61 protein-coding genes and 1 riboswitch (1 of these 62 running past the window's edge) are annotated in these 57671 nt (G+C 47.3%); of the genes, 15 read left to right on the top strand and 46 right to left on the bottom strand.

Going from position 1 to position 57671, the window contains the following annotated elements; genetic code table 11:
* Window positions 1–405: the beginning of an amino acid ABC transporter substrate-binding protein/permease gene (locus MKY75_RS04170; protein ID WP_029517122.1), read on the bottom strand. The gene continues 1044 nt to the left of window position 1, outside the view; only the first 405 of its 1449 coding nucleotides appear in the window; its start codon is at window positions 403–405; its stop codon lies off the left edge, out of view.
* A 63-nt stretch (window positions 406–468) separates the two neighbouring features.
* Between MKY75_RS04170 and MKY75_RS04165 the strand changes: the two genes are divergently transcribed.
* On the top strand, window positions 469–612 hold the full coding sequence (locus MKY75_RS04165) for a hypothetical protein (protein ID WP_155271710.1): 144 nt from the start codon (window positions 469–471) through the stop codon (window positions 610–612).
* A gap of 32 nt (window positions 613–644) precedes the next feature.
* Here MKY75_RS04165 and MKY75_RS04160 read toward each other — a convergent pair whose 3' ends face one another.
* The 3 genes from MKY75_RS04160 to MKY75_RS04150 form a co-directional block, all read right to left on the bottom strand.
* Window positions 645–1634 carry an inorganic phosphate transporter gene (locus MKY75_RS04160; RefSeq protein WP_029517123.1) on the bottom strand — a complete coding sequence of 330 codons (990 nt, stop codon included), beginning with the start codon at window positions 1632–1634 and terminating at the stop codon, window positions 645–647.
* Window positions 1635–1647: 13 nt separating this feature from the next.
* Window positions 1648–2262, bottom strand: coding sequence for a DUF47 domain-containing protein (locus MKY75_RS04155; RefSeq protein WP_007428879.1), 615 nt, complete (start codon window positions 2260–2262; stop codon window positions 1648–1650).
* Between the two features lie 188 nt (window positions 2263–2450).
* Entirely contained in the window at window positions 2451–3545 is a 1095-nt protein-coding gene (locus MKY75_RS04150; RefSeq protein ID WP_165149957.1) for a DUF3048 domain-containing protein, read from the bottom strand.
* A 248-nt stretch (window positions 3546–3793) separates the two neighbouring features.
* Here MKY75_RS04150 and MKY75_RS04145 point away from each other — a divergent pair, with 248 nt between their 5' ends.
* Window positions 3794–4312 carry a DoxX family membrane protein gene (locus tag MKY75_RS04145; protein WP_029517125.1) on the top strand — a complete coding sequence of 173 codons (519 nt, stop codon included), beginning with the start codon at window positions 3794–3796 and terminating at the stop codon, window positions 4310–4312.
* Window positions 4313–4527: 215 nt separating this feature from the next.
* On the top strand, window positions 4528–5451 hold the full coding sequence (locus MKY75_RS04140; protein ID WP_340884417.1) for a hypothetical protein: 924 nt from the start codon (window positions 4528–4530) through the stop codon (window positions 5449–5451).
* A 72-nt stretch (window positions 5452–5523) separates the two neighbouring features.
* Here MKY75_RS04140 and MKY75_RS04135 read toward each other — a convergent pair whose 3' ends face one another.
* The 3 genes from MKY75_RS04135 to MKY75_RS04125 form a co-directional block, all read right to left on the bottom strand.
* Window positions 5524–6315, bottom strand: a complete 792-nt coding sequence (locus MKY75_RS04135; protein ID WP_029517127.1) for a dioxygenase family protein — start codon at window positions 6313–6315, stop codon at window positions 5524–5526.
* Between the two features lie 92 nt (window positions 6316–6407).
* Window positions 6408–7232 carry an alpha/beta hydrolase gene (locus tag MKY75_RS04130; RefSeq protein WP_029517128.1) on the bottom strand — a complete coding sequence of 275 codons (825 nt, stop codon included), beginning with the start codon at window positions 7230–7232 and terminating at the stop codon, window positions 6408–6410.
* Window positions 7233–7503: 271 nt separating this feature from the next.
* Entirely contained in the window at window positions 7504–7803 is a 300-nt protein-coding gene (locus tag MKY75_RS04125; protein WP_340884414.1) for a hypothetical protein, read from the bottom strand.
* Between the two features lie 197 nt (window positions 7804–8000).
* Between MKY75_RS04125 and MKY75_RS04120 the strand changes: the two genes are divergently transcribed.
* Window positions 8001–8432 (top strand): hypothetical protein, encoded by a 432-nt coding sequence (locus MKY75_RS04120; protein WP_307354012.1) that lies wholly within the window; start codon window positions 8001–8003, stop codon window positions 8430–8432.
* A 160-nt stretch (window positions 8433–8592) separates the two neighbouring features.
* Here MKY75_RS04120 and MKY75_RS04115 read toward each other — a convergent pair whose 3' ends face one another.
* The 9 genes from MKY75_RS04115 to tlp form a co-directional block, all read right to left on the bottom strand.
* The gene (locus MKY75_RS04115) at window positions 8593–9540 is read right to left on the bottom strand and encodes an ABC transporter substrate-binding protein (RefSeq protein ID WP_340884411.1); all 948 of its coding nucleotides are present in this window, start codon (window positions 9538–9540) and stop codon (window positions 8593–8595) included.
* 62 nt (window positions 9541–9602) lie between these two features.
* Window positions 9603–10628 carry a FecCD family ABC transporter permease gene (locus MKY75_RS04110; RefSeq protein WP_340884409.1) on the bottom strand — a complete coding sequence of 342 codons (1026 nt, stop codon included), beginning with the start codon at window positions 10626–10628 and terminating at the stop codon, window positions 9603–9605.
* On the bottom strand, window positions 10628–11713 hold the full coding sequence (locus MKY75_RS04105) for a FecCD family ABC transporter permease (protein ID WP_340884407.1): 1086 nt from the start codon (window positions 11711–11713) through the stop codon (window positions 10628–10630). Before MKY75_RS04105 ends, MKY75_RS04110 begins: the two co-directional genes overlap by 1 nt.
* A gap of 201 nt (window positions 11714–11914) precedes the next feature.
* The gene (locus MKY75_RS04100) at window positions 11915–12889 is read right to left on the bottom strand and encodes a glycoside hydrolase family 43 protein (RefSeq protein ID WP_029517134.1); all 975 of its coding nucleotides are present in this window, start codon (window positions 12887–12889) and stop codon (window positions 11915–11917) included.
* A 222-nt stretch (window positions 12890–13111) separates the two neighbouring features.
* Entirely contained in the window at window positions 13112–14398 is a 1287-nt protein-coding gene (ilvA, locus tag MKY75_RS04095; protein ID WP_039272546.1) for a threonine ammonia-lyase IlvA, read from the bottom strand.
* A gap of 213 nt (window positions 14399–14611) precedes the next feature.
* The gene (locus MKY75_RS04090) at window positions 14612–15451 is read right to left on the bottom strand and encodes a carbohydrate ABC transporter permease (protein ID WP_029517136.1); all 840 of its coding nucleotides are present in this window, start codon (window positions 15449–15451) and stop codon (window positions 14612–14614) included.
* A 3-nt stretch (window positions 15452–15454) separates the two neighbouring features.
* Complete coding sequence (locus MKY75_RS04085; protein WP_029517137.1) at window positions 15455–16417, bottom strand: carbohydrate ABC transporter permease; 963 nt, start codon at window positions 16415–16417, stop codon at window positions 15455–15457.
* A gap of 27 nt (window positions 16418–16444) precedes the next feature.
* Window positions 16445–17737, bottom strand: coding sequence for an ABC transporter substrate-binding protein (locus MKY75_RS04080; RefSeq protein ID WP_340884404.1), 1293 nt, complete (start codon window positions 17735–17737; stop codon window positions 16445–16447).
* 238 nt (window positions 17738–17975) lie between these two features.
* A complete protein-coding gene (gene tlp, locus MKY75_RS04075) occupies window positions 17976–18200 on the bottom strand; it encodes a small acid-soluble spore protein Tlp (protein WP_013308822.1) in 225 nt (74 codons plus the stop codon).
* A gap of 170 nt (window positions 18201–18370) precedes the next feature.
* On the opposite strand from tlp, the gene MKY75_RS04070 reads away from it, so the two are divergent.
* A complete protein-coding gene (locus MKY75_RS04070; protein ID WP_165149941.1) occupies window positions 18371–19567 on the top strand; it encodes a chromate transporter in 1197 nt (398 codons plus the stop codon).
* 91 nt (window positions 19568–19658) lie between these two features.
* On the opposite strand, the gene MKY75_RS04065 is transcribed toward MKY75_RS04070, so the two are convergent.
* A complete protein-coding gene (locus MKY75_RS04065; RefSeq protein ID WP_340884402.1) occupies window positions 19659–20285 on the bottom strand; it encodes an alpha/beta hydrolase in 627 nt (208 codons plus the stop codon).
* A gap of 212 nt (window positions 20286–20497) precedes the next feature.
* On the opposite strand from MKY75_RS04065, the gene MKY75_RS04060 reads away from it, so the two are divergent.
* Window positions 20498–20809 (top strand): autorepressor SdpR family transcription factor, encoded by a 312-nt coding sequence (locus MKY75_RS04060; RefSeq protein WP_029517140.1) that lies wholly within the window; start codon window positions 20498–20500, stop codon window positions 20807–20809.
* Window positions 20806–21459 carry an SdpI family protein gene (locus tag MKY75_RS04055; protein ID WP_340884400.1) on the top strand — a complete coding sequence of 218 codons (654 nt, stop codon included), beginning with the start codon at window positions 20806–20808 and terminating at the stop codon, window positions 21457–21459. The genes MKY75_RS04060 and MKY75_RS04055 overlap by 4 nt, the downstream gene beginning before the upstream one ends.
* A 92-nt stretch (window positions 21460–21551) precedes the next feature.
* Here MKY75_RS04055 and MKY75_RS04050 read toward each other — a convergent pair whose 3' ends face one another.
* The gene (locus MKY75_RS04050; RefSeq protein WP_340884398.1) at window positions 21552–22376 is read right to left on the bottom strand and encodes an aldo/keto reductase; all 825 of its coding nucleotides are present in this window, start codon (window positions 22374–22376) and stop codon (window positions 21552–21554) included.
* A gap of 44 nt (window positions 22377–22420) precedes the next feature.
* On the bottom strand, window positions 22421–22714 hold the full coding sequence (locus MKY75_RS04045) for a putative quinol monooxygenase (RefSeq protein ID WP_013308817.1): 294 nt from the start codon (window positions 22712–22714) through the stop codon (window positions 22421–22423).
* A gap of 181 nt (window positions 22715–22895) precedes the next feature.
* On the opposite strand from MKY75_RS04045, the gene MKY75_RS04040 reads away from it, so the two are divergent.
* The 5 genes from MKY75_RS04040 (at window position 22896) to MKY75_RS04020 (ending at window position 28426) form a co-directional block, all read left to right on the top strand.
* Window positions 22896–24548 (top strand): ATP-binding protein, encoded by a 1653-nt coding sequence (locus MKY75_RS04040; RefSeq protein ID WP_445671521.1) that lies wholly within the window; start codon window positions 22896–22898, stop codon window positions 24546–24548.
* Window positions 24541–25269, top strand: coding sequence for a response regulator (locus tag MKY75_RS04035; RefSeq protein ID WP_340884395.1), 729 nt, complete (start codon window positions 24541–24543; stop codon window positions 25267–25269). Before MKY75_RS04040 ends, MKY75_RS04035 begins: the two co-directional genes overlap by 8 nt.
* Before the next feature lie 201 nt (window positions 25270–25470).
* Window positions 25471–26451, top strand: coding sequence for an ABC transporter substrate-binding protein (locus MKY75_RS04030; RefSeq protein ID WP_340884393.1), 981 nt, complete (start codon window positions 25471–25473; stop codon window positions 26449–26451).
* Window positions 26448–27452 carry a FecCD family ABC transporter permease gene (locus MKY75_RS04025; RefSeq protein WP_340884386.1) on the top strand — a complete coding sequence of 335 codons (1005 nt, stop codon included), beginning with the start codon at window positions 26448–26450 and terminating at the stop codon, window positions 27450–27452. The genes MKY75_RS04030 and MKY75_RS04025 overlap by 4 nt, the downstream gene beginning before the upstream one ends.
* Window positions 27449–28426, top strand: coding sequence for a FecCD family ABC transporter permease (locus tag MKY75_RS04020; protein ID WP_340884383.1), 978 nt, complete (start codon window positions 27449–27451; stop codon window positions 28424–28426). Before MKY75_RS04025 ends, MKY75_RS04020 begins: the two co-directional genes overlap by 4 nt.
* 63 nt (window positions 28427–28489) lie before the next feature.
* Here the strand turns inward: MKY75_RS04020 and MKY75_RS04015 are convergent, their stop codons facing one another.
* From MKY75_RS04015 to purM, 14 genes are all read right to left on the bottom strand, one after another.
* Entirely contained in the window at window positions 28490–29728 is a 1239-nt protein-coding gene (locus tag MKY75_RS04015; RefSeq protein WP_340884381.1) for a serine hydrolase, read from the bottom strand.
* Window positions 29729–29911: 183 nt separating this feature from the next.
* Window positions 29912–30337, bottom strand: coding sequence for an OsmC family protein (locus tag MKY75_RS04010; RefSeq protein WP_340884378.1), 426 nt, complete (start codon window positions 30335–30337; stop codon window positions 29912–29914).
* A 54-nt stretch (window positions 30338–30391) separates the two neighbouring features.
* Window positions 30392–31141, bottom strand: coding sequence for an amino acid ABC transporter ATP-binding protein (locus tag MKY75_RS04005; RefSeq protein ID WP_340884374.1), 750 nt, complete (start codon window positions 31139–31141; stop codon window positions 30392–30394).
* Window positions 31142–31155: 14 nt separating this feature from the next.
* A complete protein-coding gene (locus MKY75_RS04000) occupies window positions 31156–31803 on the bottom strand; it encodes an amino acid ABC transporter permease (RefSeq protein WP_013308808.1) in 648 nt (215 codons plus the stop codon).
* 85 nt (window positions 31804–31888) lie between these two features.
* Window positions 31889–32746, bottom strand: coding sequence for a transporter substrate-binding domain-containing protein (locus MKY75_RS03995; protein WP_318628209.1), 858 nt, complete (start codon window positions 32744–32746; stop codon window positions 31889–31891).
* 99 nt (window positions 32747–32845) lie between these two features.
* Window positions 32846–33523, bottom strand: coding sequence for a TetR/AcrR family transcriptional regulator (locus MKY75_RS03990; RefSeq protein ID WP_029517156.1), 678 nt, complete (start codon window positions 33521–33523; stop codon window positions 32846–32848).
* A gap of 513 nt (window positions 33524–34036) precedes the next feature.
* On the bottom strand, window positions 34037–34384 hold the full coding sequence (locus MKY75_RS03985) for a winged helix-turn-helix transcriptional regulator (RefSeq protein ID WP_019685981.1): 348 nt from the start codon (window positions 34382–34384) through the stop codon (window positions 34037–34039).
* A gap of 160 nt (window positions 34385–34544) precedes the next feature.
* The gene (locus MKY75_RS03980) at window positions 34545–35291 is read right to left on the bottom strand and encodes an SDR family NAD(P)-dependent oxidoreductase (protein WP_165149917.1); all 747 of its coding nucleotides are present in this window, start codon (window positions 35289–35291) and stop codon (window positions 34545–34547) included.
* 175 nt (window positions 35292–35466) lie between these two features.
* Complete coding sequence (locus tag MKY75_RS03975) at window positions 35467–35877, bottom strand: haloacid dehalogenase (RefSeq protein WP_318628208.1); 411 nt, start codon at window positions 35875–35877, stop codon at window positions 35467–35469.
* 345 nt (window positions 35878–36222) lie between these two features.
* Complete coding sequence (locus tag MKY75_RS03970) at window positions 36223–36678, bottom strand: DinB family protein (protein ID WP_340884372.1); 456 nt, start codon at window positions 36676–36678, stop codon at window positions 36223–36225.
* Window positions 36679–37114: 436 nt separating this feature from the next.
* Window positions 37115–38380: a phosphoribosylamine--glycine ligase gene (gene purD, locus MKY75_RS03965; protein ID WP_165150839.1), complete on the bottom strand. Its 1266-nt coding sequence runs from the start codon at window positions 38378–38380 to the stop codon at window positions 37115–37117.
* A 71-nt stretch (window positions 38381–38451) separates the two neighbouring features.
* Window positions 38452–39999, bottom strand: coding sequence for a bifunctional phosphoribosylaminoimidazolecarboxamide formyltransferase/IMP cyclohydrolase (gene purH, locus MKY75_RS03960; RefSeq protein WP_340884371.1), 1548 nt, complete (start codon window positions 39997–39999; stop codon window positions 38452–38454).
* Between the two features lie 129 nt (window positions 40000–40128).
* Window positions 40129–40743: a phosphoribosylglycinamide formyltransferase gene (gene purN / locus MKY75_RS03955; RefSeq protein WP_039272362.1), complete on the bottom strand. Its 615-nt coding sequence runs from the start codon at window positions 40741–40743 to the stop codon at window positions 40129–40131.
* Window positions 40743–41783 (bottom strand): phosphoribosylformylglycinamidine cyclo-ligase, encoded by a 1041-nt coding sequence (gene purM, locus MKY75_RS03950; RefSeq protein WP_039272361.1) that lies wholly within the window; start codon window positions 41781–41783, stop codon window positions 40743–40745. The genes purN and purM overlap by 1 nt, the downstream gene beginning before the upstream one ends.
* A 138-nt stretch (window positions 41784–41921) precedes the next feature.
* Here purM and MKY75_RS03945 point away from each other — a divergent pair, with 138 nt between their 5' ends.
* Window positions 41922–42200, top strand: a complete 279-nt coding sequence (locus MKY75_RS03945) for a hypothetical protein (protein WP_340884369.1) — start codon at window positions 41922–41924, stop codon at window positions 42198–42200.
* A gap of 300 nt (window positions 42201–42500) precedes the next feature.
* On the opposite strand, the gene purF is transcribed toward MKY75_RS03945, so the two are convergent.
* The 11 genes from purF to MKY75_RS03890 form a co-directional block, all read right to left on the bottom strand.
* The gene (gene purF, locus MKY75_RS03940) at window positions 42501–43982 is read right to left on the bottom strand and encodes an amidophosphoribosyltransferase (protein WP_029516033.1); all 1482 of its coding nucleotides are present in this window, start codon (window positions 43980–43982) and stop codon (window positions 42501–42503) included.
* Window positions 43967–46210, bottom strand: a complete 2244-nt coding sequence (gene purL, locus MKY75_RS03935; RefSeq protein WP_039272360.1) for a phosphoribosylformylglycinamidine synthase subunit PurL — start codon at window positions 46208–46210, stop codon at window positions 43967–43969. Before purL ends, purF begins: the two co-directional genes overlap by 16 nt.
* The gene (purQ, locus tag MKY75_RS03930; RefSeq protein ID WP_029516035.1) at window positions 46188–46877 is read right to left on the bottom strand and encodes a phosphoribosylformylglycinamidine synthase subunit PurQ; all 690 of its coding nucleotides are present in this window, start codon (window positions 46875–46877) and stop codon (window positions 46188–46190) included. The genes purL and purQ overlap by 23 nt, the downstream gene beginning before the upstream one ends.
* A gap of 4 nt (window positions 46878–46881) precedes the next feature.
* Window positions 46882–47127 (bottom strand): phosphoribosylformylglycinamidine synthase subunit PurS, encoded by a 246-nt coding sequence (gene purS, locus MKY75_RS03925; protein ID WP_013308797.1) that lies wholly within the window; start codon window positions 47125–47127, stop codon window positions 46882–46884.
* Between the two features lie 58 nt (window positions 47128–47185).
* Window positions 47186–48067, bottom strand: coding sequence for a phosphoribosylaminoimidazolesuccinocarboxamide synthase (locus MKY75_RS03920; RefSeq protein WP_029516036.1), 882 nt, complete (start codon window positions 48065–48067; stop codon window positions 47186–47188).
* Between the two features lie 220 nt (window positions 48068–48287).
* Window positions 48288–48749, bottom strand: a complete 462-nt coding sequence (locus MKY75_RS03915) for a hypothetical protein (RefSeq protein ID WP_340884367.1) — start codon at window positions 48747–48749, stop codon at window positions 48288–48290.
* Window positions 48750–48768: 19 nt separating this feature from the next.
* Entirely contained in the window at window positions 48769–50067 is a 1299-nt protein-coding gene (purB, locus tag MKY75_RS03910) for an adenylosuccinate lyase (RefSeq protein ID WP_340884366.1), read from the bottom strand.
* A gap of 2 nt (window positions 50068–50069) precedes the next feature.
* Window positions 50070–51245: a 5-(carboxyamino)imidazole ribonucleotide synthase gene (purK, locus tag MKY75_RS03905; RefSeq protein WP_340884365.1), complete on the bottom strand. Its 1176-nt coding sequence runs from the start codon at window positions 51243–51245 to the stop codon at window positions 50070–50072.
* On the bottom strand, window positions 51242–51727 hold the full coding sequence (purE, locus tag MKY75_RS03900; RefSeq protein ID WP_014279837.1) for a 5-(carboxyamino)imidazole ribonucleotide mutase: 486 nt from the start codon (window positions 51725–51727) through the stop codon (window positions 51242–51244). Before purE ends, purK begins: the two co-directional genes overlap by 4 nt.
* A gap of 148 nt (window positions 51728–51875) precedes the next feature.
* A riboswitch (purine riboswitch) is annotated at window positions 51876–51977 on the bottom strand.
* 350 nt (window positions 51978–52327) lie between these two features.
* Window positions 52328–52762 carry a universal stress protein gene (locus MKY75_RS03895; RefSeq protein WP_029516040.1) on the bottom strand — a complete coding sequence of 145 codons (435 nt, stop codon included), beginning with the start codon at window positions 52760–52762 and terminating at the stop codon, window positions 52328–52330.
* A gap of 147 nt (window positions 52763–52909) precedes the next feature.
* Complete coding sequence (locus MKY75_RS03890; protein ID WP_025719814.1) at window positions 52910–53173, bottom strand: DUF1294 domain-containing protein; 264 nt, start codon at window positions 53171–53173, stop codon at window positions 52910–52912.
* Between the two features lie 193 nt (window positions 53174–53366).
* Between MKY75_RS03890 and MKY75_RS03885 the strand changes: the two genes are divergently transcribed.
* A complete protein-coding gene (locus tag MKY75_RS03885) occupies window positions 53367–53495 on the top strand; it encodes a DUF4023 family protein (RefSeq protein ID WP_013369463.1) in 129 nt (42 codons plus the stop codon).
* A gap of 416 nt (window positions 53496–53911) precedes the next feature.
* Window positions 53912–55072: a type II asparaginase gene (locus MKY75_RS03880; protein ID WP_165150835.1), complete on the top strand. Its 1161-nt coding sequence runs from the start codon at window positions 53912–53914 to the stop codon at window positions 55070–55072.
* A 180-nt stretch (window positions 55073–55252) separates the two neighbouring features.
* Here the strand turns inward: MKY75_RS03880 and MKY75_RS03875 are convergent, their stop codons facing one another.
* Together MKY75_RS03875 and MKY75_RS03870 are read right to left on the bottom strand one after the other, a co-directional pair.
* Entirely contained in the window at window positions 55253–55390 is a 138-nt protein-coding gene (locus MKY75_RS03875; protein ID WP_016819760.1) for a hypothetical protein, read from the bottom strand.
* Window positions 55391–55488: 98 nt separating this feature from the next.
* Window positions 55489–57624 (bottom strand): DNA topoisomerase III, encoded by a 2136-nt coding sequence (locus tag MKY75_RS03870; RefSeq protein WP_340884363.1) that lies wholly within the window; start codon window positions 57622–57624, stop codon window positions 55489–55491.
* Window positions 57625–57671 lie beyond the last annotated feature (47 nt).

The raw sequence follows: 57671 nt of genomic DNA, 5'->3' as shown, positions 1-57671 counted from the left end.
GCGTTTAACCGTATCATTATCCTTACGGACCGCCATGACGACGCCTGAATCAAAATAAGGCTCAGAAAAATCAAATTTCCGCTTGCGTTCATCGGTAATACTCATCCCGGCAATGACACCATCCACTTGATTCGTTTCAAGGGCCTGCACTGCCGCGTTAAAGCCAAGAGGCTTAATGGTATATTCAAAATTCTGATCCTTGGCAATAGCTGCCAGCAAATCCATATCAATTCCGACGAATTTACCATCTACATCTTCAAACTCAAAAGGCGCGAACGTTGTATCCGTGCCGATATCATACTTTGTTTTATTTTCTGCATGTGCCACTACACCGAAATTACCGGCCAGGGCAACCACAAAAAACAAACAAATGATAAGTGCTATTAGTTTTCTAGATTTTTGCATAATTTCCTCCAGTCAGTTGAACGGTTCAAAGTTTTCTGTTTATTTTACAGGAGTTATTAAAAATTGACTACTTTGATGTCAGGTATTTTTGAAAAACGTTTCATGGAACTATCTGGAGGTGTAAACTTTGAAGAAGCCGTTTTGCCCCAGAATGCCAATAAGCCCCTGCCGCAAAAAGCGGACGGAAGCTTATTGTGTGTTCTATAGTGTGTACCTATTTTTCAAGAAATAATAACGAACTAGAAAAGAATTTTGAAAATCAATCCAGATAACAGCGCAGCAATCGGTATCGTTATCACCCAAGTAATAATAATTCGACCGGCCAGCGACCAACGCACAGCGGAAAAACGCTTCGCAGAACCCACACCCAAAATAGCCGAAGTAATGGCATGAGTGGTACTTACGGGCAAATGAAGCAATGTAGCTGTGAAAATAACAGAGGCTCCCGAAATGTCGGCTGCAAATCCGTTAATTGGCTCGATTTTAAAAATCTTGGTTCCCATCGTCTTGATGATTTTCCAGCCCCCGATAGATGTACCTAGCGCCATGGCTGTTGCGGCTGAAATTTTTACCCACATGGGTACTTCCAAATGGTCCTGATACCCCGACGAAACGAGTGCGAATGTAATAATCCCCATCGCCTTTTGAGCATCATTCGTACCATGCGTGAACGACTGAAGCGCTGCTGTAATGACCTGCATTGTACGGAACCCTTTGTTCACCGTATGCGGACTACGATGAGCGAAGATGTATTTTAAAATCATCATCACGATGTAACCGACAACAAAAGCAATCAACGGGGAGAAAATAAGTCCTTCGACAATCCCGATGAAGCCGCTCCAGTTTAATTTTTCCGATCCTGCACCTACATACACCGCTCCAGCCAATGCACCAATCAATGCATGAGAAGAGGATGAAGGAATACCGAACCACCAGGTTAAGAGGTTCCAGATAATCGCAGCGATCAGCGTCGCAATGACGATATCAATTCCATTCGTAAGCTTGGTTGGATCAGCCACACTTCCACCAATCGTCTTCGCAACCCCTGTAAACAATATTGCCCCGAGAAAGTTCATGACCGCAGCCATAATAATCGCACGTCGCGGGGTCAATGCACGGGTCGATACCGAAGTTGCAATCGCGTTCGCCGTATCATGAAACCCATTAATAAAATCAAATGCCAGAGCAAGAAAAATAACAATACCCAATACCAGTAAACTTGTATCCATGTAAAAGGACTCCTTACGAGTTACGCATAATGATGGATTCCAGCATATTTGCAACATCCTCGCATGAATCCGTTGTCGTTTCAAGGCGTTCGTACAATTCTTTGCGTTTAATCAGTTCAATAGGGTCAGTTACAGTTGCAAACAGGTTTTTGATGCAAATACGCAACAATTCATCCCCCTGATTTTCCAAATCATTCAGACGAATAGTGTATTCACGAATGGCCAGCAATTTTTTCTGTGAAAGCAGATGTACAGCTTTCTGAATTTCGTAAGCTGATTGACGCAGAATATCAGCGAACTGCACAATATACTCGTCCGGCTCCGTAATGTTGTACATATAAAAACGGGAAGCCGTCGCTTCAAGACCGTCCAACACATCATCCATGGTTGTTGTCAGTTCCATGATGTCGTCGCGTTCCAACGGCGTAATGAAGGTCTTGTTCAGTTCAGTAATAATCGTGTGTGTGTAATCATCACACTTATTTTCATACTTCTTCATTTCATTTGTAAACAAAGTCACATCTTGAAGATTTGAAGTATGTTGGGCAAAATAATCGGCTGCTTGCACGATCGTATCTGCCATATTTTCCAACGTCTCGAAGAATATATCCTTTTTCTTCAATCTCATAACGATTACCCCTTTACGAAAATATCCGCAACCTGTTTCGACTGCAATAGACAACCTTTGCTATCTTATCACACTCATCAATGTTTTTGTAATGTTTGTAAAAGCAAATTTCATGATATACGTATACAGTGCCCGACATATAAGCTCATTATCCGACAATTTTTTCCTAAAAAGGTGTAATTCGTTTTCTAATTCACTTCTATGGTTACATGTTCCTTTAGTGGTGTATCTGCAGGCACCACATGTATATAGGATGTACCTGGCGTTAACGGAATTTCAACCCCATTCTTCATAAAACGAATCGCATCACCTGGCGTATGTTGCCACTCAGCCTGTATTAACTGTCCTTGTTGAAACACCATGGCCTCTCCGCTGCCGTCCAGTTCAACACTTAATCTGCCTACATCATCCAACGTTCGATGCCTGGTGCTCATCACAATGACATTGGCTGCTGAGAGCTGTTGGTTATTATTTTGATCCACATGTGACTTTTCGTTCACAAAACGCTTATATTGTTGATCCGCTGGATCATAGGTATAAGATACCCGGTAGCTTTTAAGCAAAAACCGGATTTGTAAAGATGTTGCAGTCTCGTCCACCATAACTGGGGTTTCGCCGGATTTAAGGTAAGTATATACTGGAACGTCCGTATGCGTAGCATACCCTTTACTATCGCTTCCTTTGCGCAGTCTATTCACGTCCGTGTATAGATTATGCGGAGGACGACGATCTTTGCTTCGCCAGAAGTATGCCCCTCCATTTGAAATCTCATCTAAATGTTCCTTCCGCTGCTGCTGTAAAATCGCATAGGCATCTGTGCTTCCCCCTGCGTGTATCGGCAACGCACCATAAGTTTCGCCCAGCTCAATCAAATACGGACGAATGCTACGGACCGGACCAACCTTTACATCTCCGCCATGACTTTGGAAAAAAGCGACCAGACGGGTAATTCCGCCTTCTGCAAGAACTTCATATACCATATCTGCCTGACTAAGTCCTGCCTGCGGACGTGCTGCTGGAGCATTGTTAATCATGACAGCGAGCGGTCGCTCCAAAACTGGCTGCTCCACCGGAAGACCGGTAAGCGGAGCTGTAAATGCCGGAGTAGACTGCTCCTTCGGCGGTTCAAGCGCCTCCTTCTCTGTTTTATGCTTGGTCGGTTGAGGAACGGGTTCAGTATCTCCCGTATTGGACATAGCAGAACAAGACATCAGCGTCATGCATAACAGAGCTGAGGCCATTACACGCAACCAATGATTTCGTTGGGAAATGGGCCCGGACAAGTTCATCCCTCCACTTCGTTATTTTTCTCATTATAAGCTTTATTTCCTGTTTTTGTCTTGATTGAAGCATGACCTCTCTATAGAATACTTATCTGAAGACATTAAAATTTTAAAAATATTCAGACTTTGTGATTTTTATCACAAATAACTGTAACTGAACCTACTACAATAAAGGTGTAGCAAAGATGATCATCCCAACAAAATGAAATACAACCAACATTATAGATTAAGAAAGAGGAGTGGTTTGAATGTTTAATAGCTGGTTACGTGAGAACAAAGTCGCAATGTGGTTGCTGACTGTCGTACGGGTTTATCTAGGTTATGAATGGATGACTCACGGACTTGAAAAGCTGACAGGTGGATTCGATGCAGGCGGATTTATCTCGGGGGCCATTGCTAAAACAGGTGGAGACCATCCCGCTGTACAAGGCTGGTGGGGATCGTTCCTCGAAGCCTTTGCCCTGCCGAATGTAGGTTTGTTCAACGTCCTGATCCCGTTGGGTGAGTTCTTGGTCGGGGTTGGCCTGCTTCTCGGTACATTGACTACACTGGCTGCTTTGATGGCCATGGTTATGAACTTCTCGTTCCTGTTCTCGGGTACAGTAAGCACCAATGCAATCTACCTGCTGTTTGAAATCTTCCTCGTAGTTGCTGGCGCAAATGCCGGAAGAATTGGCTTTGACCGTTGGGTACTGCCCTTCCTGCGTGGACTGTTTGGTAAAAATAAAGATACCTTTCCAGCGGACCCTAGTCGAAAAATCGCTTAAACATCCCCCAAATAACCGTTATCCTCCGGGATAATGGTTATTTTTTTGCGCTGTTATGCTCACAAGGAGGATTTTAGCTCCTCCTAACTCGGACTCTTTTATCGGATTCATTATCCTCCCCAAACGTTTACAAGTTGGATACAACATGGAATGCTCACGATACATTTACCCTATACACTACAGTTACATCAAAGAACGTAATGGAGGGTTATATCATGAAAAAAATCACCAAAGCCTATCTCATGCTCGCAGCAGTAACTTTCACAGTGCAGACTATGGGATCGGGATATACGGCATCAGCCCAAGCGGCGACGTCTACTACGACATCTCAGGCAGAAAGTGTACAACATATCTCCAAGACCTTCGAGCAGCTACTAGGCCAACCCGGCAAGCTATCTCAGGCATTCACTTATTTGCAAAAGCATATTCAATCCATTCCAGCTTCTCAAGCTACCCTCATGGTGCTTCATCTGGAAAATGCACAGAACCAGCAATTGGATTCCTATGCACAGACCCTATACCCGACCTCTGTTCAAACCAAAATAAATCAAATCTATAAACCCGGTGATTCGTTCACAAATGTAATCAGCCGTACAAGCGATGCGAACCTGAAAAAGTTGCTAACTCAAACAAGAGATGCCGGCTACAAACTTGAAACCGCAGAAGGCATGTATTACCCAATCATCAACTATGAAAAATATAAAGTATTCGGGAAGCACACCACGGCAGATATCCGCAGCTATATTGACATCATGTCGATGGAATCCGGACAGGCTGCTACCAAAGATGCCGCGCTCCGTATCGGCTATCAACAGTTAGCCGGACGAGTGCTGGCACAGGAATTGTTTTTACACCAATATCCACATTCCAATCGTACACAAGCTATAAGAAAATTGCACGATCTGTACTTCTTCTATACTTTCTATGGCACGAACAATACGCCATTATTCGATTATGACACCGGGAAGATTCATCCGAATGCTAAAAAAGGGTATCAATGGGTCGTTCAACGTAATATGGATTCGAAGAGTACCTACATTCAAAAGCTGAAAGCATTTATGACACTGTTGGATCAAAATGGAGATCAACGTACTACGCAGGTATCCACTTGGCTAAAAAAGAACGTGCCTTCTAATTAATCGAAGACGCAAAATACACAAAAGAACTTCCATTCCCACACAGCATGTGGATTCGGAAGTTCTTTTTTACATTTACGTATCACTTTCTTGACCAAAAGCCCAACAATTGAGACTCAGCGAGCCAAGGACATACGACTGAAAAAGCTTATGTGCGGAGCGCTCCTGATCCGCAGCCCCCATCGCATAAAACAAAGGTGAAAAATGCTCTATTCCATAAGAAGGTACCGCCTGTTTGGCGTATGGAGCCTTCTTGTCATATTGGAATAAGTGACGTAAATTCCAGTCTTGAAGCTGCTGTGCAATCCAGTCATCATATTGAACGGCCCAATCGGCTGGCTCACTCGTCTGCTTGAGTGTCCGCAAGTTGTGGACCAATCCGCCGCTACCGATAATCAAAATCCCTTGTTCTCGCAACGGCGCCAGCATCCGTCCAATCTCGTATTGCTCTTGAGGAGCGCGCCGAGAATCAATAGATAACGGTACGACCGGTATGTCCGCATCAGGATATATATGCCGCAAAACCACCCATGCTCCATGATCCAGTCCCCGGTTCCGTACCGGCTGGTGGAACAAGTTATGCTGACTGAACAGATGCTCTATCTCCTCATACAGCTTTGGATCGCCTGGTGCAGGGTAATCGATTGAGTACATTTCTTCAGGAAAGCCATAGAAATCGTGCAACGCTGCATGCTGATCATCCGCGCCAATACATTGATCGGGGCTATCCCAATGCGCGGAAAAAATGACAATTCCTTTGGGTCGGGGCAGGCTCGCGCCCAGCTTTGCAAGAAAGCTGGTATATGCGTTATTTTCTACAGCCAGTGTCGGTGAACCATGCGCAACAAAAATTGAGGGTAATGTCATCGCTGCCAACCTCCACACGCCAGTATAGTGTTACTCTTCCATTTTACTCCGGCGGAGGCGCAATTTCCAATACAATCCGTTACACACTGAAATCAGATCATCCAGTGCTGCCAATCACGTTGAATATTTTCCTGTTCATCCAGCCATTCAAGCGTCCGATCAATGAGCCGTTGCCGCTCTTTACCTGACGAGAAAGTGTGATCTCCCTGGAAAATAATCTCTTTATCACAGCGTCCCTCTGGACGCATCCAGAATATCTTTTGAAACAGAAATGCATAATCGACAGGAATAATATCATCCGAGGTTCCATGAATGACGAGCACATCCCCGTTAAATTTAACGGCCTCCTGGAACGGCTGAAATTGAGCTAACGACTCAAAATAAGCAGGCGTAAACTTATAGCCCAAATAGTCGGCATGACCGGTTTTAACAGACTCATCGTACACGCTTCGCTCCGTAATTTTGACGATGTCATTGAACGGATAGCCCACTGCTGACCAAAGGACCAGATTTTGTACTCTCTTGTCCCGTACGGCTGTGAGAAGGGCAACCGCGCCCCCCAGACTGTGACCGATCAGCGTCACCTTGGTAGGGTCAATGTCCGCACAATTGACGGCGTAATCCAATACGGTACGTGTCTGATTAATCATGGACTCGAGCCCCTGCTTGCCGTATTCACCTGTGCTTTCCCCACAACCGGCAAAATCAAAGCGCAGGACAAAATATCCCCCTTCGGCCAGTTCACGCGCAGTCTTGACGAATAATCGATCTACGCCGATACGATTGCCTACAAAACCGTGACATATAACAACGAGGGGAACTCGTCTCTGACGCTCTCCCTCATTTGTACGATTTGGATAATGAATTGTTGCGGCCAGCTCTTCATGTTCAAAACGAATTCCAATTTGCCGTTCCATCCTGATTCCCCCTGTTTCAAGCTTCACTACACATTTATGAATTCGAACTCATATAGTAACGTGGAATATCCATCCAGGATATTTATTCACTTTAATTCCGATAAGTTTAATAAGTTTTATAGTAAAGTCAGTCTATCATCGCCCTGCTTCCTTGTCAACCTGTCAGTTCACATCGTTAAAAAAGTAAACAAATAGCGCTCCCCGATGCGATTCCGGAGAACGCTATACTACACTTATGTGAGTGAATCCACTACATTTAAAGTGACATTCGTTATTCGTAGCTGTTCCTGAACATTTGGTGGGTCTCCGTTCGTCCTTCCCACTGCAGTTTACAAGATTCGCCGTTATGTTCATCCTCATGCCACAGGCTGCGGTAGTTCTGTGCACCTAGCTCACCTGCAAATTCTGTATCCTCAGCCACTTCAATATCATCCAGTATACGGTACGTTGGAGATGTTCCTTGAACGCTCCGGTGACTCACATTTGTAGATGAGGCCGCCCTGCTATTCCCATTCGAAGCGTTTCCCAGTCGTTTTTGGACTAAATAATCTGCCTGGTTCTCCAGTTTCATGATGCCACATCCTCTCAACGTTTATATTCAGGTTGCTCCATGTGCTCACCCTTTATCCAGTTTGAGGAGAATGCAGCGGTAATATACATGCTATTGATAAAGTCTTTTGCCATCCGACGCTTCCTCACGTATACTGTCTTTGTTACGAAATGGCGGTTCCATCAGCCCGGGATACGCTCATAAAGCAGGAGGAAGAAATGAATAAAGCAAAAAATTATGCGCTTATTGCATGGATTGCCTTGTCTATGTTTTTTTTGACACAAGCAATTATCGGATGGTTTGTCACCTTTACTGGTGGAAATCTCAAACCCTTTGAAGAAATCAGCCTATCCACTCTTATCATCATTGCCGCAGGAGCCATTCTACTCGTTGAAGCCCTGATGAATTTTATGGATCGTCCCGAAGAAGGCGAGGAGACACAACATCCAGACCACGCCCCTGTAAAGCCCCAGATGAATCTTAAATCCATCTTGATGTATGTTGTGTTAGTTGTCGTGATTCTTGTCGCCGGACTAGCGCTGCGCAGTGTACTGCCAGTATTCAGGATCTCACCTTGGGTAAATTTAATTCTCGCCGCCATCGGCTTTATTGGACTCAAACCGATTTTTCTGCGTAAAAAACGTTCATAGCCCGCAATTTTCATTATATGGAGCTGCCTCATTTTGGATCATAGCAGCTCCTTTTCATTTCGATCAGGCAACCGACTTATAGCTTGGGTGTGCGCCAAAAAGCCGTATTCCTGGTCTGCAAGAAGCTGCATGGAGGAATACGGCTGATATACTTTAGAACTTATTTGGAAAATAGTTGTTCTGCATTATCCAGAGCCATTTTGTGTCCCATTGCGGAATAGTCCAGCCAAGGCTGTCCGTCCAACATGTAGACATGCCCTTGCTTCACCGCTTTGAGACCTTGCCATACTGTGTTTCCTTCCAGCTGCTTGTATACCTTTTGGGCATCCGCGCCTTTACTGATGATAACAAGAATCGCATCGGCATCATAATCCGGTAAAACCTCTTGGGAAACCACCTGATAAGCCTTGTTGATCTTTTCTACACCTTTGGCTGGCTTCAAGCCCAAATCCTGATATAACAGCGGTCCTACCGGACGCTTCATCCCCATAACACGAACCTCTTTCGCCGTCACACGTACAGCCATAACCGTTCCGTCCCCAATTTTTGAATGAATCAGCTTTTTGACTCGTTCCCTCTGTGTATCATAGTCTTTTAGAAATGCGTCTGCCTGTGCTTCATGTTTGACCATAACGGCTATTTTTTTCAATTGATCCTTCCATGTGCCTTCATCCAGATCAAAAACGTCGGTCGACGCAATTTTTTCAAACTTGGCCACATCGGTTCCCGAATATTTTTTGTCCAAGAAAATATGATCAGGTTGAAGCTCCAGTACCGCTTCCATATCCGGGTCAGTGACAACACCTAGCTTACGGGTACTTTGAAGACGATCTTTTACATGGGGCAGAAAATCCTTCACATCTCCGCCAATGACCGAACCAGCCGGAGTAATGCCCAATGCCAGCAGGTTGTTCGTCAAATGAATAGACATCGAAGCAATACGCGAATCCGCACTAATAGTTGTCTGCGCACTGTCCGCCGCTTTCGTATCGGCAGTCTGTTTGTCGGCTGCTTGTCCGCAAGCAGATAGCATGATCATGCATACAACAAGAGTTGTGACTACCCATGAACGTTTAAAACCTGAACCCTCAAATCTGTGTTTTCTCATGTTTATTCTCTCCTATGCTATAGAACTCTACATTATAATGATCATTATAGAAGGCTCTTCTGTCATTTTGTTCGGGACAACAGGAATAAAAAATACGGAGCTCCTACCACAGCAACCACCACACCTGCGGGAATCGCATTTGGCTGAAACACCGAACGCCCAATCGTGTCGGCGGTGACCAGAATGACGACCCCGACCAAACAGGCTACTGGCAGCAAATGCTGGTACATCGGCCCAACCAGGCGGCGAGCCAGATGAGGCGCAATGAGCCCGATAAAGCCAATGCCTCCGGCCATGGATACGCTGGCACTGGATAGAGCCACGGCTGCGCCCAGCAGTAATAGGCGCTGGCGCTTCACACTTGTACCGATTCCAGCTGCGGTCTCGTCGCCCAACGACAGGTTATTCAGACTGCGCGTCTGCGACAGAACGTAGGGTAATACAATGACTAACCAAGGCAGCAAAGCTGCTGCATGTATCCAGTCCCGGCCCCAAACGCTGCCAGCCAACCAACGTGCGGTAAATGCGTATGTATCCTCATCCAGCCGCAACGACCAATACAGCGTTATAGCGCTAAGGCCCGAGGCTACACCGATACCGGACAAAATCAGACGCACTGGCACGATTCCTCTGTTACGGCTATAGGACAACAAAACAATCAGCACCGCCGCAATGACACCTCCTGCAAAGGTAAACAAGGGAATCAGGACGGCGGCCGAACCGTCCAAGTCGCGAAAAAAGCTAACGAACATCACCAGTCCCAACGCAGCCCCTGCATGAAGACCGAGCACTCCCGGATCAGCAAGTGCGTTCCGTGACAAGCCTTGCATGACCGCCCCGGCTGCGCCTAGTCCCGCTCCAGCCAGCACCGTTACAGCAATACGAGGCAGACGATACTCGAACAGAACGATATGATCACGTCCGCTGCCACCGCTAAACAACGTATCCAGCACGCGTAGCGGTGGAATACGAATCGTTCCGGTATTCAAACCCAAAACAAGGACGGCAAAGCTGATTCCCGCCAATACCAAACAAACGAACCAAGCCTTTTTCGTTCTTGTGTCCCCAATCCCTAAAGAGCGACTCACTATAAATCCCTCCTTTCCTTACGGGCGAGAAAGAGGAAAAAGGGTACTCCGATAAAAGACACCATAATTCCAATAGCTAGCTCCTCTGGCGGATTTGCCATTCTCGCTCCCAAATCTGCCAGCACCAGTAACACGGCTCCCAATAACGCAGACAGCGGCACGATCTGGCGATAATCCACACCGATTAGCTTGCGAGCGATATGTGGGATAACCAAACCTACAAAGCTGATGGCTCCGGCAGCCGATACAGAGAGTCCGGCCAGTACCACTACAGTCAGCAGACCCAAAAGCCGGATACGCCTGAGATTCAACCCAAGGTTTAATGCCACCTCATCGCCCATCGAAATCAGCGAAATGGAACGTGCCAGCCCCATAGACCAGGCGATCACAATAAGTAAAATCGGTGCAAGGATCTCAAGCTGCGACCATTTAATCCCGGCTACACCACCCGCATACCAGAAGGCTAAATCCTGACTTAGATCAAAATAAATCGCAATCCCCGAAGTCATGGAACCTAACAAGGCAGCCGTCACAGCTCCAGACACCGTCAATCTCATAGGTGTCAATCCTCCCGGTGCAGATGCTCCCAGACCAAATACCAGTAAGGTACTCATCAGCGCCCCCAGGAACGACAATACTATTAACGTCCCATAAGGAAGATCGGGAAAAAAGGCAAAACTCACTGCAACTACAAACATCGCTCCTGCGTTAATGCCCAGCACACCTGTATCTCCCAGCGGGTTGCGCGTAATGCCCTGAATCAGAGAACCTGCAACCGCAAGCGCAGCTCCAATAACAGCTGCACCGAGTACACGCGGCAATCTCAACTCATGAATGATCTGATGTGTCATCAGCGAACGATCATAGTGAAATACTGCCGACCACACGGTGCTTACGGTCAAGTCCTTGGCTCCGAGAGAAATGGCGGCGAATATGGCCAAACCCAACAATACAGCCGAAGCTGTGAACAACAACGCCTGCCGAATCCTACCCGCTCGAAGTACTGGACGTGCTGTTATGACTACTTCAGGAACTGCCCTCTCTGTCCGAGCTGTATGTTTGTCCATGCTGTCTTTAGACTGCATTTGGTGAGGTCACTCCCTCCGTACCTGAAAAAATCATTATGTTTTCCAAAACAATAACGATAATGATAATTGTTATCAACTTGATACATAATAGCATGTTTCTATGACATTGCAAGCCAAAAACTGTTCCCCATAAGAGGAACAGTTTTTGAATATATCTATATGATTTTACTACATAGGTGACTCCAAACGGTCCTCTCTTTAGTACGTAGGCCAGCCTGCCGAATCCCATTTTAAATCACTAATCAGAAGTTTTGGATTTCCTTTATCAGTGGCATCATAGGCATGACGCGCAATCACACTGTTGTTATAGACGGATTGGCCGCCCGGTCCCTTCCAACGGTCATTCCCCGCATCCAGTATCGTTCCGCCACCGTCCATCAGGCTTTTGCCGCTCTTGTCCACATACGGTCCAGTAATACTAGTAGAGCGACCGTAAATAATCTTATAATTACTATCTACGCCTTTGCAGCAGTTATCAATGGAAGCAAACAGATAATAATACCCATCGCGGTATGTAACATGGGGCGCTTCCAAACCACCCGCCGTACGCTTGGCGATAGAATAGATCTGCCCCGTAGGCTTCATCGTATTCTTGTCCAATCGAGTCACTTTCAAGCCTGAATTCCATGAACCAAAGGAAAGCCACGGGTTACCGGAAGCGTCAATGACGAGATTCGGGTCAATCGCATTATAATCGTTGGCATCCGTCGTACGCAGCACGAGTCCATCATCTCTCCAGCTCCCCGCGCCAATGCTTGTTGCTGAAGTCAATCCAATGGCCGAAGTGCGTGACCCAAAAGTAGAAATGGAATAGTAAACCCAGACACGTCCATTGTACTTCTGAGCGTCCGGTGCCCACACATCGTTAGGCTTTTGCTTAGGTACATACGATTTCCACCATGATGGCGGCGACAGGAATATTTGCGGCAATCTGTAAAAATTGCGTCCGTCGTCCGATCTTTGAACCTGTATCCCCTGCCCTGTGGAGAAAATATACCAAGCGTTGCCTTCTTTCGTAATGGACGGATCATGTACTGCCACATCACCAGTTAACGCCCAGTGCTCTGCGGATGCAGATGGCATCACTGAAAGTAACAAAGCAGCCGAGGTTACAGCAGCAAACGCCGTTCGGGTCAATTTACTCCGTACTGATTTTTTCCATGCTTTCAACATTTCTTTCGCACCTCCGAATGAGTATCTTATAATGAAATTCAGGTGACACACCTATTACATTAGTGTTTATACTTATGAAGTTACCCATATATTAACCTATCACATTCTATTTTGTAAACGCTTTATTTCAAATAAAAAGAAATTTATAAACTACGCATAACGCTTTACATACGAGGATTTTGCAAAATCCTGATACAAAAAAGGGAGCCCGCAGGCTCCTTTTCAAATTAGCATATTAAATAGATTTTCGTTTTTATTCAGTTCCGTATATTTAAGCCCCTTGCGGTTCATTCGTTCAATTAAAGGAAAATAGTCTTCCTTGTGGAACAGCTCAATGCCGACCAGAGCTGGTCCATTTTCCTTATCATTCTTTTTCGTATATTCAAACCTAGTAATATCGTCGTCCGGTCCAAGCACATCCTGTAGAAACTCACGCAGTGCCCCAGCTCTTTGCGGGAAATTCACCATAAAATAATGCTTCAGTCCTTCGTAAATTAGGGACCGTTCCTTAATCTCCTGCATTCGATCTATATCGTTGTTACCACCGCTGACGATACAGACAACCGTTTTGCCTTGAATCTGCTCGCGGTACAGATCAAGTGCTGCAACAGGCAGTGAACCCGCAGGCTCCACAACAATCGCATTTTCATTATACAGCTCCAGAATCGCGGTACATGCTTTACCTTCCGGTACCTTCACAATATCGTCCAAGGTATGTTTACAAATATCGTATGTCAGCTGACCCACACGCTTCACCGCAGCTCCGTCAACAAACTTATCTATTTGATCCAGTGTAACCACCTTGTGTAAACGCATCGCTTCCGTCATCGACGCCGCGCCAAGGGGTTCCACACCAATTACCTTGGTGGATGGACTCACGGTTTTAACATACGTACCTACGCCTGCCGCCAAACCGCCGCCGCCAATCGTTACGAACACATAATCCATAGGTGTATCTAGACTCTCCATCACTTCCATCGCAATCGTACCATTGCCCGCAATAATTTTCGGCTGATCAAACGGATGGATGAAGGTCATTGCCTGCTCGCTACACACCTTCATGGCCTCATCATAAGCATCGTCAAACGTATCTCCGGTCAAAATGACCTCTACACTGTTTCCCCCAAAGCGACGAACCTGCTTCACCTTCTGATTGGGCGTTGTACTCGGCATAAATATTTTACCGTGGATACCAAGTGCATTACATGAAAAAGCCACACCTTGCGCATGATTCCCTGCACTCGCACACACGATGCCTTTTTCCATTTGTCCGGGAGTCAAGCTACGAATCATGTTGTAAGCACCACGGATTTTAAAGGACCGCACGACTTGGAGATCCTCTCTTTTCAGATACACATTACAGTTATATTTGGCCGATAGGACGGCATCCCTCTGTAAAGGTGTACGTACAATCACCTCACGCAGCATATGATGCGCTCGTACAATATCCTCCATGCCAACGGTTGACGCCATGGCCGGGTCGGTTTTCTGGGTTTCTGTTGGTTCCATAGGTTCTCCACGCTCCGCCTGAATATTTCTGTATTTGAAATCTTTCAAATATCATACCACGTTTACTCATAGCTTGTGCAGATGATAGCATGAAAATGAGAATGAAAATCAATCGAATCTAAAAAAAAGGCAGACCGGGATCAATGCCCGATCAGCCCTTTCTGAGGTTGCACATTTCTTGTATTCAATCGCTCCATTGAATACCTTTTCCGATTACCCTTTTACTCCACCTGCCGTCATTCCTTCAATAAAGTAACGCTGGAAGAATAGAAACACGACCAGAATCGGTAAAATAGCCAAAACGGAGCCCGCGATCAGCACATCATAATTGTTGCCATATGGCGTCAGCAGACTGGACAGTCCAATGGGCAGTGTCAGCATGTCGTTGGTCCGCAATACAATCATCGGCCACAGGAAGTTATTCCAACTGTTCATCGCCTGCAAAATAGCCATTGCCGCAAATGCAGGCGCCATTAGAGGCATCATAATGCGTACGAAAATGCCATATTCTGAACAGCCGTCAACCCGCGCAGCATCCATAAAATCCTTGGGTACTCCACTCAAATATTGACGGAAGAAAAAGATTGGGATCGGCGCGACGACGAAGGGTAGAATTACACCCCATACTGTATTAATCAGCTTCATGCCGATCATTAGCTTGTAGAGCGGCAGCATGATAATTTCTACCGGAATCATCATTACAACCAGCACCAGTGTGAAAATCACATTTTTCAATCTAAAACGGTACATCTCCAGACCATAGCCCACCATCGCGGACAATATCAGACATAACACCGTAAACAAGACGGTAATAACAATACTGTTCCAGTACCATTGAAAATAATCCGTCGTCCCCTGAAAGATGAACGCATAGTTTTTCAAGGACATGATGTCCCACTCCAGCTTAAGATTCAAGCCGTAGCGCAACAGCTCCGTAGATGGCTTGAACGAGGCAAGCGTCACGGCAAATAGCGGAAACAGGGCAAACCCGGCAAACAGAATGAACAGGACAACGAGCAATGCGGATAATGAGCCTTTTTGTTTCTGAGCCATCGCTTAATCCTCCTTCCGGAACATGCCGAAAAATTTGAGCTGGATCAGGTTCAGCACGAGTGTAAATACGAGCAATACAATGCCCACCGCAGCTCCGAAGCCCATACTGTTCTGCTCCAGACCTTGGCGATAGAGATAGCCAACAATCGTTAAACCAATATCGTTCGGGGAGTTATTTCCGTTCCACAACATGTAGCTTTCCGTGAACATGGACAACCCCGCATAAATGCTAATCGTAAATACGTAGATCGTCACTGGTTTCAGCATAGGAATCGTAATCCGCCAAAATGAATCGAATCGACTGGCTCCATCAATCTGCGCAGCTTCATACAACTCGGGGGGAATGTTCTGGAGTCCCGACATGTAGTACAGCATATTTACGCCCAACCATCTCCACAAGGCCAGCACGATCAACGCTAAAAAGCCGGTGTTGGCGTTCATTAGCCATTTATACGGCTCCAGACCGAAGACCCCCAACAGGGAGTTCATCAGCGAACCATCCAATTCCCCGAACATGAGGCGGAAGATCGTTCCTGCTACCACCACCGAGGTTAGTGCAGGTATAAACATCACGGAGCGAAACAACCCTCTGCCCGGCATTTTAGGCGAATTCAGCAATACTGCCAATACCAGCGGCAGAGGAATCAGCACGACCAGTGTAAGCAGCGTGTACAGGACGCTATTCAATATCGCCTTTCCAAACGTAGGATTGATTAAGTCCTTATAATTTTCCAGTCCAACATAAGTTGTTATCCCTGGCAGGACTTCCTGGAAGCTCATAATGACCGTCGAGATGACCGGATAGGCAAAAAATAACGCAAAGGACAGTAAAAATGGAAGGACAAACACATACGGTGCCGTACGACTGGAATGAATAAATCGGCTCCATTGGCTTCTGGCCGGACGCTGAGTTTTTGGCGGCTGACCTGTCGGTACATTAGCGTTCGTATGAACGGGCGTTGCCATGAATCTCACTCCCTTTCCTGTTGGGGTCTATCTCAGTTCATCTGCTAGCTCATGCAGCACCGTGGCTGGATCTTCGCCACTCTGTAGTGTCCGATAAAGTATTTTATTGCGTACAGCACTGGCGATGTCAGGCGTTTTCGGTCCAATATGCACCGCATTGATCTCATCTTTGACTTCGATCAGCGTGTCAAAAATATTTGTTCCGAAATACTCCGTAAATTTGTTTTTGGCTTTGGCTTCCGGCATTGTCCACACTTCACTGCGGATGGGATCAAACCCTAGCTGCTTCCAAATCTCCACATTCCCTTGCTTGGACAGCTTGGCAAAGGCTAGAAAACGCATCGCCAGATCCTGGTGCTCTGATTGGTTCGTGACTACCGTTCCGGTTCCGCCCATACCCGCTGAGCGATAGCCGCCTTTTTCCCACGCCGGCATGGGTCTGATGATAATTTTACCTTTCAGGTCAGGCATGTAATCCGTAAAACGCCCCATGTACCACATCGGCATCCATACCGAAGCAGCCCCGCCTTTGTTCATAAACCCGTAGTATTCCTCCATATGATGCCCGCCGCCCGGTGAGGGAATAGCGACTTTGTCTTTTACCATCTGTTGAAGAAACTCAAGTGTTTTAATATTGGTTGCGTTATCCAGCGTCAACTCGCCCTTATCATCCAGAAAATCCGAATTTTGCTGGGAGATCATCGGCCAATAGCTCCACAGGTCATTCGTTTCTAAGGTCGCCATTGGCTTGCCTGTTTTCGCAAGTACTTGCTTGCCTGCAGCAGCATAGTCTGCCCAGGTGACGATGGAATCCGGGTTTACCCCCGCCTGATCCATAATCTCTTTATTGTAATACATCACTTCGGCCCCAACGTGGAAGTCAATGCCGTAATATTTACCGTCTTTGCCGTAAATCTGTACTCTGGAAGGTACAATGTTATTGATCTCGGGGTCAATCACCGGATTGAGCGGGACCAGTTGCGGTATCCCTTTGAGGAAATTACCGATCTTGTTCACCTCGATATCCGCGATATCCGGCGCTCCCACCCCCGATTGCAGTGCAATCGACAGCTTGCTGTGATGGTTGTCATAAGGAAATGTATTCGCTTTCAAATTAATCAATTCATCAGGGTGCTGTTGGTTCCATTGGTCAGCCATTTGCAGAAAAAACTTCTCATGCAGTTCATTGAACGTCCATAATACAAGTTCTGTTCCCGGCCCTTCCTTTTCATCGGTCTTGAAAGAACAGCCTTGCAGCAGTCCAGCCATCAAAACCACCGCCATAAGCATCAAAGCCATGCTTTTTCTTCGCAGCAGCATATCCTTCCCCCTTCGCATGATGAAATCCTAATTCATAAATGATTGCGCTTTCTTTTATTATTTAACATCAATACAAATTAGTTTACAACAACATTATTTATAAAATATTTTTTTCAACGCCGATTAGCGTCTCCATTGCATTATAGGGGGCAAATGAATTGAATGCGGTTATGATGATTTTTGCATAAAAAGAGGCCCCACTCGAATTGAAACTCGAAGTTGGGCCTCGTTCTTTTAACTATTCTTGGGAATGAGCTGCTTCGTCCTTAACTTCTTCCCGAAATGATCTAATACTTTCTTTACGACGATTATTTTTTTCTTCGATCTGCTTACGTTCCTCGTTGCTGATTTCAGAGGAAAATTCGTTCAGATATCCTTCAGCTTCATGCAGGTTCTGCTGTGTGTTCTGAATACTTTGTTGCAAATGTTCAACATTATCGGCTCGATTATCTGGTTTTGCCATTCCTTTGTCGCCTCCTAATCATGGGGTCGCTCAGTAGAGCGCTAATCCGTAGCTTGATCGCTATCGGATCATTTTATGCATGCCTGAGCCAAATTAATAAAATGGAGTAATTTAGATTACATTATTCAGTTATATTAAAGTTAGAAGATATGAGAAAAGGAGCCCCGTTTATGGAAACGAATAAGCAAGAGCCGCTAAGGGGACAATTAGCCACTCTTCTTCAAGTGCTGATGGTGTCCGCAAAATTAGGACTCACTTCCTTTGGAGGACCGATTGCACATATAGGATACTTCCATGATGAATACATACGTCGCCGAAAGTGGATGGATGAAGCAAGTTACGCCGATCTTGTAGCCCTCTGCCAGTTTCTCCCTGGTCCTTCCAGTAGTCAGGTTGGCATTGGAATTGGGGTTGTAAGAGCAGGATTACTTGGAGGACTTGCTGCCTGGATTGGTTTCACACTGCCGTCGTTTCTTGTGTTAGTTGCGTTTGCTTTCTTGCTTCAAGGATACGATATAGCGAGTGCGGGGTGGATTCACGGATTAAAGATCGTAGCTGTTGCGATTGTGGCCCATGCTATTCTAGGTATGGGACAGAAGCTGACGCCTGATCGGGATAGGGCGACAATTGCCGTGATTTCCGCCGTGATTACGTTGTCCTGGCATACAGCTTACAGTCAAATTCTAATCATTGTTACTGCTGGTGTTATCGGGTTATGGCTTTTTCGAAAGCAAGAGGCGGAGATTACGTCCAATCTTCAAATTGCGATTAGCCGAACTTTTGCGGTCTGCTCCTTGATTGTATTTGTTGCAATGCTTGTGGCACTTCCGCTTCTTAGATCCTCAGAGGAAGTGGGATGGTTAACGCTGTTCGATAGCTTTTTTCGTTCAGGCTCTTTGGTATTTGGTGGGGGACACGTGGTATTGCCGCTTTTGGAGAGGGAAGTTGTTCCAACTGGATGGGTTAGCCGAGAGAATTTCTTGGCAGGTTACGGAGCTACGCAAGCCGTTCCAGGGCCGTTATTCACCTTTGCAGGTTACCTTGGAGCTATGGCCTGGGGGTTACCAGGAGCGATGATTGCTACTCTCGCCATTTTTTTGCCAGCATTTCTTCTTGTTGTCGGCGTACTTCCGTTCTGGAATAAATTAAGAAACAGTCCGAAAATCCAAAGGGCTTTGGTAGGAGTGAATGCAGCTGTGGTTGGTATTTTGCTGGCTGCGCTGTATGATCCGCTTTGGACTACCGCCATCCTGAAGCCAATAGACTTTGCTCTGGCGGTCATTTTGTTTGTGATGCTGGTTTTTTGGAAGCTGCCGCCCTGGGTGGTAGTTCTTGTGGGGGCAACTGGAGGAATGCTGCTAGGATAAGAGCCGACAGCCTACAAGCAGTCGACTCTTTTGGGCAATGATTTTAACCAGGTTACTCGCCCTATCCTCAACATTTTAACTTATCCGGTATTTAAATCTGCTCTCCACTCAGATTAAAATGCTCTCCAAACCATTGGCCTGCGGCGGCAGCTTCTGTACGGGTCAATTGATGACCATTGCGTTCCCAATATGCTTCCACCTGCGCTCCGGCTCCCTCCAATAATGCTTGCAGCTCCCGGGATTCCGAAGTCGGAACAATCGGGTCATTTTCACCGGAAGACAGAAATACAGGGACACCGTTCAATTCAGGCAAGTCCAGCCCACGCAACGGCACCATTGCATGGTGCAAAATAGCTCCGCGTAACGCTTTTGCATCGTGAAAGAGCATGCTGGCGGCTATGTTTGCACCATTGGAATAGCCCAGAGCCACCACGTTATTACGGTCAAAATCGTATTGCTCTGCAGCTGTGTCCACAAATTCGCTCAGTTCTTTGGTACGAAATACGAGATCCTCAATGTCGAACACTCCTTCTGCCAAACGGCGAAAGAAACGCGGCATCCCATTTTCCAGCACATTTCCTCTTACGCCTAACACAGAAGCTCCCGGTGCTACCATCTCAGCCAAAGGTATTAAGTCTTGTTCATTCCCGCCTGTACCATGCAACAGCAAAATAACCGGGGCTTGCGGATCATTTCCTTTACGAAAGACGTGTTTCATATCTATTCCCTCCTCTAATTAACTTTAAATTAAGAATCTTATTTTTGTATAAATTGATTATAGCCCATTTCACTACTTTATACAAACATAATTGACCTCGTTAATTTTTTCTAAAATGATGTCTTGTTCCATTGACATGTAGTATAGCTGTATTTTACTATGGTGTTAGATATTTAGAATATTATCTAAATATCTAAAGGAGGAAATGTATTTTGAACGATGCCTTCAAAGCTTTGGCTGATCCGACCCGGCGTACAATCTTGCAGCTTTTAAAGGAAAAAAGCATGAGCGCAGGCGAAGTAGCTGAACATTTTCAAATTAGCAAACCCAGCATCTCCCACCATCTCAATATCCTAAAGCAGGCTGGGCTGGTGCTGGATGAACGACAGGGGCAAAACATTATATACACCCTGCATACAACGGTTGTGGCGGATGTCATCGGTTGGATGTTCAGTATAGCCCACTCCGATACCCCTGCCAGGAAAAATGTGAATCATATTAAGGATGGGGAGGAATCTGAATGAAATTTCGAACACCTTGGAGCTTGACGGATGTTTTGACAACTTTGATTGCCTTATCACCCGCCATAGGCGCTATACTGCTGTACGACCGGCTTCCCAATGTTCTAGCCTCGCATATTAACTTTAACAATACAGCAGACGGGTATACGAGCAAAAGTGGTTCTATTATCATGCTCGTGTTGTTGGGCCTAGTCCCGATGGTCATTCGATTGGCACGCCACATGGACCCCAACAGAGCTAATTATGAGAAATTTTCAAAAGCCTATGAAGTTACGCGTGCAGGTGTTTCTGTAGTTCTCGCTGTAGCTGGATGGGGAATGCTGCTGTATAACCTGAATATACGACTGCAAATGAATGCTATAATTTTAGGGTTAATAGGCCTGATGCTGATGGTGATGGGGAATTATATGACTCAGGTACAGCCGAACTATACGTTCGGTATCCGCACGCCGTGGACTCTGTCTAACCCCGAGGTATGGCGTAAAACGCACCGTTTCGGGGGGCCTATGATGATGCTTGGCGGTGCTTCAGCGTTGGTGGCGGCATGGATCGGTGGAATGGCGGGAGTAGTCATTTTCCTAACCGTACTGATCATATCCGTTATCTCTCCTGTACTCTATTCTTACTTGTTGTATCGTAAGCTAAGCAAGTAAATAGACAAAGCCACACCTGAACCTAAAAAAGGAACCTCCCAAACCGCGATAAACGCAGAATGGGAGGTTCTTTTTTACAAGTGAATATTTATTTAAAACAACAGTTTATCGGGATGGGTGCCTACACGCTCATCCAGATGAAGACCATTGATTCGGTCAATATCCTCAGTCGTCAATTCAAAATCGAATAAATCAGCATTCTCGTGAATACGATGCGCGGTTACAGATTTGGGAATCGTCACAATCCCCCGATCCAGATGCCAACGTAAAATAACCTGCGAAGAGGTTTTACCGTATTTGGCAGCAATCTCAACGATGTCCGCTTGCTCGGTTAATTTCCCCTTCATCAGCGGACTCCACGATTCAAGCTGAATCTGGTGCTCCCGGCAGTATTGATGCAGCTCTTGCTGCGTCAGACGTGGGTGAAGCTCCACTTGATTGATGACAGGAACCATGTTGCTGTCTTTGAGGAGGTCTTCGAGATGGTGAACTTGGAAGTTACTAACTCCGATAGCGCGTACGCTTCCTTCTTCATACAGTCGTTCGAATGCCTTCCAGGTTTCCTTGTACTTATCCTTGCCAGGCCAATGAATGAGATACAGATCAATGATATCCAGACCCAGCCGCTTACGGCTTTCCTCAAAGGCACGCAGGGTTGAATCGTAGCCCTGATCCTGATTCCATAGCTTGGTGGTTACAAACAGATTTTCTCTAGGCGTCCCACTATCACGAATGGCTTGTCCAACCAGCTCCTCGTTGCCGTAGATCGCCGCTGTATCAATGTGACGGTAACCGACCTCAATAGCTGTTTTGACCGCTTCGTAGACCTCATTGCCTTCCGCCTTGTAAGTACCAAAACCAAGCCAAGGCATCTGAACTCCGTTATTCAGTACAGTTGTATCCGCAATGTTCCCCATGTCTATTCCTCCTGTTCCTGATTATGAATTATCCAACGGGATGATTACAGTTTAGTTGCATCCTGAAAAGCATTCACTTGAAGTGGAGCAGCCAACAATTCTTTAGCCGCGGCAACAAATGCCTGAAAATGGGCAGAATTATTATGGAAATCTACAGCAGCAGCATCTTTCCACTCTTCAACCATCGTAAATGCATTGGGATCATTCAGATCCTGCATTAACGTGTAACGTACATTGCCTTCTTCAGCTTGGGATGCGCTGATCAGCCCTTGGGTTTGTTGCAGAAAAGTCTCTCTTTTTTCAGGTAAAACTTTCATATCGGCATGAATAATAATCATATTATGTTCCTCCTCGTATTATGTAACTATTTCTATTATAGACCATTCTTTCGACAGAATAAAAGTGCGGGCGTTTCTGTAATACAGTAAAATAGATCATATGGGGGAGAAGATCAGCTGATCCGTCCCTCCTATATTTTGTTTAACGGCGGTGAGGCATGTGCGTTTTCAGACAAAACTAATGGTATTTATATCCCTTTTAGTACTGGTAGTTACCGGGCTGTTGGGATTATCCCTTCGATATATGATCACCTCCGCTCTATATGATGAAATCGGAGAAAGGGCGCTCACCGTCGCCAATACCCTCGCCGTAGATGCGCAGGTCATAGACGCTCTGGAGCAGACCGAGACGACGCAATTGCGTTCACGTATCAACGAGGTCATAAAGCCCGTCCAGGCCAGTAGCGGCGCTGATTTTATTACTATTGCTGATCGTCATCTCATCCGGCAGTGGCATGTAAACCCGGAGCGCATCGGCACGCCTATGATAGACCCCATGAATGATAAGGTACTGCAAGGGCAGTCCTTTATCACGGAATCGACGGGCTCTCTTGGACCGTCACTGCGCGCCAAAACTGCCGTTTATGATCAGCAAGGTAAGGCCATCGGGCTCGTCTCTGTAGGTTTTTTAATGACAGATGTGCAGCAAAATATTCGTACATACACATATGCATGGCTCTGGTTAATGGTGGGCGCGCTGATGATCGGCATATTGGGAAGCCTGGTTATAGCGCAAAGGGTACGACGCGCACTGCATGGACTGGAGCCAGTGGAGATCGGACGGCTGTACCAGGAAAAGCAAGCCATTATTGAGTCCATCGGCGAAGGAATTATTGCGGTGAATAGCCATGGACAAATCACACTTGCCAATCCACAGGCAGCTCGCTTGATCGGACTCCCGTCGGAAACCTCTATCTACGGATGCGACCTTCGACATTTGACGGGTGTTCCGGATGTACTGGTTGATATGCTTGTTGCCGATTACACAGTAGAGCATTCAACGACGGGGCCAGATCAGGGACAGTACATATGGAATGAGGAAATTGAGGTCCAGCAGCGAATTGTAGTCGTCAGCCGTGTGCCGATCCAGGATCGTTCCGGCCGCATCATGGGCACGGTTGCCAGTCTGCGTGACAAGACCGAACTGCTCCACATGACACAACAGTTGACAGAGGTCAAAGATTACGCGGAAGTACTGCGATCACAAACACACGAATACGCCAATCGGCTGTATCTCATATCCGGCCTGATTCAGTTGGAGTGTTATGACGAAGCAGTGGACTTTATCACACAGGAGTCAGAGGAATATCGTGTACACAGGCCGATTGCCACAGCTCTCCTGCCTGATTCAATCATCGCCAGCCTACTGATCGGTAAGAAGAAACAGGCGCTGGAAAAAGGGATTTTACTCCATTCTGATATTAAAGGAGCATTCTCAACCCAGTCTCCTACGTTGGAGTGGTCCTTTCTCGCTTCCATAGCCGGAAACCTGCTGGACAATGCCATGGAAGCTGTTGCGATGTCCTCCATCTCTGACGGACAGGTCTGGTTCCGGCTTGAAGAAACGACTGAAGCCATCATCGTCGAAGTTGCAGATAACGGATCGGGAATTTCGGACGATATCCAAGAAAAGCTGTTTGTCATAGGAGCTTCGACGAAAGCAGAAGCAGGACATGGATATGGCCTTGCTCTCGTGCTGGAGTACACTGAACGAATGGGCGGCTCTATAGAAGTGCACGAACGGCCTGGTGGAGGAAGTATTTTTGAGGTATACATTCCTTTACATAGAACAGATACGAGTAATGATGCAAAAGGAGATTACACGCATGAATGAGCGGGTTTTATCGGACATTGAGGTTCTTATTATTGAAGACGATTCGCGAATTGCGGAGATTAACCGCCGATTTATTGAAAAGGTAGACGGGTTCACCGTATGTGCAATCGCGACGAACGAATTTGAGGCAAAACTTCAATTGGACGTGCTCCGTCCTCCTCTAGTCGTGCTGGATGTTTATTTTCCTGATACGGATGGTCTAACCCTGCTATCGTTCATCAAGCAACACTATCCAGGTACAGATGTTATTATGCTGACCGCCGCCAAAGAAGCTGAAACAGTGGTACAAGCCGTTCGAGCAGGCGTGTTTGATTTTATCGTAAAGCCGCTTATATTCGAGAGATTGCGTGCGACCTTGGAGGAATATGCCCGGTTTCGGCGACAAATCACAACATGGCAAGAGGAACAATCCACAGTCGAGCAATCTGAAATTGACAGTTTGCTTCAAAGCGCGGGCACCGGTCGGATGGCGGGGAACGGAGTCGGAGAACTATGGGCCAAAGGCATCGATAAAGTAACTTGCGACAAAGTGCTAGATCTCCTGAATCGACGGGGTGAGGTGACTACAGGTACAGTGGGAATTGAGTTGGGTATGAGCCGTTCTACAGCCAGAAGGTATCTGGAGTATTTAGTGGAAAGTGGCGACGCGCACCACGATCAGGTGTACGGAACCGTCGGCAGACCGGAGCGTATCTATCGCCGACAGCGGAGGGATGTATAACCCACCCAACTCTGATGTCCTGGTACTTTCCCCTCCTCCTATTCATAATTTTATTGAATTTAATTCACTTAATCGATCAAAACGGTTTAAATGACCACATTATTTACGTCCTCCTTCCCGATTGCTAGAATGATCAACAGTTAGTTGATTGATAATGATTATCAGTTTCTCTGATAATCATACTGGAACGGGGGATAACATATGGCAACACCGAAACAACCACTGCGCACAGGCATGCTGCTTGCAATGACCCTGGCACTACTGACGGTCATTATGGCGGGATGTGGAAGCCAGTCACAAAATAACAGCGCAGCAGCACCTCAAGCAACAGGCGACACTCGAATGATTAAACATGAGATGGGAGAAACCAAAGTTACGGGTAAACCCAAAAGAATCGTAACCCTGGAATTCTCTTTTGTCGATGCCACAACCCAGCTGGGCGTAACTCCTGTCGGTATAGCTCAGGAAAATGACGATGATATTGATGGGCTGCTGGGCAAGAAAATCAACTTCACACCAGTAGGCACACGCAAACAGCCAAACCTGGAAACGATCAGCTCCCTGAAGCCGGATTTGATTATTGCCGATCTGAATCGTCATAAAAGCATATACAAAGAACTAAGCGAGATTGCTCCGACCATTGTTCTAAAGAGCCGCAATTCCTCCTATGAACAAAACTTGGCATCCTTCGGTGTCATCGCCGATGCGTTAGGTGAGAAGGAAAAAGGCGAGCAAATTCTCGCTACGCATAAAGCTACAATGGAAAAGTTGAAGGAAGGCATCAAAACTGGTGAGCCACGTAGCGTATTGCTAGGGGTATTCCGTTCTGATTCACTATCGGCTCACGGCGCTTCATCCTTTGATGGACAACTACTGGAGCAAGCGGGTATCCACAATGCCCTTCAAAATACAAGCGAGCCTACCGTCAAGCTGACACTGGAACAGATTTCACAAGCGGATCCTGATGTGATCTTTTTGGTGGAGGCCGATGAGAAGCTGATTGCGGAATGGAAGCAAAACCCGCTTTGGCAAAACATTACGGCCGTCAAAAAAGGGGAAGTTTACGAAGTAAACCGGGCACTGTGGACCCGGTACCGTGGACTCGGCTCAGCCGAAAAAATACTGGAGCAAGCCATTTCGCTTCTGTATCCCGCGCAAAGTAAAGGAGACGGCTCCCGTTGATCGGACAAGCCTCACGCGACCGGCTGAATAAGCCGGTCTTCTTTGCACTTATCGCTGCGTTGCTGGCTGGATTTCTGCTCAGCGTGGCAATTGGCCCAGTCAGGATGGACATCCCCACCATGCTGACTGCGCTGTTCACCGAGCATCCGTCTAAGGATCAGCTCATTGTCTTGACGGTACGCCTACCGCGTGCCGTTATTGGCCTAATCGTCGGGGCCGGGCTTGCCGTGGCTGGAGCCCTGATGCAGGCCATCACGCGCAACCCGCTGGCTTCGCCGCAGGTATTCGGGGTCAGCTCAGGCGCTTCGCTGGCTGTCGTGCTGTCCGTCGTGCTGCTGCCGAATATCGGATCGTCCGGCAGCATTTATTTTGCTTTTGCCGGGGCCATCGCAGGCGGCTCCTTCGTATACGCGCTGGCCGGAACGGCGGGCATGACGCCGGTCAAGCTGGCCCTTGCCGGGATGGCCGTGCATCTGTTGCTGGCCTCCGTCACCCAAGGACTGCTCGTGTTCAACGAGCAAATATCTGATGTGCTGTATTGGCTCGCCGGAGCCATCGACGGGTCGACTTGGGCCGACACGCGTCTGGTGCTGCCATGGTTCGCCGTGGGTATGATCCTTGCGCTGGCGTTGGCCCCCTCGCTATCTGTACTGAGCCTCGGGACGGAGGTCGCACAGGGATTGGGACAAAACGTACGTCTTGTTCGTCTACTCGCCTCGGCCTCAGTGATTATGCTGGCAGGCTCTGCCATAGCGGTAGCCGGGTCCATCGGCTTTGTGGGCCTAATGGTACCGAATATCATCAAGATGTTTACAGGTGACAATTACAAACGGGTCATTCCCCTGTCTGCAATTTGCGGAGCTCTGCTGCTGACATATGCAGACGTGCTTGGGCGATTCATTGCATTTCCCTATGAATCGCCCGTTGGCATTGTAACCGCGCTGGTGGGTGCGCCCTTCTTTTTATATCTGGCGCATAAGAACGGGAGGGCTTCACGATGAAAAAACTGTGGATTTTACTCGCACTAATGCTGGGTGTTGCTTTTATAGCTATAGGCGTGGGCAGCACCTACATTACGCCCTCTGAGCTGATCACAGCACTGACGGATCGGAATGCCTCTTCCTGGTTCATCGTTCACCATTATCGGCTGCCACGCGGCCTGCTGGCCATCATGGCCGGAGCTGGGCTGGCAGTTGCCGGGGTTCTGCTGCAAGGCATGATCCGCAACCCGCTAGCCTCGCCAGATGTGGTAGGTGTATCCAAAGGGGCCGGCTTTGCGGCGGTTCTTGTCATCGTACTGCTGCCCTCATCCCCAGTGGCGCTATTGCCTGTAGCCGCCTTTGTCGGTGCCGGATTAGCTGCTCTGTTGCTCGTGCAGCTTTCGATGAAGGGAGGCATGCGTCCCAATATGCTAGCCTTGACCGGCCTGGCGGTGGGCGCTATTTTTCAGGCTGCGACCGATTATATACTCGTCAAGTATCCACTCGAAGCCAGCGACACGCTCACTTGGCTAGCTGGAAGTCTGTGGGGCAAAGGCTGGGACGAAGTGTATGGGCTACTGCCGTGGTTAATCGTGTTGCTGCCTCTCGCCTATGCACTACAGCGCAAGCTGGATATTATGAGCCTAGATGAGGAAAGCTCTACTGGGCTGGGTCTTAGCGTGAAGCGTGTGCGTACAGGACTGCTCGCTGTGTCAGTCGCCTTGGCTGCCTCCTGTGTCGCTGCCATCGGCTCCATCGGCTTTATCGGACTGCTGGCACCGCATCTGGCACGGCGGTTATTTGGCAATCGCCACCGCTATCTATTGCCCGGTTCGGCGATGATCGGCGCCCTGATTCTCGTCCTTGCTGACGCGCTGGGACGAGGTCTGAAGCCGCCGCTCGAAATTCCCGCTGGTATCGTGACAGCCGTCATTGGCGCGCCATATTTTTTGTATCTATTGCTGCGGGAACGCAAACAAAAAGGCAGCGGATAGGATTAAGATAAGGAGTTGCGCAGAGCAGCTAAGCGCTGCACTATACCCTAGCGTTTAGCTGCTCTACCTCTCCACCTGTACACCGATACGACGATTAACTTCTTTTCTAAACGATTCATCATGCAGTAGCCTCTTTTTAAAATCATTTATCATTTCGGGAAAGCTGGCAATTGTGCTTGGGTCCAAATCGTTAAAAAAGACAGCTAGTTCTGTCGTATGCCCTTCCTTATCTGTCGCATACATGGCCAGTGTCAAAACATAAGCCGTGGAGCCACCTTTTTGCCCCATATGTTTCATGGATTGCTGGTCTTCAGGAAGAACCATAAATGGTTCCTCCAAGACCTCGGACAATAACTTTTGCTCAGCTTTTGTGAACCCTTGACGACGATTCAGCTTACTCATTAAAGAGGCATAATCGGCTGTCGTTGAAGCTATAAAGCGATCCGTATTGATACGATCATAATCCTGATCATACCAAGTCTTAATATCTGCGTTTCTCTTGTAAGAACCACTCACATCACGGCGCAGCTTGTTATGAATCACGCGGGCATATCGGCGAAATTCCGTATCAGACATCACCTGGATGGCTTCTTTGGCAGAAATATTATTCTTTGTATTATTCCAATTCTCACTTTGTCTCTCCTTCATCCATTCGTAGGGAATCAAAATGGAGGATACAAACGGATAAATGGGATCATGATTTTGCAGCCCCATTTTGGCTCTCGTCCGATTGATCGCATCCACCCCCAGTTTGTCCATTAAATACTCCGCATTGGCGTTGGAACTGAATTGAATCATCCCCTTGGCGACGTCTCGTACAGATACAGTTTCATTCCGTATCCGCCCTTTCGCCTCCATATTCTGTAGCCACGCCGTATGAGCACCACCATCCAAATCCGGCAAATAAAACCTTTCCAGTGAAATCAGCTTCACTCTCCCGTCCGGGTTAATCTTACCCACCACCGCTTGCTTGGCATATTCGATCGCAATGATTGTTTTGACGGTGCTCGCCAAAGGCATCATCCGGTTTTCCTCTTGACCTGCCAGCTTTTTTCCATCTCTCAGAATCGTAATCGAAACTTTTTCTGCATTCGCCTCCACAAAATGAAGTAAACGCGTGGTAGCATCCTGTTCCTTCGTTTCTTCCTTAACGTCAGCTGCAATCGCAGTTGTGGGCCGGACGGTATTCGGGGGATTAGCCACTTGATTCTGCATGAAAGATAGTAAGCCTGCCGCTACACCCATAACGATGAGTACTGTAGCCAAACTAGTTGCTACCACAATAAGGCGCTTTCGTTTCACTATTACCTCCCCCCGTATGCACTTCACACACAGGTTTATTTTCCCATTTTTATATTTCAATTTCTATTTTAAACGAAAACACAGTACAAAAAGTTTCATTACGTGTCATATTTTCAAATAACATAAAAAAGAGAGCCTCCTGTATATAACACAGGCTGACTCTCTTTCACTACCCTTCGACCTTTATGCTGGATAGGGTACTTCGGTTCCATTCAATATGAGGTGCATCCGAATTTCCGCTTTTAAGGAGTCGGATACCGCACAATATTTTTCCTTACCCATCTGAATCGCTTTCCATACGCGGTAATCCGGAATATCGCCATCTACGTAGAATGTCAGATCAATCGCTGTAAAGCCTGTCGGCATTTCTTCCTTGCGCGTACCTTCTGCGTCAATATCAATGCGAGTAATGTCCGACAAGAAACGATCCAAAATCATCGTAATATCAATGCCCATACATCCCGCCAGACCCGCCAACAGCAGTTCCATGGGTGTCATCCCTTTACCATCACCGCCATAAGCCGCCGTAGCATCCATCCCAACGGAATAACCGGATGGACCCTCCGAAGTAAACGCGCGTTTGCCGTGCCAAGTTGTAGATACTTTCATGTTCAAAGGCCTTCTTTCCATCTTAATAATCTATGATTCATCCTCGATCTTACTTTAAAATTCACTGATTTGGCGTAAAAATTTTTGTGTCCTCTCATGCTGGGGAGTGTCAAAAAACGCCTGTGGCGCTGCCTCCTCCAAAATGATACCATCTGCCATAAATACGACCTTGTCCGCCACCTCGCGAGCAAATTTCATCTCATGAGTAACGACGACCATCGTCATTCCGTCTTGAGCCAACTCTCTCATAACACCCAGTACTTCCCCTACCAACTCGGGATCAAGCGCCGATGTCGGCTCGTCGAACAGCATAATCGCCGGGTCCATCGCCAGCGCACGCGCAATGGCTACCCGTTGCTGCTGTCCACCGGACAGACGTGAAGGATGTACATCCTGCTTGTCCGATAACCCCACCCGCTCCAACAACCCTTGTCCGATGGACATAGCCTTGTCGCGCGGCATTTTTTTTACGGTCAGCAGTCCTTCAATGACATTGCCGATTGCGGTTTTGTGCGGATACAGATTGAATTGCTGGAACACCATCCCCGTCTGTTTGCGAATATCACGAATGGCTGCTTGGCGGACACGAACGGGAGCCGCAGCATCGACCTCAATCCCATTCACCTCAAACTTGCCGGAAGACAGCTCTTCCAGACCGTTCAGGCAGCGCAGCAAGGTACTTTTACCTGAACCGCTCGGGCCGAGTAATACGACGATTTCACGAGCGGCAACCCGAAAATCAATGCTTTTTAGGACCTCTACCTGTCCGAATCGTTTACCTAATCCGTTTGTTGTTATCATCATCTATCATCTCCACCTTAATAAGCTCGAGCCAGTCGCTTTTCCACCCGCTCCAGTATAGCGGAGAATCCAATGCTCATAATCCAGTACATCAGGCCAATTTCGAGCAGAAACGGCATATAGAGCAAATATTGCGCCTGTAAAAGCTGTGCCTGTCGCATCAATTCACTAACCCCGATCACCGACACCAGCGACGTTTCTTTAAGCATACCCACAAATGTATTCCCCATCGGTGCAATTGCAATGCGTACCGCCTGAGGAAGAATAATACGCCACATCGTTTGACCGGGCGACATTCCCGTCGCATAAGCTGCCTCGGTCTGACCCTGGGGTACGGCCAAAATAGCTCCACGGAACGTCTCCGACAAGTACGCACCTGTATTAATACTGAGTGCCAGACAAGCAGCCGTCAGCGATCCGAATGATATTCCATAATCATCCAGTCCATAATAAATGACTGCAATCTGCACCAAAACCGGCGTCCCCCGAATGATCGATACATACATGCGCGCCAGCCATCGAACGGGTCGATTCCCCTTCAACCGGGCCACCGCTACAACCAAACCAATGATTAGACCAAAAAACATAGAGACAATCGTAATATATAGCGTATAATAAGCACCCTTTAATAAAAAAGGGACGTTCTCCCACATTAATTCAAGCATTGGTTATATCCCCTTCTTTCAGACGAGTGGCCCCATGTCAGCATAAAAGCCAAGACTGGAGCCAGACGCCTCTAACAGGCTTACGTTATTCTTTTGGCTCCTCGCCAAACCATTTTTTGAAAATTGTTTTGTAAGTGCCGTCTTCCTTCATTTCCTTCAAAGCCTTGTTCAAGGCTTCTTTGAGCTCAGGAGTTTTCTGGTTAATGGCTACACCCGCTTGATCCGATTTAATCGGCTCGCCTACGGCTTTAATTCGGAACCCGTTTTTATCGATAATGGGCTTGAGAGCATACAGATTGTTGATTGTTGCGTCAATACGTCCAGAGTTTAGATCCTTTAAGGAAGTAATGACATCATCATATGTTTTAATCTCAAAATCGCCTACCTTCGGCAGTACTTCATTCCGCAGATAAGATTCATCATTCGTTCCCAAGCCGACACCAATGGTTTTGCCTTTAAAGTCCTCCAGCTTGGTAATATCATTTGTTTTGCTGTTTACGATAATGTTTACATTGTTTGTGATATAAGGCTCTGTGAAGTCAATGGCCTTCTTACGATCCTCTGTAATCGTCACCTGACTAATCACTGCATCGAATTTTTTCTTTTGCAAACTTGGAACCAGTCCCGAAAATTCTTGTGCCGTGAACTCCGGTTTCACTCCAATCCGCTTCGCCAATTCTTTGGCGATATCCACATCAAATCCGTCCAATTCCTTGTTATCGTTCAAGAAATTGTACGGCGGATAGGTACCCATCATGCCTACCTTCATTACACCAGCCTTTTTGATTGCTTCGAGCTGGTTACTCGCTGCCACATTACTGCTACCCGCTCCATTGCTAGTATTAGAAGCTTCTGGCTTAGTACCGCAAGCGCTCAGCACAAGGCTGAACAATGCCAGAGCCATAAGTATAGTTACCAAGAACCCTTTTTTACGTGTTTTCATGTATCCTTCTCTCCTGTCTGGATGTAAATGATTGAGTTCATATATGTGATTTGGCTATATTATTTGTTGCCAACTACCCATTCATGCGATGTTGACCCTCTAGCTTTGACCTAATAATCCGTAAAATTCAAAATTAGCCGCTTCTTCTGCCAATCTTTTAGCAGTTATCTGCGTGATGTGGTCATGTGTTCCCTCTGAACCGAATAGCCAGCGTGTAATGACACCTTCGATCATGCTCATGAGTAGTGCCGCCCTTAATTCGACATCCAATTCAGCAGGCAACATGTTCAGCTCGATCGCTCTTTCCATATTGCGCCGGAATGCCAGCTCCATCGCAGCCCTTGTCTCTCGGATACTCTGGCGCACCGGTTCATCGACACCGCTGCCGATCAGCAGCAACCCCATCAGATAGCGGTTCTCCAATGCAAAATCAAATAATCGAACAAACAGCGCTTCCGAAGCCTTAACCATATCAGCCAGCGTTCCCGCATCACGGCGATATCCCTGTCCAATCGCTGACAGTAGTTGTTCACGACCGGTGGCGATAATCTCCAGCGCCAGTGCCTCTTTGCTTTTAAAATGCCAATAAAACGTGCCTTGGGCTACTCCCGCCTCTACCACGATATCTGAAATCTTCGTTTGGTGGTAACCCTGCTCGGCGAACCGCTTTAATGCAATGTGAAGAAGCTGTGTTCTGCGGTCTGTTTCTTCTCCCGCATGCTCAGCAGGTTGGTCATTTGAGTCAATCTCGGACTGCTTCGCCTTCCGTGGCTGCATGGATTTCCTCCTCCCGATTGATCAGTCAGTCAGTTTTGTATTTTTAATCCTATAGGATAAGTATACTTTTGTCAAAGAAAAAAGTGTCAGAAGAAAATAAAGTTTTGCTGCTCCAAGCGGCTTTTAAATTTTAAAAACCGACAGATCCCATAAAATAAGTATTAGACTGGCGCCAACAAAAAAGACAGCGGCAGTCTCAGACTACCGCTGTTTTATTAAACTAACGTTTCTCGTTAGCGTAATGGGTTCATTGTCATTAGCCTCAACCGCTTACTTGTTTGCTCAGACTCCTGGCAACAGCTGGGGCATGATGCTTTTGCCATAATCCAAGACGTACTTATTAATCTCTGAGACAAGTTTTGTGTCCTTAGTTTTGTAGTGCACCTTGTTAATTACGAAGTAACCTGTACTAGAATATTGCTCATCACTCGAAAACATCAACGTAAAACGATAAAACAAAAAAGCCGCTAAAATAGCGACTTCAAATGGGACTATGCTCTTGTCCCCCGACAGTTAATCCAGATACAAAATCTCAATCTCGCCCGGAGCGAAGGATTGCTCTGCGTAATTCCCCCCCCAATCACAAAGCGATCTCAAAATGGGTTCAAGTGATTGACCCAGTTCCGTCGTTGAATATTCCACCTTAGGCGGTACCTGATTGTACATCTTTCTGCGAATTAATCCGTCTGTTTCCAGTTCCCGAAGAGTTTGAATCAGCATCTTTTGCGATATATTATGAACGAGTCGCTTAAGCTCTCCCGTCCGTTTAGGTCCTTTTATTAAATAGTACAGAACAAGCCCCTTCCACTTTCCTCCGATAACCTCTAGTGTAACTTCCAGTTCACAGAAAAATGTTTTCATATCAATACACCATCTCCCGATCTAAGAATATCCCCTTCATGTATCGCTTGATCCTTCAAGGATCACTGAAGGAAAAATTGAACGTTACATGGAGGGGATAATACAATCGCCTTTAAGTTGATTTAAAAATCTTTGTCGTTTGAAAATTACTATGTCCTGGTTAAACTTGAGCTACTCCGCCATCTACGAATAATTCAACGCCGTTCATATAGCTGCTTTCATTAGAGGCTAGGAACATGACAGCATTGGAGATCTCTTCAACCTGCCCCACTCTGCCGAGCGGAATATCATTTTTTGCCTGTTCCAGTAAATGATCTAGTTCAGAGCCAAATAACTCATCGTACGCCGGCGTTACGATTGTTCCCGGACTAAGGATGTTTATACGAATTTCGGTCCCTCTCATATCAAGAATCCAGCTGCGGACGAGCTGTCTGATCGCTGCCTTGGATGCACCATAGATACTAAACGCTGGCATCCCCGTCGAGCCAGCAGTGGATCCCGTTAGAATAATCGAACCTCTTTTATTTGGAAACAAAGCTAATGCCTTTTGTACTGTAAAGATGGTTCCTTTCACGTTGACATCGAAAGTCTTGTAGTATTGTGCTTCTGTAATTTCTCCTAATGGAAGCAATGACCCTAGTCCGGCATTTGCAAAGAGAATGTCCAAGTGTCCCTTTTCTCGCTTAACTGTTTCAAATAATATATCTAGATCTTCCGATTTAGATATGTCACCTCGGACACCTGTAACATTCTTTCCGATCTGCTTTACTGCTTCATCCAGTTCACGTTGTCTGCGTCCCGTGATAAAAACGTAAGCCCCTTCTTTTACGAACTGTTGTGCCGACGCGAGACCGATGCCGCTTGTACCTCCGGTTACAACTGCTACCTTCCCGTCAAATTTCCCCATTCTATTACACTCCTTTTATAATGATTTATATGGTATAGGATGCTCTGTCTGCTTCATGAACCTCCTATGAACGATAGTATGGGGGAAAAGTTACAAGAAAAACAGTACCCACTTTTTAGTGATATAGTCACCAAAAAGTGATAATTGAGGCGGCACAAGCGTTTGTTTTTACAGCCTAACAGATGGAAGTGAGCTCCATTAAGTTTGAGATTGTATATGTGCTTTTAATTTCTGCCGGACTTCTTTGTCCGGTTCTGTTGACCCAACAGGTGTCAATGCCCGACTGAAGACCACCATCTGAAATATGACTTATGACGTAATTGAAAAATTCTCCCTTCGGTTTTTGATAACCAATGCTTTGCGAATCAAAGATATCCTCGAAAAACTTATATAGCCCAGACTGCTTCAAGCGTTTGATTTGCGTGTGAGTGATACCATACGTGATTACGAACATTCGATGGGTCTTTGATAAGCGATGACAGACATCCATTGCGCCTTCCATAAGCAATTGGTTTCCATCTCCCAACAATTCTCTATACAAACCTTCCCATTCCAAGCCGACCACGATTTCCCTCATTCTCAACATTGTAAAAGAGGGCTCCATTAATTACTCACCACATGATACCACGTATTTGAACTATCCTGCCCGTTAGCTTAAACAAGTACCGGCAGTCTAATGTGGTGTAGTGCTTATGAAAAGTAAATAAGCCCATAACCGTATTTGGAAGCAAATGAATTTTCCAATTTATAAGGGTATGGGCTCTCTTTGATCCTAAATAAGGCAGTGTAGGTTCTTATCACTTATAAAACATCATCGTCTGCTAATATACATTAGCATGTTGCTCTTATATGGTAAAAGCAATTTGTTGAGCTATCGTACCCCTCGTTCAATGCCAATCCCATTCCGAATAATGGTGATTATTAGGCCCTGTTAGAGCCTCGCGAACGTGATGTAATCGACTTGGACAGGCTCTACTGATTCGATCCGAAGCGCCCGGTTGATCTGTCCCCGGTGATATTGCCCATGTAAGAGGACCTGTGACAGGATGTCCCGGACGGACGTTTGGAACGGAACCCCGCTCTGATTCACATAGTCGATCATCTCGTCCAACTCGGATTCCTCAAGTCCTTCGATATAGACGCGATATTGCTCGGCGTTTTCTTCGAACATCGTCCGGATCGCCGTCAGGTCTTCTGCTTCCTCCCACAACGAATATTGGGCGCTGCCCTTGCCCGGCAATCGGGACAGCCAGACTCGTTCCGCGACCGCGACGTGCCGAACCAGCTTCAGAAGGTCCTTGTTCTTCGTCTCACTCTTCTCGAGCGCGTCCAGGATGCGTCCGTCCGCCCAGTACAGGTGGTCCATCATGCACTTGATCGTCTTCATTTCGGTTTCCCCCTCTTCGTCTCATCGATTACTTGAACCTACTATTAACCGTTAGTTTAAGCATTTAAATGAACTAAAACAACCTTTACACCAGCCTCATTTTTACGTTCAGCCTTGAAAAATCTTTGATACTTTAATTTCATAACTCTTCTCAGGCAGTGCCTTTTTTTAAAAAAATCATTTGGCTAGGTCTATTTTGTTATTGTCTTTTTCGGGTTTTTAGCTGCTTTAACTTTCATGGGAGTTCAATAAAAAAGGAAGCTCCAGCGCCAAATATTATTTAAAGAACATACGCGGGTAGCATGTAGTGCTTCTAAAGGAGCCTTATATTAATCCAAGCACTAAGAAAACGCTTTATTTGCTCAGTCTACAACTTTATTTTCTTTAAACAAAAAGAGAACCTCCACAGAGGTTCTCTTTATCCTATATGTTGCTGCTACAGCAATGCTTTTGCCGCAATATCCGTACGGTTTTGTTTACCTTCAAAGGTAATACGATCCGCCTGTTCGTAAGCTTTGTCACGTGCCTCGGCAATGTCACGCCCCAAGCCAACCACGCCTAGTACGCGTCCTCCGTTCGTTACCCACTCACCCTGTTCGTTGATGCCCGTTCCAGCATGGAATACAATAGCTTCGTCTACCTGTTCCAATCCGTGGATAGGTACGCCTTTGGCGTAAGCTGCAGGATAACCTCCGGATGCCAGCACCACGCACACCGCCGCTTCATCCTTCCACTCAATCTCCACCTGATCCAGCGTGCCATTTACAGCAGCGAGAAAAATATCGAGCAGATCGGATTTCAAACGAGGCAGAACCACTTGAGTTTCCGGATCACCGAAACGTGCATTAAACTCAATGGTCTTCGGCTTGCCGTCCGGCGAAATCATCAATCCGGCAAATAATACACCTCGGAATGGACGCCCTTCAGCAACCATGGCCTTGGCCGTCGGCTTAATAATCGTCTCAATAGCTTCCTCAATAATGGAATTGGCTATGTGAGGCAATGGAGAATACGTACCCATGCCGCCTGTATTTGGCCCTTTGTCACCATCAAAAATAGGCTTGTGGTCTTGCGCCGCGGCCATCGGACGAACCGTTTCACCATCGACAAAGGAGAGAATCGACATTTCCTGACCAGCCAGAAACTCCTCAATCACGACTTGTGCCCCGGCTTCGCCAAACACCTTGGTCACCATAATGTCAGAGAGAGCCTTTTCCGCTTCCTCCATCGAGTAAGCGACCGTTACCCCTTTGCCTGCCGCCAGTCCGTCTGCCTTAATGACGACCGGGATCGGTTGCTCCTTCAAGTATGCATGTGCTTCCTCGTAAGTATAAAACTTGCGATAGGTGGCTGTTGGAATATGATATTTATGGAGCAAATCCTTCATGAAGATTTTGCTACCTTCAATTTCCGCTGCATTTTTACGCGGTCCGAATACGGGAATGCCTTTCGCTTCAAAAGCATCCACAATGCCATCTGCCAGCGGATCATCGGGGCCAACCACGACAAGTCCGACCTTTTTGGATTCCGCCAGTTCTGTCAGCGCGTCAAAGTCACTCACCGGAATCGGCACACACTCCGCTAACTGTCCGATACCAGCATTGCCTGGTGCGCAATAGATTTGCCCGGCCTTGGGGCTTTTCTTCAGCGCCCACACAATTGCATGCTCGCGGCCGCCCCCTCCGATAACCAAAATATCCATTCAGGTGTTTCCTCCCGCTCCCATTAAGATTGTTCAGGTGAAAATGCTGCTGCATCCTCAGCTCATACAAGTTAGTGCTTGAAATGACGTACGCCTGTAAAGACCATGGCAATGCCGTATTCGTTAGCAACCTTGATGGACTCTTCGTCTTTGATGGAGCCGCCGGGCTGAATAACTGCCGTGATGCCTGCTTTAGCCGCCAACTCCAACGTATCGCCCATCGGGAAAAATGCATCGGATGCCAGTACGGCACCTTTTGCTTTGTCACCGGCCTGCTCGATAGCAATCTTGGCCGCACCGACACGGTTCATTTGTCCAGCGCCTACGCCAATGGTCATATTATCTGCCGCCAGTACGATGGCGTTGGATTTTACATGCTTAACCACTTTCCAGCTAAACAAAAGCTGTTTCAGTTCTTCCTCGGATGGTGCCCGCTCCGTTACAACTGTAAGTGCATCCGAGTCTACAGCGTGAATGTCATTTTGCTGAACGACCATGCCACCTTCAATGGAAGTCACGACGAAGCGGCTCTCCACCTGTTCAGACCGGGAAAGCTCACCCAGATCAAGCAAACGAATATTTTTCTTTTTCGTTAAAATCTCCAAAGCTTCTTTCGTAAAGCCCGGTGCCAGTACAATTTCCAAAAAGATTTCACTGAGCTTATTTGCTGTATCACCATCAATAATCCGGTTAGCCGCTACGATGCCGCCAAAAATCGAGGTTGGATCAGCTGCATACGCCTTGCTGTACGCTTCATAAATACTGCCGCCAATTCCCACACCGCAAGGATTCATATGCTTAACTGCTACTACTGTAGGTTCGCTGAATTCTTTGACAATTTGCAAAGCGGCATTAGCATCATTGATGTTATTGTAAGACAGCTCTTTGCCGTGAAGTTGTTTCGCTGTTGTCAGTGTACCCTTTGCCGCCAATGGCTCACGGTAAAATGCCGCCTGCTGATGCGGATTTTCGCCATAACGCAAATCCTGAATTTTTTCATAGGTTACAGTGTAACGTTCAGGCAACGGCTCACCTGTCACATTCGACAAATAATCGGATATCAAAGCGTCGTATGACGCCGTATGGCGGAACACTTTTGCAGCCAAACGCTTACGGGTATTCAGCTCCGTATCGCCATCCTTACGAACTTCCTCCAACACTGTGCTATAGTCATCAGCATCAACCACCACACTGACAAAAGCATGATTTTTTGCCGCAGAACGAAGCATCGTTGGCCCGCCGATGTCGATATTTTCAATCGCGTCCTCATAGGTTACACCGGGTTTGGCGATCGTTTCCGCAAAAGGATACAGATTCACAACGACCAGATCAATATAACCCAATCCAAGCTCTTTCATCTGACGCTGATGCTCTTCATTATCCCGAACAGCCAGCAAGCCGCTGTGTACCGCAGGGTGGAGTGTTTTAACACGTCCATCCATAATTTCAGGAAAACCCGTTACCTCGGAAATGCCGATGACAGGAATGCCCTCCTTCGACAACAAGCTGCTCGTTCCCCCTGTCGAAACGATCTCCACACCCAATTTGGACAACTCGCGGCAAAATTCCACGATCCCTCGCTTATCCGATACGCTGACGAGCGCTCTTTTAATACTCACCCTGTCTCCTCCTTTAGCTCTTTCAGAATTTTGCAAAATTCTCTTTTATCATTTTATTTCCCGAGAAATATCGGAAAATGCTGTACAGCATCCTTGATATAACAATGATATGACAAATTACAATCATTCTTAGAGAAGTGAAATCACTTTGCGACCATTTAATTGGATTTTGCCTTGGGCTAATTTGCCAACTACTTCTGGATATAGCTGACGTTCTACGGATTGAATGGCTGCGGATAAGGATTCCGCAGTATCATGGTCGCTAACCTCCACGACACGCTGGGCAATAATAGCTCCCGTATCCATGCCCCCGTCCACAAAATGAACGGTGACGCCACTTACCTTGACACCATAGGTCAATGCCTGTCCAACAGCATCTTTCCCTGGAAATGCCGGAAGTAGTGACGGATGAATATTAATGATTTTTCCTGCGTAGGCATCGACCATGACGCTGGATAGCAAACGCATGTAGCCAGCTAACACGATGAGATCAATTGATTTCTGCTCCAGTAAAGCCACCAGTTCACGCTCATAGTCTTCTCGAGAAGGATATTCCTTGGGTCGAAAGGTATGGCACGCAATTCCAGCTTTCTGTGCTCTAGCTACGGCAGGAGCCGCAGGCTTGTCACAGATGAGCAATTCTACCGAGGCGCCGCCCAGTTCTCCTCGCGCAGCGGCATCCACCAATGACTGAAAATTCGTCCCTTCGCCTGATGCAAAAACAGCAATCCGGTACTCGTTCATTACACCTCGGCTCCCGTAAAGGTCACGATAGAACTGCCTTCCGTTACTTTTCCAATCACATAGGCAGCTTCGCCCTGTTCCTTCAGAACTTCCAGTGCAGTCTGTGCATGCTCTTCGCCTACAACGATTACCATGCCAATCCCCATATTAAAGGTTGTGAACATGTCTCTGTTGGAGATTGCACCTTTTTCCTGCATGAGCTGGAAGATTGGCAAAATCGGCCAAGTGCCGTATTCAATATCCACATTGACGTGATCCGGTAACACTCTTGGGATATTTTCAATAAAACCACCACCTGTGATATGCGCCATACCTTTTACTTTTACCTTGTCCAGCAATGCCAAAACGGATTTCACGTAAATTTTCGTCGGCTCCAGCAGTACATCGCCCAGTTTGCCGTTTAAGCCTTCGATTTCATCATGCAAATCATAGCCCTGCTGTTCCAATAACAGCTTGCGAACCAGTGAGAAGCCATTACTGTGAACTCCACTGGAGGCCAGCCCAATAACGGTATCTCCAGGGGCAATAGAGCTGCCGTTGATGATTTTACTTTTATCTACAATCCCTACCGTGAATCCGGCAATATCATATTCACCCTCGCTATACATCCCTGGCATTTCTGCGGTTTCACCGCCGACCAGCGCACAGCCCGATTGATGGCATCCCTCTGCGATTCCAGCGACTATAGCTTCAATTTTCTCGGGCACAACCTTGTCACAAGCGAGGTAATCCAGAAAAAAGAGTGGCTCCGCGCCCCCGACGACAATGTCGTTTACACACATCGCAACCGCGTCGATACCAATGGTGTCATGACGATCCATTGCGAAAGCAAGCTTCAGCTTCGTGCCGACACCATCGGTACCGGAAACGAGTACAGGCTCCTCGTACTTATCCTTATTCAGGCCGAACAACGCACCGAATCCGCCCAAGTCCGTCAGCACTTCGGGACGGAAGGTACGTTTAACGTGCTTTTTCATCCGTTCTACTGCTTCATTACCGGCAGCGATATCTACCCCTGCATTTTTGTATGCTTCGGACATTCATGAACACTCCTTCAAATGATTGACCCTCCTAAGTCCTCCCTAACAGAGAGGATTCCATGGGGCTGCTCCCCCTGGACCTCTCAAGAGTCGGTCAGATGCGTAGGGTTGGGTGCTGCTTGGTGTATGGTTCGTGCTGTGAGTCGCGTGCTTTCCTTTGTGAATTGCGGGGCATTCCCGCAATTCACAAGGACACGCTTTGGTGCGTGGCCGCCTTCACGGCGGCGGGGGCACGTCCCGGGCTGTTTGCTTCGCAAAGGCGGGGACGTGCCGGGCAAAGAAGTGAGCAGCGCCAACGGGCGGCTTACTTCTTTGCCCTTTGAGGCAGGCAGCTTTGCCTTGCCTGCTATTGAGCTTCGCTTCGCGGCTCAACCTTACAAGAGCAGGGTGACTTTTTACGAGTCACCGCTCCGCTAAAAACTCATGGCATGAAATAGTTATGCCATGAGTTTTTAACTGCCTTACCTATCCTCTTCTTGGTGGGAACCAAAGAGGTACAGGCACTGCTGCAATAATGCTGCATACCTGAGAAACGCAGCGGGTGGAAGGATTCTGGAGAAGCGAAAGCGTTCGCCTTTGCAGCTGGATTCCAACCCTGTAAGGGATTATTTCAATCCAGGAATCCAGCGGCAACAGCGATCGTAAGAACCTTCCACACGCGGAGTAGCCCCCTCAGAACCGCATTATATGGCGCTAGCACCTCTTTTGTTCCCTATACTAACAACTACATCCGAACTTCTCTTCGCCTTTGAAATCTACCTGAGTCGGGTAATCATTATCGAAACAAGCTAGGCACAAGCCGCCTTTGTAATCCTGTTCGTTATATCCACCTACAGCGGCAATCAAACCCTCGGCGCTCATAAAGTAAAGCGAATCGGCGTTAATTTCCTCACGAATTTCCTCGACGGTTTTAGATGAAGCAATCAGTTCCCGGCGATCCGGCGTGTCAATACCGTAGAAGCACGGGTTTTTGAAAGGCGGCGAGGTAATACGTACATGTACCTCCAACGCTCCCGCATCACGCAGCATATTCACGATTCGACGGGATGTAGTGCCCCGGACGATAGAATCGTCGATCATAATGACTCGTTTACCTTCAACAACGCGGCGTACAGCGCTCAGCTTCATTTTCACACCCTGCTCGCGCAGCTCCTGACTCGGCTGAATGAAGGTACGTCCAGTGTATTTATTTTTAATCATGCCCAGCTCATAAGGAATACCTGTCTGCTCTGCATAACCAATCGCAGCCGAAATACTGGAGTCCGGTACACCGGTAACCAAATCTGCATCAACAAAAGCTTCCAGCGCCATCTGGCTGCCCATTCTTTTGCGTGCAGCATGAAGATTAGAACCATTCAAGTCACTGTCAGGCCGGGCAAAATAAATATATTCCATCGCACATAGCGCTTTACGGTGCTTTTCTTCCGTGTAACGATCTTCATGCAGTCCATTTTTGTCCAACACCAACAGCTCACCCGGTTCGATATCGCGCAGCAACTCTGCCCCAATCGTTTCCAGGGCACAAGACTCGGATGCGAACAGATAAGCATCTCCCAGTCTGCCCATCGTGATTGGACGCAGACCATTGGGGTCGGAAGCCACGAGCAGCTTGTCGTTGGTCATAATAAGGAAAGCAAACCCGCCGACAATACGCTTCAATGCATCCTTAGCGGCCTCCACCAAATCCTTGGACGATCGTGCGATCAAATGTGCTACTACTTCTGTATCGCTGGTCGTTTGAAAAATAGACCCGCCCTGCTCCAGCTCATGCCGGATTTGCAAAGCATTCACGATATTCCCGTTGGTGGCTACTGCCAAATCGCCATCACGATACTTGAACACCAAAGGCTGTGCATTCGTCAGCTTACTGTCTCCACTTGTCGAGTAGCGCACATGTCCTATGGCAATATCGCCTGTCAGCGAAGCCATCAAATCTTTATTGAATACTTCTTTTACAAGACCCATACCACGATGATAATGGAACTCGTCACCACTGCTCACACAGATGCCTGCACTTTCCTCCCCACGATGCTGGAGCGCATGCAACCCGTAATATGCTAGGGAAGCGGCATCGGAGTGTCTATACACACCGAATACGCCGCATTCCTCTTTTAATTTATCAAACAGCCCCTCTTTACCAGAGCCTTCATTATAATAATCTCCAGTCCACAACGTCCGTGCTGTTATTTCATCAGACATGGAATGACATCCTCCCAGATTTGCTTCAAACTGGCGACTGCCTCGTTCAAAGCGGGTTGTCCGTTCACCTCAACTGTCAATTGTGATCCTTCAACTTTTCCTAATACGGTAACTGGCACTTCCAAACCACGTAGATGTGCTTCCAGCGCAGACGCTTTATCCGGCGATGCAGATAACAAAATACGGGACTGGCTTTCGCTAAACAAGGCATGGTCAGGACGCAAAGTCGTTTCTACGTTGACCTGTGCTCCCAATCCGCCGCTAATCCCGGATTCCGCAAGCGCTACAGCCAATCCGCCCTCTGCCAAATCATGCGCAGATTGTACCAATCCGCCCTGAATCGCTCCCAGTACCGCAGTCAGCAGCTTTTTCTCTACGTTCAAATCCAGCTCAGGAGGGCGTCCCTCGGATACACCGTGTACGACAGCTTGGAACTCGCTACCTCCCAGCTCGGCCTTCGTTTCCCCCACCAAGAAAATCACATCACCCTCGGCTTTGAAGCCTTGTGTCGTAATATGATCTGTATCATGTACCAGACCTACCATACCAACAACAGGCGTCGGATAGATGGAGCCTTTGGTATTTTCGTTGTACAAGCTGACATTACCCCCGATAACAGGTGTATCCAGTACACGGCAAGCTTCAGCCATACCATCTACGGCTTTTTCCATTTGCCAGAAAATATCCGGCTTTTCAGGGTTACCGAAGTTCAGGTTATCTGTAATCGCCAAAGGCTCGCCGCCAGAACATACAATGTTACGTGCTGCTTCGCTAACTGCAATCCGTCCGCCTACCTCTGGATCCAGGTATACATAACGTCCGTTACAATCTGTCGTCATGGCGAGACCCTTACGAGTTCCACGCACGGTTACTACAGCTGCATCCGATCCCGGACGAACGGCTGTACTCGTGCGAACCATGTAGTCATACTGCTCGTATACCCATTTCTTACTAGCTACACTTGGTGAAGACAGCACCTTTTTCAGCGCACCGTTCAAATCTGTCACTTCTGCATAACGAAGTGTGTCAATAGCAGCATTTTGCTCATAATAAGCGGGGATTTCGGAAGGCTTGTCATAAATCGGGCATTCATCAACCAGTGCCGTCACTGGCATATCTCCGACCACTTCATTGTGATGGAACAAACGCAAACGACCGTCATCCGTCACTTTACCGACCTTGGCACAAATAACGCCCCAGCGCTCGAAAATTTCCAGTGCCTGTGCTTCATCCTTAGGCTCTACTACGAACAGCATCCGTTCTTGTGATTCGGACAGCATCATTTCATAAGGTGTCATACCCTCTTCACGCTGCGGTACCTGATCCAGATACAGCTCCAGGCCGTTGCCAGCCTTACTCGCCATCTCCGCGCTGGAGCAGGTGAGTCCTGCGGCACCCATATCCTGAATACCCAGCACAATACCACTATCGATCAGTTCCAGACATGATTCCATAACCAGCTTCTCCATAAAAGGATCGCCTACTTGAACCGCAGTCCGGTTCGCTTCAGATTCTTCTGTCAGCTCAACCGATGCGAATGTCGCTCCGTGAATCCCATCACGACCTGTCGGTGGGCCCACATAGAACACCGGGTTACCGACCCCTTTAGCAACACCACGCTGGATTTTATCATGGTCAATCAGTCCGACACACATTGCATTAACAAGCGGGTTGCCTTCGTAGCTTTCATCAAATACAACCTCGCCACCTACAGTCGGAATACCGATACAGTTCCCGTAGCCCGCAATACCAGATACCACATGCTCGAACAAATATTTCACACGGTCGCTCTCCAGCTTGCCAAAACGCAGAGAGTTCAACACCGCAACGGGTCTTGCACCCATGGAGAAAATATCACGGATGATACCGCCTACCCCAGTCGCTGCCCCTTGAAAAGGCTCCACAGCCGACGGGTGGTTATGGCTTTCGATTTTAAATACAACCGCTTGGTTATCACCGATATCTACAATGCCTGCGCCCTCACCGGGTCCCATCAGCACTCGTGGACCGCTCGTTGGAAAACGACGCAATAACGGCTTGGAGTTTTTGTAAGCACAATGCTCTGACCACATGACACTGAATACACCAATCTCCGTATAATTCGGCTGACGTCCCATGAATTCACAGATCAACGCATATTCGCTATCCGACACACCCATCTGCTGGTACAGTTTATGCTCGGCAACCTGCTCTGCCGTTGGTTCCTTAGCGGACACTTGCTGCGCCATGTCGATCCCTCCATGCGTTCAAAATAGATGTAAACATACGTTTGCCGTCATCCGTTCCGAGCAATGCGTCCACCGCGCGTTCAGGGTGAGGCATCATGCCCAGCACGTTTCCTTGTTCATTACAAATCCCTGCGATATCCGTCATGGAACCGTTTGGATTATCTTTATACGTAAATACGATCTGGTTATTCGCCTGCAAGCGAGCCAGCGTCTCATCATCACAGTAATAGTTGCCTTCGCCGTGTGCGATCGGAATGACGATCTTTTCACCAGCAGCGTAATCTTTAGTAAAAGGTGTTTGGTTATTCGCAACCTGCAACACCGTATCCCGGCATAGGAATTTCATCGACAGATTACGGCGTAAAGCCCCTGGCAACAGACCGGCTTCGGTCAGAATTTGAAAACCGTTGCAAATACCCAAAATATATTTGCCCTCGGCAGCCGCTTTCGCAACTTCCTTCATCACCGGAGCAAACCGGGAAATCGCGCCGCAACGCAGGTAATCCCCGTAGGAGAAGCCTCCTGGAACAAGAATACAATCATAAGGCGACAGATCCGTCGCAGTATGCCAAACATAATCGACAGGTTCACCGACCGTGTCCTCTACCGCCTTATAGCAGTCAATATCACAGTTGGAGCCCGGAAAAACCAGAACTGCAAATTTCATGGAATCAGCCCTCCAGTTCGTAGCGGTAGTCTTCAATGACCGTGTTGGCCAACAGCTTTTCGCACATCTCAATGATGCGCTTTTCAGCACTCTCGCGGTCTGTTGTATCCAGATTCAATTCCATATACTTACCAATTCTGACGCTGTCCACTTCTCCGAAACCCATAGAATGCAGTGCGCCTTGCACCGCAACCCCCTGCGGGTCCAAAACGCTTTGCTTAATCGTGACATAGACTGTTGCTTTCATCATGTTCCTTCAGTTCCTCCTCCGAATGAGTGAATCCTATTGGTTGAATTATGATTACTATTTACTGTGCCGTCAGACGCCGCCAAATATCCGTATATCTTGCAGTTGTTTCTTCTACGACCTCAGCAGGCAATGGATCGGGCTCGCTATTCTTGTCCCAACCAGATGATGCCAAATAGCTTCGTACCGGCTCCTTGTCCATGCTGTCAATCTCAACATCCAGCTCATACTTTTCCTGGGCCCAAAAACGGGATGAATCTGGCGTGAAAATCTCGTCAATCAGAATCACCTTACCGTTAACAAGACCAAACTCAAACTTGCAATCGGCTAAAATAATCCCCCGCTTCTCGCAGAAAGCACGTGCAAATTCGTACAACGCCAAGCTCTTTTCCTCAAGCTCACCTGTTAGTTCCACCCCGACCAGTTCTTTCATTTGATGAAGTGAAATGTCCTCGTCGTGTCCAACATCATTTTTTGCAGCTGGTGTAAATAAAGGCTTGGGAAAGCGCTCATTTTTACGTAGCCCCTCTGGCAATGGAATGCCGTTCACCTCACCGTTCTGCTCATACTGACGCCAGCCGCCTCCGGTAATATATCCGCGCACCACACACTCAATGTCGATGCGTTCAGCCTTCAGCGTGACCATGATCCGGTCCTTCAGCAACTCTTTATTCTGTTCGTCGATCACATGCCCGAGCTTGTTCACATCAGTGTGCACGACATGGTTTTCCAACAAGTCTTTCGTCTGCTCAAACCAGAAAGCGCTGAGCTTATTCAGCACATTTCCCTTTTCGGGCACGGGTGGCTCTAACACATAATCAAAAGCCGAAATTCGGTCCGTCACGACAATCAGAAAATGCTCTCCGAGATCATACAGTTCACGCACCTTGCCTTTGTACAAGAGCGGCGCATGGATCAGACCTTCGGCAGTAGACAATGACATTTCATTACACCTCTTTCATAGAAGTTGCCCCTCCTAAATCCTCCCCTCAGGGAGAACTCCCAGGGCTGCTGCCCTCGGGACTCCCGCAAGGTTGGCTGGTGAGCCGGGTGAGGGCGTTTATTATGTGACTCGAGTGGTATGAGCGCGTTTCGCCGGATGAAGGCTTGTTGGCACAAGCTTTCATCCAGCAACGCTTTTACGTCGGTACAAAATAGCGTTTTTACGCGTATGCCGCCGCAATACCATTCGGCCCGTGGCCGTAGCACGGCATGCCGTGCAGCGAGCATTCTGGCTTCGCCTGTTGTGCGCATGTGTTACGCTGCGCACGGATACGGTGGCTCAAGGCTTCACTTCTTGAGCCTGCGCGTTCTCGGGAGGGCAGCGGGCTGTTTGCTGCGCAAATTCGGCAGCCCTCCCGAGAACGTTGCTCAGCGATAGCAAAAGCAGTGGAACACGCTTTTCCATCGCTCTTGGGGTGGTGCGGCATCTTATGTGCCGCACCTTCCCAAGTTCTGCTCCCACACGAAGGTTGGTGCTGGAAGCAGCGGAGCGGACGGAATCGTTCTGGAGAAGCGTTAGCGCTTGCCTTTGCCTCTGGATTCCAACCTTTGCAGGTTTTCCAATTCAGGAATCCAGGGGCAACAGCAATCGGAAGAATGATCCGTTCGCAGAGCGGCCTCACCACGCAGCAACCTTCCCTCCTACTCCCCTAATCCCAGCTTTTTGAAGATCGTATCCACGTTCTTCAGATGCCAGGCTGGGTTAAAAGCATCCTCGATTTCGTCTGCGCTGAGCACGGCAGTAATTTCCGGGGTGGCCTCGACGATATCGCGGAACTGGCGTTGCTCTTCCCACGCCTGCATAGCACGCGGCTGCACGGTATCGTAGGCTTTTTCACGACTAAAACCTTTATCGATCAGCTTCGTCATAATACGACCGGAGAACGGTACGCCGTACGTACGCGCCATATTGCGCTTCATATTTTCAGGGAAGACCGTCAGATTTTTCACGATATTGCCAAAGCGGTTCAGCATGTAGTTCAACAGCATCGTGGCATCCGGCAGAATAATGCGTTCTACGGAAGAATGCGAAATGTCGCGTTCATGCCATAGGGTTACGTTCTCATACGCCGATACCATATGCCCGCGAATCACACGTGCCAGACCGGAGATGTTTTCACTTCCGATCGGATTGCGTTTATGCGGCATCGCGGAAGATCCTTTTTGACCCTTGGCAAAGGCTTCCTCCACCTCACGGAATTCACTCTTTTGCAGAGCACGGACTTCTGTAGCAAATTTGTCCAACGATGTGGCGATCAACGCTAACGTTGCCATGTATTCGGCATGACGGTCGCGCTGTAGCGTCTGTGTAGAAATCGGTGCAGGCTTGGTACCCAGCTTGCGGCATACAAATTCTTCTACAGACGGGTCAATGTTGGCGTATGTCCCAACTGCACCGGACATTTTACCGTATTGTACTTGGTCAGCGGCAAAACGAAAGCGTTCCAGATTGCGCTTCATTTCCTCGTACCACAATCCCATCTTCAGTCCGAATGTGGTCGGCTCGGCATGCACTCCATGTGTACGTCCCATCATTGGTGTATGCTTGTAAGCCAATGCCTTTTCCTTCAAAATTTCAATAAAATTCAAGATATCGCGTTCCAGGATTTCATTCGCCTGCTTTAACAGGTAGCCCAGTGCCGTATCAACTACGTCTGTAGAGGTTAGACCGTAATGTACCCATTTGCGCTCATCTCCAAGACTTTCAGACACCGTGCGAGTAAAAGCAATAACATCATGTCTTGTCTCCTGCTCAATTTCATATATCCGTTCAATATCAAAACTTGCATTCTTACGTAGAGCCACAGTATCCTCTTTTGGAATAACCCCTAATTCCGCCCAAGCTTCACAGGCACACAGCTCTACTTCCAGCCACGCTTTAAATTTATTTTCTTCCGTCCAAATCGCTCTCATTTCCGGTCTGCTATAGCGTTCGATCATGACTATTTATCCCCCCAAATATTGGTTTGTTCAATCCATTCCAGCGCTTGTTCCGCATCCTGGCACAGTAGATTAATATGTCCCATCTTTCGGCCTGGCTTGGCTTCACTTTTTCCATACAAATGCAGCTTGGGTACAACATCCAACCTTTCAGCTTCAACATCCGATTGCACAAACCGCCGAACCACATCCTCCAAATGCTCACCTAGCACATTGACCATCACGACGGAAGTCAGCAGCTTCGTGCTGCCCAAGGGTAAACCGCAAATCGCACGTATGTGCTGCTCGAATTGCGACGTGGCGCATGCCTCCATCGTGTAATGACCGGAGTTATGCGGTCGTGGTGCCAACTCATTAACGTACAATTGTCCGTCTTCGGTGACAAACATCTCCACAGCGAGCAGTCCCACCGCACCCAGCGACTCTGCCACAGCTAGCGCTAACTTTCCCGCTTCCTCCTGAACAGGTTCTGGCACGCGCGCAGGTACAATCGACGTGTGCAAAATGTTGTTCACGTGAATGTTTTCCGCAGGTGGAAAGGCTTTAGCTTCACCGTTCGTGCTGCGAGCTACAATCACCGAGATTTCGCAGCGAAAACGAATGAACTGTTCCAATACCAGTTCCGCACCGTCTCCTGCCAATTGTTCGTAGGCAGCTAAGGCTTCCTCCGGTTGGCGAATGACCACTTGTCCCTTGCCATCATAACCACCGACTGCTGTCTTGAGCACACACGGTACACCCAGTTCAGCTACCGCTTGGGCCATATCCGCAGGACTACTAATTTCACGATACGGAGCGACAGGGACACCAGCAGCTTCAATAGAACGCTTTTCACGAAGACGATGCTGTGTTGTGTACAAAAGACTGCTGCCTTGCGGCACGCTGGATTCCTGTTCCAAAAGTGCAGCCACATCTGCGTCCACATTTTCAAACTCATACGTGATCACATCGCACCGACCAGCCAACTCTCTGGCCGCAAGCTCATCATCATAGGCAGCACGGATTTGTTCTGACACCTGTCCACACGGGCTATCAGGTGCAGGGTCCAGCGTCACAAAACGATATCCTAGGTTTGTCCCTGCTAGCACAAGCATTCTGCCCAGCTGTCCGCCTCCTAGAAGTCCAATCGTTGTACCTGGAGGACGGATGCGACCTGCAGATTCACATGCCTCATTCATAGTGAGTCACTGCCTTCCAGCACCTCATCACGGATACGGTCGCGTCTTGCCACAACCCGCTGACTTATCTTTTCGTCAAAAGCGCCTAATATTTGTGCGGCCAGCAGCCCTGCATTCGTAGCGCCTGCCTTACCGATTGCCACAGTGGCAACCGGAATACCACCCGGCATCTGCACAATGGAGAGCAAGGAGTCTAGACCATTCAGAGCCTTCGACTGGACAGGCACACCAATGACTGGCAAGGATGTCTTCGCAGCCACCATCCCTGGCAAATGCGCTGCCCCACCCGCTCCAGCAATAATGACCTTTAATCCACGCCCGGCGGCCTCTTCTGCAAAACGAAACATTAAATCCGGTGTACGATGGGCTGAAACTACCTTTTTCTCATATCCGATTTCAAGCTCGTCCAGCACAGCACATGCATGCTGCATGGTGTCCCAGTCTGATGTGCTGCCCATAATGACAGCGACCTGCACTGACATGTCCTTCACTCCCTGTTTATCAATAAGCGCCAAAAATCCGGCACTCGAAAATAACGTTATTTTCAAGACACCGGACTACGAAAAAACAAACGACAGAGCCTCTTAAAGGCAAGCCAAAAGCAAGCCTCTTCCACCGCATCCAATGCGGCTTCAGCCGTATGTCTCCCGTAGTCCGGAAATTTAAGGTTTCCAGGTAGAAACTTCCGGGCCATATCCCCGGCATTATACGAGTTAGCATTGTGCCTATTCCATACCCGACGATATTCTTTACAAGTATGATCGCGGTCTGTTTCGGCTCAAACATGTGTACCTTATTAAATTGTACCTAAAGTTCATTTTTTATCGACAATACACTTCCTAGTTTAACAATTCCCTACACCTTATGTCAACTTGAAAACGAACATTACAATAATCATGCAATAGAATGTTCGTGTTTAACAAAATCAACACCCTTATATACCCACAGGTCAGGACTATTGTATTACGTTTAGCTATCTATTACCTATCCTGATAACAGCGAGCGTACCGCATTCCACTGACAAAAATAAAAGTCGGCACTCCCTATACAGGCAGTAAACCGACTTTTACTTTCTTATTCAGTTATTTTACGACCAGCACAGGAATACGCGCATGCTGCACCACATTGTGGCTTACGCTACCCAATACAAATTCACGGATACCACCTAAACCGCGGCTACCGATCACAATCACATCGAAGCCATTCTCATTGGCATAATCCAAAATGACTTCGGCTGGTGAACCTTGAATGAGCTCCACCTTGGCATCTACACCTTGCTCAGCAAGCCGCTTTTTAACTTCTTCGGTAGTTTGTTCGGCCAAATCGTAATATTCTTTATTTATCGAAGCCGGAATTGGCGCCAAACCTTCGCCCATAAAAATCCGTGGAAAATCAAATGCGGTTACCACCTCAAGCTGCGAGGACGATGATGTCTTGACTAATTCGGCTGCCTTCAGCAAAGCCTTGTTGGATGCATCCGAACCGTCATAAGCAAGCAATACTTTTGAAAATAGCATAATACGCACCTCTTCCTCATTCGGTTTGTTGATTCAAAGCCTGAAATATGTACTCCTGTTGTTGTTCATTCCATGACATCACTGGATGGCTGGAATAGTCTTCTCACTCATCATTAAACTTCCCTATGAGAAGCTAAACTCCTCGCCTTACCTTAAAAAATAACCATACAACAATGCGTTCATGAATAGCAACGCCGGAATACCTAATCTGAAACTCATATGCCGTGTTTTATGGCGTTTACGGTACATGGCTATTAGCACGCCTAAGGCTCCCCCGATCAGGGCCAGGAAAAACAACGTCCGTTCAGGTACACGATCACGATGTTTACGTGCTCTCTTTTTATCTTCCGACATTACCAGATAGCCTACTGCATTGATAAACAGCAGCCATACCAACAAGCCTGTCTGCAATGTCTCTCCCCCTTTTGCACACCGTACCAAGTTCAGGTATTAGGCCTTATATATCGTTCTCCCCTCATTATAACCCCACCCCTTTTACAGAAACAACGCCTCCCTTGACTTGGATAGCGTTTTTGCGGAAATAGTAAGGTGGCATAAGGGCGATCCCCGAGTGCATCTATTTCGTCTTAAAGGAGGAACTGCAATGGAAAGCACCCATGAATACGTTGAAAAGCTGCGAGAAAATGCTAAAAAGGCAGAACGCAACCGTAAACAAGGAAAAGGAACTCCCAGCGCCAGCCTGCCGACAAAACAGCATAGCAAAAACCCCTGATCATGGGATCTGTATTCAGCTGTAGAACCATGTTATTAACGTAAAATATCAACTTTACCTTGTCGTTCTCATTGAATGAAGTTAAAGGTAAACTCAGTTGTTCACCTTTCAACAAAAACAACAAGCAGACTCCTTATGAGATTTCTGCTTGTTGTTTTGTTTTTGCAAACATTTTTTATTCAGCCGTGGTCTTTACCTTAAACAACCGACTGTTCATCTTACTACATACACCCACCATACAATAATAAGGCGGTTACATTGATAATGGATTGGTTTTAAAGTTATATTTTCTAACATAGATATTGACTAAAAACATTTTTACACTCTATAATTCGTGATATTAACTTAATCCGACAAAATATTTGTCAGTTAATCTATCATCATATTTGAGGTTTAAGATTGGAGAGGAGCTTTATATGACTAACATGAAAAAAATGACGATGATTCCCCTGTTGGCCAGCTTTATTCTCGGAGGTACCTTATGGAGTGGTGGATTTACCGCCAACGCTGCGGCAGCAGCTACAACCAGCACAACTGCACCTACTTCTACCACTATAACTTCGGACAAATCCGAAAAACCACAAACCAATCATTTACCCAATATTAAAATACTTGCCACGGGAGGGACCATTGCAGGATCATCTGCCGTCAACACGGATACAACCGGCTACAAAGCAGGCGCGTTGGGAGTGGAAACTCTAATCAATGCCGTTCCTGAGATGAAAAGTATTGCAAATGTCAGTGGTGAGCAAGTTGTTAATGTAGGTAGCCCCGATGTTAATAATGAGATCCTCTTAAAACTTGCCAAGCGCACCAATGAACTGCTTGCCAAAGACGATGTAGATGGCATTGTCATTACACATGGTACAGATACATTAGAAGAAACAGCTTATTTCCTCAATCTTGTTATCAAAAGCGATAAGCCAGTAGTTGTCGTTGGCTCCATGCGTCCAGCTACTGCCATCAGTGCCGATGGTCCCTTCAACCTCTATAATGCAGTGAAAGTCGCCGGGGCTTCGGCCTCTAAAGGTCAGGGCGTACTCGTCCTGCTGAACGACCGTATCGGTGCAGCAAGATACATCACCAAAACGAACACAACAGCAGTCGATACGTTCAAATCTGTGGAGCAGGGATACCTTGGAGCTGTTGTGGGCGATCAAGTGTACTACTACAACAAATCCACACACAAGCATACGACTTCTTCTGTATTCGACATCTCTAACCTGACTCAACTGCCACAAGTAGATATTTTATACGAATATCAAAACAATGGTCGCTATCTGTATGATGCAGCCGTAGCAGCTGGTGCCAAGGGTATTGTCGTAGCTGGTTCCGGTAATGGTTCCTTGTCCAAGACCTCCTCAGAAGGCGCAGAGGCCGCAGGTAAAAAAGGAATAATCATTGCCCGCTCCAGCCGCGTGGGAAGTGGAGTGGTATCACCGTCAACAAAAGACGCGGCATCGAACTTTGTATCGACCGATTCACTCAATCCGCAAAAAGCACGGATTTTGCTCATGCTTGCTTTGACCCAAACACACGATGTTAACCAAATTCAATCCTTCTTTAATGAATACTAAGAACATTTATCCCAAATCAAATAAATACAACATCCTTATTATGAAAAAGAAGCAGCGATTACGGTTGATCACCGTAACTGCTGCTTTTTTTGCAAGACAAGTCTAGCATTAATAACTACTTCATCTAATATCCAATCGTCTTGGTTCTATACAGTAATCCATCGTCCCTCCCACGCAGCATCAAGACTGCTGTTTGGGAATCCCATTCAAGCTTGGAGGATATTTCGCTTGCTTCTCTGGATGAGCAGCAATTTCCTCCTCCAGTATGCTTGATTTATTTTGCTGATTATTGATTTTAAGCGGTTTATGTTTGGGCATAAATACTCACCTCCTCGGATTACCATGCCAAGGAGTGATCGTTTTTATACCGACATGCACCTACTGATTATGTTGACTGCAGCACTTTTGGTCATCCGTTATTTGCCCTGCTTTTGTTCCATCGCTGCTTTTAGCAAATCACCCAAACTGGAGCCAAAAGATTCCTGCTTTTCAAATTGTCTTACTAGCTTTTGCTGTTCCCGTTTGTTTACCCGTTGCTTGTCCTTATCCAACGTCTCGGTAATTCCGCAGGGCAGGCATCTTACATACAATCCTGCTTTGCCCTCTTTCATTTCCATTTTCTTATGACACTGCGGGCAACGTCGATTGGACAAACGTTTTTCCCCTGAACGACGGTAACCGCAATCCGCACTTGGACATACAAGGAACTTACCTTTCTTGCCCTTCTTCTCCAATAGCTTTGTACCACAATCTGGACAATGACTATTCGTCACATTATGAGGCTTGTACTCCGCACTGCTATTTTTCACAGTGGAAACCAGCTCTTTCGCCATAGCACGAATAGAATTCAAAAACGGTTCCGGTTGTCCTTGACCACGAGCAATCCGTTCCAGCTCCGCTTCCCAACGTGCCGTCAGCTCAGGCGTTCGAAGCTGTGGAGCTGCCAGTTCAATCAGTTGCTTACCTTTCCCGGTTGGATGCATTACGTTCCCCTGACGCTCAATCGTATCCGAGCTGACAAGCTTTTCAATCAGATCGGCACGAGTAGCAGGAGTACCCAGTCCATGCTTTTCCATCTGAGCGAGCAGGGCTGCTTCCGTATACCGCTTCGGCGGCATCGTTCGCCCAGCTCGTACAAGACAACGCTGTAACCGGACGGAATCTCCTTTTTGCAGCTCAGGTAAAATAACGCCCCGTCCATTGTTTTCCCCATCCTCTGCTTCTTCATCATCCATATCATAATGGTTCGCGTCATATACAGCACGCCATCCGCTATCTTTTACCGTTGTGCCTTTTACCTGAAACGTCTCCTGCTCCACCGTAACTGATACGGCTACAGCATCATAACGTGCAGGTGGATAGAATAGACTGATAAACCGTCGTGCAATCAGATCATACAGCTTACGTTCCTCTGGGCTCAACTGATTAAGCAATAATGTCTGCTCAGTAGGAATAATCGCATGATGATCCGTGACTTTACTGTCATCCACAATTCGCTTTGTGATCGGCAGGTTGTTACGCAATAGCGGGCGTGCCAAGGAAGCATACGGACCTACTGCTACACTACTGAGCCTTTCCTTAAGGGTATCCACCATATCGGATGTCAGATAACGGCTGTCCGTACGTGGATAGGTCACCAGCTTATGCTGCTCATACAGACGCTGAAGCAGATTGGACGTCTGTTTGGCCGAAAAGCCGTAACGTTGGTTAGCATCTCTTTGCAGCTCCGTTAAATCATACGCTAGCGGGTGAGGCTCGTTCTTTTCGCTCTTTTTAACACTGGCAACTGTGCCTTTGGCCCCCTCAAGTCTACGGCGCAAAGCCTCTGCTTGAGTGCGGTCAAACATGCGTGAATCCCCGCTTTCTGCCCGCCAAGTTGCCTGAAAATCGCCGAAGTCCGCCGTCAAAGTATCATATTCCTGAGAACGGAATTCGGTAATTTCTTTCTCACGCTCCATAATCATCCCCAGCGTTGGTGTTTGGACTCTTCCCGCCGAAAGTTGGGCGTTATAACGACAAGTCAACGCGCGAGTTACATTGAGACCAATCATCCAGTCTGCTTCAGCTCTACAGCGAGCCGATTCATATAAACGATCAAACTGCTGACCAGGCAATAGCTTTGCGAAACCTGCTTTAATCGCCTTGTCCGTCTGCGAAGAGATCCATAAGCGCCGGAAAGGCTTTTTCCAGTTTGCCATTTGGATGATCCAGCGTGCCAACAATTCTCCTTCGCGAGCAGCATCTGTTGCCACGATAAGCTCTCCAATGTCCTGCCGCTTCATGAGTTGCTGCACAGCTTTGAACTGATGATTACTTTCGCGCAGCACCTTTAACTTTGAACTCTTCGGAAGAATAGGCAGGTCCTCCAAATTCCAGGTCGCATACTTAGAATCGTAATCCTCCGGCTCTGCTAAGCCGACCAAATGTCCCAGTGCCCACGTCACCACGTACTGGGGTCCTTCTATATAACTTTTATGCTTCTCGCGGCTACCCATCACACGTGCAATCTCTCTGGCCACGGACGGTTTTTCTGCCAATACCAATACCTTCATGTTACGCTCCTTTCTCTCATAGTGTTAATTATACCATCCTGCCATCT

Origin of the sequence: Paenibacillus sp. FSL L8-0663 (assembly GCF_038008125.1) — a bacterium.
Lineage (GTDB): Bacteria > Bacillota > Bacilli > Paenibacillales > Paenibacillaceae > Paenibacillus > Paenibacillus polymyxa_D.
This window is presented reverse-complemented; position numbering and strand designations above follow the sequence as displayed.

Excerpts from the sequence above, each read along its gene's own strand:
- MKY75_RS04130 (WP_029517128.1), bottom strand. The coding sequence starts at position 7,232 with ATGGAACGGCAAATTGGAATTCGTTTTGAACATGAAGAGCTGGCCGCA.
- purM (WP_039272361.1), bottom strand. The coding sequence starts at position 41,783 with ATGTCCGAAGCATACAAAAATGCAGGGGTAGATATCGCTGCCGGTAAT.
- MKY75_RS04120 (WP_307354012.1), top strand. The coding sequence starts at position 8,001 with ATGAATAAAGCAAAAAATTATGCGCTTATTGCATGGATTGCCTTGTCT.
- purQ (WP_029516035.1), bottom strand. The coding sequence starts at position 46,877 with ATGAAATTTGCAGTTCTGGTTTTTCCGGGCTCCAACTGTGATATTGAC.
- MKY75_RS03920 (WP_029516036.1), bottom strand. The coding sequence starts at position 48,067 with ATGTCATTGTCTACTGCCGAAGGTCTGATCCATGCGCCGCTCTTGTAC.
- purL (WP_039272360.1), bottom strand. The coding sequence starts at position 46,210 with ATGGCGCAGCAAGTGTCCGCTAAGGAACCAACGGCAGAGCAGGTTGCC.
- ilvA (WP_039272546.1), bottom strand. The coding sequence starts at position 14,398 with ATGGAACCAACAGAAACCCAGAAAACCGACCCGGCCATGGCGTCAACC.
- MKY75_RS04085 (WP_029517137.1), bottom strand. The coding sequence starts at position 16,417 with ATGGCAACGCCCGTTCATACGAACGCTAATGTACCGACAGGTCAGCCG.
- purB (WP_340884366.1), bottom strand. The coding sequence starts at position 50,067 with ATGATCGAACGCTATAGCAGACCGGAAATGAGAGCGATTTGGACGGAA.
- purD (WP_165150839.1), bottom strand. The coding sequence starts at position 38,380 with ATGGATATTTTGGTTATCGGAGGGGGCGGCCGCGAGCATGCAATTGTG.
- MKY75_RS03875 (WP_016819760.1), bottom strand. The coding sequence starts at position 55,390 with ATGCCCAAACATAAACCGCTTAAAATCAATAATCAGCAAAATAAATCA.
- purS (WP_013308797.1), bottom strand. The coding sequence starts at position 47,127 with ATGATGAAAGCAACAGTCTATGTCACGATTAAGCAAAGCGTTTTGGAC.
- MKY75_RS03885 (WP_013369463.1), top strand. The coding sequence starts at position 53,367 with ATGGAAAGCACCCATGAATACGTTGAAAAGCTGCGAGAAAATGCTAAA.
- MKY75_RS04020 (WP_340884383.1), top strand. The coding sequence starts at position 27,449 with ATGAAAAAACTGTGGATTTTACTCGCACTAATGCTGGGTGTTGCTTTT.
- MKY75_RS04065 (WP_340884402.1), bottom strand. The coding sequence starts at position 20,285 with ATGAAACACGTCTTTCGTAAAGGAAATGATCCGCAAGCCCCGGTTATT.
- MKY75_RS04010 (WP_340884378.1), bottom strand. The coding sequence starts at position 30,337 with ATGAAAGTATCTACAACTTGGCACGGCAAACGCGCGTTTACTTCGGAG.
- MKY75_RS04055 (WP_340884400.1), top strand. The coding sequence starts at position 20,806 with ATGAAATTTCGAACACCTTGGAGCTTGACGGATGTTTTGACAACTTTG.
- MKY75_RS04145 (WP_029517125.1), top strand. The coding sequence starts at position 3,794 with ATGTTTAATAGCTGGTTACGTGAGAACAAAGTCGCAATGTGGTTGCTG.
- MKY75_RS04035 (WP_340884395.1), top strand. The coding sequence starts at position 24,541 with ATGAATGAGCGGGTTTTATCGGACATTGAGGTTCTTATTATTGAAGAC.
- MKY75_RS03985 (WP_019685981.1), bottom strand. The coding sequence starts at position 34,384 with ATGAAAACATTTTTCTGTGAACTGGAAGTTACACTAGAGGTTATCGGA.
- tlp (WP_013308822.1), bottom strand. The coding sequence starts at position 18,200 with ATGGCAAAACCAGATAATCGAGCCGATAATGTTGAACATTTGCAACAA.
- MKY75_RS03870 (WP_340884363.1), bottom strand. The coding sequence starts at position 57,624 with ATGAAGGTATTGGTATTGGCAGAAAAACCGTCCGTGGCCAGAGAGATT.
- MKY75_RS04030 (WP_340884393.1), top strand. The coding sequence starts at position 25,471 with ATGGCAACACCGAAACAACCACTGCGCACAGGCATGCTGCTTGCAATG.
- MKY75_RS04140 (WP_340884417.1), top strand. The coding sequence starts at position 4,528 with ATGAAAAAAATCACCAAAGCCTATCTCATGCTCGCAGCAGTAACTTTC.
- MKY75_RS04100 (WP_029517134.1), bottom strand. The coding sequence starts at position 12,889 with ATGTTGAAAGCATGGAAAAAATCAGTACGGAGTAAATTGACCCGAACG.
- MKY75_RS03895 (WP_029516040.1), bottom strand. The coding sequence starts at position 52,762 with ATGCTATTTTCAAAAGTATTGCTTGCTTATGACGGTTCGGATGCATCC.
- MKY75_RS03980 (WP_165149917.1), bottom strand. The coding sequence starts at position 35,291 with ATGGGGAAATTTGACGGGAAGGTAGCAGTTGTAACCGGAGGTACAAGC.
- MKY75_RS04080 (WP_340884404.1), bottom strand. The coding sequence starts at position 17,737 with ATGCTGCTGCGAAGAAAAAGCATGGCTTTGATGCTTATGGCGGTGGTT.
- MKY75_RS04155 (WP_007428879.1), bottom strand. The coding sequence starts at position 2,262 with ATGAGATTGAAGAAAAAGGATATATTCTTCGAGACGTTGGAAAATATG.
- MKY75_RS04040 (WP_445671521.1), top strand. The coding sequence starts at position 22,896 with ATGGTATTTATATCCCTTTTAGTACTGGTAGTTACCGGGCTGTTGGGA.
- purK (WP_340884365.1), bottom strand. The coding sequence starts at position 51,245 with ATGAATGAGGCATGTGAATCTGCAGGTCGCATCCGTCCTCCAGGTACA.
- purF (WP_029516033.1), bottom strand. The coding sequence starts at position 43,982 with ATGTCTGATGAAATAACAGCACGGACGTTGTGGACTGGAGATTATTAT.
- MKY75_RS04045 (WP_013308817.1), bottom strand. The coding sequence starts at position 22,714 with ATGATTATTATTCATGCCGATATGAAAGTTTTACCTGAAAAAAGAGAG.
- MKY75_RS04050 (WP_340884398.1), bottom strand. The coding sequence starts at position 22,376 with ATGGGGAACATTGCGGATACAACTGTACTGAATAACGGAGTTCAGATG.
- purE (WP_014279837.1), bottom strand. The coding sequence starts at position 51,727 with ATGTCAGTGCAGGTCGCTGTCATTATGGGCAGCACATCAGACTGGGAC.
- MKY75_RS04105 (WP_340884407.1), bottom strand. The coding sequence starts at position 11,713 with ATGCAGTCTAAAGACAGCATGGACAAACATACAGCTCGGACAGAGAGG.
- MKY75_RS03995 (WP_318628209.1), bottom strand. The coding sequence starts at position 32,746 with ATGAAAACACGTAAAAAAGGGTTCTTGGTAACTATACTTATGGCTCTG.
- MKY75_RS04125 (WP_340884414.1), bottom strand. The coding sequence starts at position 7,803 with ATGAAACTGGAGAACCAGGCAGATTATTTAGTCCAAAAACGACTGGGA.
- MKY75_RS03970 (WP_340884372.1), bottom strand. The coding sequence starts at position 36,678 with ATGAAGACGATCAAGTGCATGATGGACCACCTGTACTGGGCGGACGGA.
- purN (WP_039272362.1), bottom strand. The coding sequence starts at position 40,743 with ATGAACGAGTACCGGATTGCTGTTTTTGCATCAGGCGAAGGGACGAAT.
- MKY75_RS04090 (WP_029517136.1), bottom strand. The coding sequence starts at position 15,451 with ATGGCTCAGAAACAAAAAGGCTCATTATCCGCATTGCTCGTTGTCCTG.
- MKY75_RS04005 (WP_340884374.1), bottom strand. The coding sequence starts at position 31,141 with ATGATGATAACAACAAACGGATTAGGTAAACGATTCGGACAGGTAGAG.
- MKY75_RS04160 (WP_029517123.1), bottom strand. The coding sequence starts at position 1,634 with ATGGATACAAGTTTACTGGTATTGGGTATTGTTATTTTTCTTGCTCTG.
- MKY75_RS04000 (WP_013308808.1), bottom strand. The coding sequence starts at position 31,803 with ATGCTTGAATTAATGTGGGAGAACGTCCCTTTTTTATTAAAGGGTGCT.
- MKY75_RS04135 (WP_029517127.1), bottom strand. The coding sequence starts at position 6,315 with ATGACATTACCCTCAATTTTTGTTGCGCATGGTTCACCGACACTGGCT.
- MKY75_RS04070 (WP_165149941.1), top strand. The coding sequence starts at position 18,371 with ATGGAAACGAATAAGCAAGAGCCGCTAAGGGGACAATTAGCCACTCTT.
- MKY75_RS03880 (WP_165150835.1), top strand. The coding sequence starts at position 53,912 with ATGACTAACATGAAAAAAATGACGATGATTCCCCTGTTGGCCAGCTTT.
- MKY75_RS03990 (WP_029517156.1), bottom strand. The coding sequence starts at position 33,523 with ATGCAGCCACGGAAGGCGAAGCAGTCCGAGATTGACTCAAATGACCAA.
- MKY75_RS03975 (WP_318628208.1), bottom strand. The coding sequence starts at position 35,877 with ATGTTGAGAATGAGGGAAATCGTGGTCGGCTTGGAATGGGAAGGTTTG.
- MKY75_RS04115 (WP_340884411.1), bottom strand. The coding sequence starts at position 9,540 with ATGAGAAAACACAGATTTGAGGGTTCAGGTTTTAAACGTTCATGGGTA.